Origin of the sequence: Amycolatopsis thermophila (assembly GCF_030814215.1) — a bacterium.
GTDB lineage: Bacteria > Actinomycetota > Actinomycetes > Mycobacteriales > Pseudonocardiaceae > Amycolatopsis_E > Amycolatopsis_E thermophila.
Genome location: NZ_JAUSUT010000001.1, coordinates 6,085,596 through 6,141,528 on the forward strand (window position 1 = coordinate 6,085,596; position 55,933 = coordinate 6,141,528).

At 73.7% G+C, this 55,933-nt stretch carries 56 protein-coding genes, 4 tRNA genes, 1 pseudogene and 1 riboswitch (2 of these 62 only partly in view); of the genes and pseudogenes, 20 read left to right on the forward strand and 41 right to left on the reverse strand.

What is annotated here, in order from left to right:
- Positions 1–472: the 5' portion of a Shedu anti-phage system protein SduA domain-containing protein gene (locus tag FB470_RS29890; RefSeq protein WP_306996849.1), read on the reverse strand. The gene continues 260 nt to the left of window position 1, outside the view; only the first 472 of its 732 coding nucleotides appear in the window; its start codon is at positions 470–472; its stop codon lies beyond the left edge, outside the window.
- A gap of 183 nt (positions 473–655) precedes the next feature.
- Between FB470_RS29890 and FB470_RS29895 the strand changes: the two genes are divergently transcribed.
- Positions 656–964, forward strand: coding sequence for a hypothetical protein (locus FB470_RS29895; RefSeq protein WP_306996851.1), 309 nt, complete (start codon positions 656–658; stop codon positions 962–964).
- A gap of 11 nt (positions 965–975) precedes the next feature.
- On the opposite strand, the gene FB470_RS29900 is transcribed toward FB470_RS29895, so the two are convergent.
- A complete protein-coding gene (locus tag FB470_RS29900; RefSeq protein ID WP_306996853.1) occupies positions 976–1,797 on the reverse strand; it encodes a methyltransferase domain-containing protein in 822 nt (273 codons plus the stop codon).
- Here FB470_RS29900 and FB470_RS29905 point away from each other — a divergent pair.
- A complete protein-coding gene (locus tag FB470_RS29905) occupies positions 1,769–2,188 on the forward strand; it encodes a MerR family transcriptional regulator (protein ID WP_306996855.1) in 420 nt (139 codons plus the stop codon). The two genes, FB470_RS29900 and FB470_RS29905, sit on opposite strands and share 29 nt — an antisense overlap.
- 447 nt (positions 2,189–2,635) lie before the next feature.
- On the opposite strand, the gene FB470_RS29910 is transcribed toward FB470_RS29905, so the two are convergent.
- Positions 2,636–2,707 (reverse strand) — tRNA-Val (locus FB470_RS29910).
- 377 nt (positions 2,708–3,084) lie between these two features.
- Between FB470_RS29910 and FB470_RS29915 the strand changes: the two genes are divergently transcribed.
- The 5 genes from FB470_RS29915 (at position 3,085) to FB470_RS29935 (ending at position 4,577) form a co-directional block, all read left to right on the forward strand.
- On the forward strand, positions 3,085–3,510 hold the full coding sequence (locus FB470_RS29915) for an SsgA family sporulation/cell division regulator (RefSeq protein WP_017987927.1): 426 nt from the start codon (positions 3,085–3,087) through the stop codon (positions 3,508–3,510).
- Positions 3,511–3,619: 109 nt separating this feature from the next.
- Positions 3,620–3,692 (forward strand) — tRNA-Gly (locus FB470_RS29920).
- A 23-nt stretch (positions 3,693–3,715) separates the two neighbouring features.
- Positions 3,716–3,786 (forward strand) — tRNA-Cys (locus FB470_RS29925).
- Position 3,787: 1 nt separating this feature from the next.
- Positions 3,788–3,859: transfer RNA gene (locus FB470_RS29930), tRNA-Val, on the forward strand.
- A 190-nt stretch (positions 3,860–4,049) separates the two neighbouring features.
- Positions 4,050–4,577 (forward strand): hypothetical protein, encoded by a 528-nt coding sequence (locus FB470_RS29935; protein ID WP_306996859.1) that lies wholly within the window; start codon positions 4,050–4,052, stop codon positions 4,575–4,577.
- Between the two features lie 62 nt (positions 4,578–4,639).
- Here the strand turns inward: FB470_RS29935 and FB470_RS29940 are convergent, their stop codons facing one another.
- Positions 4,640–5,182: a GNAT family N-acetyltransferase gene (locus FB470_RS29940; RefSeq protein ID WP_306996861.1), complete on the reverse strand. Its 543-nt coding sequence runs from the start codon at positions 5,180–5,182 to the stop codon at positions 4,640–4,642.
- Between the two features lie 83 nt (positions 5,183–5,265).
- Positions 5,266–5,805, reverse strand: a complete 540-nt coding sequence (locus FB470_RS29945) for a TetR/AcrR family transcriptional regulator (RefSeq protein WP_370876710.1) — start codon at positions 5,803–5,805, stop codon at positions 5,266–5,268.
- Positions 5,806–5,947: 142 nt separating this feature from the next.
- On the opposite strand from FB470_RS29945, the gene FB470_RS29950 reads away from it, so the two are divergent.
- Together FB470_RS29950 and FB470_RS29955 are read left to right on the forward strand one after the other, a co-directional pair.
- The gene (locus tag FB470_RS29950) at positions 5,948–7,249 is read left to right on the forward strand and encodes a cytochrome P450 (RefSeq protein WP_306996865.1); all 1,302 of its coding nucleotides are present in this window, start codon (positions 5,948–5,950) and stop codon (positions 7,247–7,249) included.
- 174 nt (positions 7,250–7,423) lie between these two features.
- A complete protein-coding gene (locus tag FB470_RS29955) occupies positions 7,424–8,923 on the forward strand; it encodes a carboxylesterase/lipase family protein (protein WP_306996866.1) in 1,500 nt (499 codons plus the stop codon).
- A gap of 52 nt (positions 8,924–8,975) precedes the next feature.
- Here the strand turns inward: FB470_RS29955 and FB470_RS29960 are convergent, their stop codons facing one another.
- Positions 8,976–9,359 (reverse strand): hypothetical protein, encoded by a 384-nt coding sequence (locus FB470_RS29960; protein ID WP_306996869.1) that lies wholly within the window; start codon positions 9,357–9,359, stop codon positions 8,976–8,978.
- 79 nt (positions 9,360–9,438) lie between these two features.
- Positions 9,439–10,170: a Type 1 glutamine amidotransferase-like domain-containing protein gene (locus FB470_RS29965; RefSeq protein WP_306996870.1), complete on the reverse strand. Its 732-nt coding sequence runs from the start codon at positions 10,168–10,170 to the stop codon at positions 9,439–9,441.
- A 53-nt stretch (positions 10,171–10,223) separates the two neighbouring features.
- Here FB470_RS29965 and FB470_RS29970 point away from each other — a divergent pair, with 53 nt between their 5' ends.
- A complete protein-coding gene (locus FB470_RS29970) occupies positions 10,224–10,853 on the forward strand; it encodes a GntR family transcriptional regulator (RefSeq protein WP_306996872.1) in 630 nt (209 codons plus the stop codon).
- The gene (locus tag FB470_RS29975; protein ID WP_306996874.1) at positions 10,853–11,314 is read left to right on the forward strand and encodes an OsmC family protein; all 462 of its coding nucleotides are present in this window, start codon (positions 10,853–10,855) and stop codon (positions 11,312–11,314) included. Before FB470_RS29970 ends, FB470_RS29975 begins: the two co-directional genes overlap by 1 nt.
- Here FB470_RS29975 and FB470_RS29980 read toward each other — a convergent pair whose 3' ends face one another.
- Positions 11,315–12,013, reverse strand: coding sequence for an alpha/beta fold hydrolase (locus tag FB470_RS29980; RefSeq protein ID WP_306996876.1), 699 nt, complete (start codon positions 12,011–12,013; stop codon positions 11,315–11,317).
- Positions 12,014–12,258: 245 nt separating this feature from the next.
- Between FB470_RS29980 and FB470_RS29985 the strand changes: the two genes are divergently transcribed.
- Positions 12,259–12,960 (forward strand): GntR family transcriptional regulator, encoded by a 702-nt coding sequence (locus FB470_RS29985; RefSeq protein ID WP_306996878.1) that lies wholly within the window; start codon positions 12,259–12,261, stop codon positions 12,958–12,960.
- On the opposite strand, the gene FB470_RS29990 is transcribed toward FB470_RS29985, so the two are convergent.
- A complete protein-coding gene (locus FB470_RS29990; protein WP_306999556.1) occupies positions 12,957–14,099 on the reverse strand; it encodes an ROK family transcriptional regulator in 1,143 nt (380 codons plus the stop codon). The two genes, FB470_RS29985 and FB470_RS29990, sit on opposite strands and share 4 nt — an antisense overlap.
- Positions 14,100–14,201: 102 nt before the next feature.
- Between FB470_RS29990 and FB470_RS29995 the strand changes: the two genes are divergently transcribed.
- From FB470_RS29995 to FB470_RS30005, 3 genes are all read left to right on the forward strand, one after another.
- A complete protein-coding gene (locus FB470_RS29995) occupies positions 14,202–15,308 on the forward strand; it encodes an ABC transporter ATP-binding protein (protein ID WP_306996880.1) in 1,107 nt (368 codons plus the stop codon).
- A gap of 107 nt (positions 15,309–15,415) precedes the next feature.
- On the forward strand, positions 15,416–16,594 hold the full coding sequence (xylA, locus tag FB470_RS30000) for a xylose isomerase (protein WP_306996882.1): 1,179 nt from the start codon (positions 15,416–15,418) through the stop codon (positions 16,592–16,594).
- Positions 16,595–16,641: 47 nt separating this feature from the next.
- The gene (locus FB470_RS30005; protein WP_306996884.1) at positions 16,642–17,841 is read left to right on the forward strand and encodes an ROK family protein; all 1,200 of its coding nucleotides are present in this window, start codon (positions 16,642–16,644) and stop codon (positions 17,839–17,841) included.
- A gap of 409 nt (positions 17,842–18,250) precedes the next feature.
- Here FB470_RS30005 and FB470_RS30010 read toward each other — a convergent pair whose 3' ends face one another.
- The 4 genes from FB470_RS30010 to metH form a co-directional block, all read right to left on the reverse strand.
- On the reverse strand, positions 18,251–20,029 hold the full coding sequence (locus FB470_RS30010; protein WP_306996886.1) for a sigma-70 family RNA polymerase sigma factor: 1,779 nt from the start codon (positions 20,027–20,029) through the stop codon (positions 18,251–18,253).
- A 69-nt stretch (positions 20,030–20,098) separates the two neighbouring features.
- On the reverse strand, positions 20,099–21,277 hold the full coding sequence (locus FB470_RS30015) for a 4-hydroxybenzoate 3-monooxygenase (RefSeq protein ID WP_306996888.1): 1,179 nt from the start codon (positions 21,275–21,277) through the stop codon (positions 20,099–20,101).
- A 177-nt stretch (positions 21,278–21,454) separates the two neighbouring features.
- A complete protein-coding gene (locus FB470_RS30020) occupies positions 21,455–21,922 on the reverse strand; it encodes a DUF6292 family protein (protein WP_306996890.1) in 468 nt (155 codons plus the stop codon).
- A 117-nt stretch (positions 21,923–22,039) separates the two neighbouring features.
- Positions 22,040–25,651 carry a methionine synthase gene (gene metH / locus FB470_RS30025; protein ID WP_306996893.1) on the reverse strand — a complete coding sequence of 1,204 codons (3,612 nt, stop codon included), beginning with the start codon at positions 25,649–25,651 and terminating at the stop codon, positions 22,040–22,042.
- A gap of 16 nt (positions 25,652–25,667) precedes the next feature.
- Positions 25,668–25,746, reverse strand: a riboswitch (S-adenosyl-L-homocysteine riboswitch).
- 129 nt (positions 25,747–25,875) lie between these two features.
- Here metH and FB470_RS30030 point away from each other — a divergent pair.
- Together FB470_RS30030 and FB470_RS30035 are read left to right on the forward strand one after the other, a co-directional pair.
- Positions 25,876–26,193, forward strand: coding sequence for a hypothetical protein (locus tag FB470_RS30030; RefSeq protein ID WP_306996894.1), 318 nt, complete (start codon positions 25,876–25,878; stop codon positions 26,191–26,193).
- A gap of 544 nt (positions 26,194–26,737) precedes the next feature.
- Positions 26,738–27,745, forward strand: coding sequence for a zinc-dependent alcohol dehydrogenase (locus tag FB470_RS30035; RefSeq protein WP_306996895.1), 1,008 nt, complete (start codon positions 26,738–26,740; stop codon positions 27,743–27,745).
- On the opposite strand, the pseudogene FB470_RS35855 reads toward FB470_RS30035, so the two are convergent.
- The 7 genes and pseudogenes from FB470_RS35855 to FB470_RS30075 all read right to left on the reverse strand — a co-directional run bounded on the left by FB470_RS35855 (position 27,742) and on the right by FB470_RS30075 (position 33,002).
- Positions 27,742–28,871, reverse strand: a pseudogene (locus FB470_RS35855) (winged helix DNA-binding domain-containing protein). The gene FB470_RS30035 and the pseudogene FB470_RS35855 overlap by 4 nt on opposite strands.
- A 25-nt stretch (positions 28,872–28,896) precedes the next feature.
- Positions 28,897–29,946, reverse strand: a complete 1,050-nt coding sequence (locus tag FB470_RS30050) for an enoyl-CoA hydratase/isomerase family protein (protein WP_306996902.1) — start codon at positions 29,944–29,946, stop codon at positions 28,897–28,899.
- Positions 29,943–30,593, reverse strand: a complete 651-nt coding sequence (locus FB470_RS30055; RefSeq protein ID WP_306996904.1) for a TetR/AcrR family transcriptional regulator — start codon at positions 30,591–30,593, stop codon at positions 29,943–29,945. Before FB470_RS30055 ends, FB470_RS30050 begins: the two co-directional genes overlap by 4 nt.
- 78 nt (positions 30,594–30,671) lie before the next feature.
- A complete protein-coding gene (locus FB470_RS30060) occupies positions 30,672–31,433 on the reverse strand; it encodes a 3-hydroxyacyl-CoA dehydrogenase (protein WP_306996906.1) in 762 nt (253 codons plus the stop codon).
- A gap of 214 nt (positions 31,434–31,647) precedes the next feature.
- Positions 31,648–31,857, reverse strand: coding sequence for a hypothetical protein (locus tag FB470_RS30065; protein WP_094007025.1), 210 nt, complete (start codon positions 31,855–31,857; stop codon positions 31,648–31,650).
- 74 nt (positions 31,858–31,931) lie between these two features.
- Positions 31,932–32,054 carry a hypothetical protein gene (locus FB470_RS30070; RefSeq protein WP_306996909.1) on the reverse strand — a complete coding sequence of 41 codons (123 nt, stop codon included), beginning with the start codon at positions 32,052–32,054 and terminating at the stop codon, positions 31,932–31,934.
- Positions 32,055–32,417: 363 nt separating this feature from the next.
- Positions 32,418–33,002 (reverse strand): hypothetical protein, encoded by a 585-nt coding sequence (locus FB470_RS30075; protein WP_306999628.1) that lies wholly within the window; start codon positions 33,000–33,002, stop codon positions 32,418–32,420.
- Between FB470_RS30075 and FB470_RS30080 the strand changes: the two genes are divergently transcribed.
- Entirely contained in the window at positions 32,935–33,105 is a 171-nt protein-coding gene (locus FB470_RS30080) for an Orn/Lys/Arg family decarboxylase (protein ID WP_306999558.1), read from the forward strand. The two genes, FB470_RS30075 and FB470_RS30080, sit on opposite strands and share 68 nt — an antisense overlap.
- A 10-nt stretch (positions 33,106–33,115) precedes the next feature.
- On the opposite strand, the gene FB470_RS30085 is transcribed toward FB470_RS30080, so the two are convergent.
- From FB470_RS30085 to FB470_RS30125, 9 genes are all read right to left on the reverse strand, one after another.
- Complete coding sequence (locus FB470_RS30085; RefSeq protein WP_306996911.1) at positions 33,116–33,763, reverse strand: response regulator transcription factor; 648 nt, start codon at positions 33,761–33,763, stop codon at positions 33,116–33,118.
- Positions 33,760–34,884: a sensor histidine kinase gene (locus FB470_RS30090; RefSeq protein WP_306996913.1), complete on the reverse strand. Its 1,125-nt coding sequence runs from the start codon at positions 34,882–34,884 to the stop codon at positions 33,760–33,762. The genes FB470_RS30085 and FB470_RS30090 overlap by 4 nt, the downstream gene beginning before the upstream one ends.
- Positions 34,885–35,046: 162 nt before the next feature.
- Positions 35,047–35,814, reverse strand: coding sequence for an adenylate/guanylate cyclase domain-containing protein (locus tag FB470_RS30095; RefSeq protein ID WP_306996915.1), 768 nt, complete (start codon positions 35,812–35,814; stop codon positions 35,047–35,049).
- A 40-nt stretch (positions 35,815–35,854) separates the two neighbouring features.
- Positions 35,855–36,445, reverse strand: coding sequence for an energy-coupling factor transporter transmembrane component T family protein (locus tag FB470_RS30100; RefSeq protein WP_306996918.1), 591 nt, complete (start codon positions 36,443–36,445; stop codon positions 35,855–35,857).
- Positions 36,446–36,732: 287 nt separating this feature from the next.
- Complete coding sequence (locus FB470_RS30105) at positions 36,733–37,407, reverse strand: energy-coupling factor ABC transporter ATP-binding protein (protein WP_306996920.1); 675 nt, start codon at positions 37,405–37,407, stop codon at positions 36,733–36,735.
- Positions 37,404–38,510: a thiolase family protein gene (locus FB470_RS30110; RefSeq protein WP_306996922.1), complete on the reverse strand. Its 1,107-nt coding sequence runs from the start codon at positions 38,508–38,510 to the stop codon at positions 37,404–37,406. The genes FB470_RS30105 and FB470_RS30110 overlap by 4 nt, the downstream gene beginning before the upstream one ends.
- The gene (locus FB470_RS30115; protein WP_306996924.1) at positions 38,507–39,736 is read right to left on the reverse strand and encodes a class I adenylate-forming enzyme family protein; all 1,230 of its coding nucleotides are present in this window, start codon (positions 39,734–39,736) and stop codon (positions 38,507–38,509) included. The genes FB470_RS30110 and FB470_RS30115 overlap by 4 nt, the downstream gene beginning before the upstream one ends.
- 1 nt (position 39,737) lies before the next feature.
- Positions 39,738–40,313, reverse strand: a complete 576-nt coding sequence (locus FB470_RS30120; protein ID WP_306996926.1) for a biotin transporter BioY — start codon at positions 40,311–40,313, stop codon at positions 39,738–39,740.
- Between the two features lie 51 nt (positions 40,314–40,364).
- Positions 40,365–41,531 (reverse strand): AI-2E family transporter, encoded by a 1,167-nt coding sequence (locus FB470_RS30125; protein ID WP_306996928.1) that lies wholly within the window; start codon positions 41,529–41,531, stop codon positions 40,365–40,367.
- A gap of 81 nt (positions 41,532–41,612) precedes the next feature.
- Here FB470_RS30125 and FB470_RS30130 point away from each other — a divergent pair, with 81 nt between their 5' ends.
- Together FB470_RS30130 and FB470_RS30135 are read left to right on the forward strand one after the other, a co-directional pair.
- Positions 41,613–42,236, forward strand: coding sequence for a GntR family transcriptional regulator (locus FB470_RS30130; RefSeq protein ID WP_370876712.1), 624 nt, complete (start codon positions 41,613–41,615; stop codon positions 42,234–42,236).
- A gap of 19 nt (positions 42,237–42,255) precedes the next feature.
- A complete protein-coding gene (locus tag FB470_RS30135; RefSeq protein ID WP_306996932.1) occupies positions 42,256–43,260 on the forward strand; it encodes a 1-aminocyclopropane-1-carboxylate deaminase in 1,005 nt (334 codons plus the stop codon).
- Positions 43,261–43,301: 41 nt separating this feature from the next.
- Here the strand turns inward: FB470_RS30135 and FB470_RS30140 are convergent, their stop codons facing one another.
- The 12 genes in view from FB470_RS30140 to FB470_RS30195 are tightly spaced (at most 48 nt apart) and all read right to left on the reverse strand, a layout consistent with a single transcriptional unit that may run on beyond the window.
- On the reverse strand, positions 43,302–44,306 hold the full coding sequence (locus FB470_RS30140; protein ID WP_306996934.1) for a sugar phosphate isomerase/epimerase family protein: 1,005 nt from the start codon (positions 44,304–44,306) through the stop codon (positions 43,302–43,304).
- Complete coding sequence (locus FB470_RS30145) at positions 44,303–45,697, reverse strand: alkaline phosphatase family protein (protein ID WP_306996936.1); 1,395 nt, start codon at positions 45,695–45,697, stop codon at positions 44,303–44,305. Before FB470_RS30145 ends, FB470_RS30140 begins: the two co-directional genes overlap by 4 nt.
- On the reverse strand, positions 45,694–46,779 hold the full coding sequence (eboE, locus tag FB470_RS30150; protein ID WP_306996938.1) for a metabolite traffic protein EboE: 1,086 nt from the start codon (positions 46,777–46,779) through the stop codon (positions 45,694–45,696). The genes FB470_RS30145 and eboE overlap by 4 nt, the downstream gene beginning before the upstream one ends.
- A complete protein-coding gene (locus FB470_RS30155) occupies positions 46,776–47,651 on the reverse strand; it encodes a TatD family hydrolase (RefSeq protein WP_306996939.1) in 876 nt (291 codons plus the stop codon). The genes eboE and FB470_RS30155 overlap by 4 nt, the downstream gene beginning before the upstream one ends.
- The gene (locus tag FB470_RS30160; RefSeq protein ID WP_306996941.1) at positions 47,651–49,063 is read right to left on the reverse strand and encodes an EboA domain-containing protein; all 1,413 of its coding nucleotides are present in this window, start codon (positions 49,061–49,063) and stop codon (positions 47,651–47,653) included. The genes FB470_RS30155 and FB470_RS30160 overlap by 1 nt, the downstream gene beginning before the upstream one ends.
- Positions 49,060–49,914 carry an SCO3242 family prenyltransferase gene (locus FB470_RS30165; RefSeq protein WP_306999560.1) on the reverse strand — a complete coding sequence of 285 codons (855 nt, stop codon included), beginning with the start codon at positions 49,912–49,914 and terminating at the stop codon, positions 49,060–49,062. Before FB470_RS30165 ends, FB470_RS30160 begins: the two co-directional genes overlap by 4 nt.
- Complete coding sequence (locus tag FB470_RS30170) at positions 49,911–51,062, reverse strand: inositol-3-phosphate synthase (RefSeq protein ID WP_306996943.1); 1,152 nt, start codon at positions 51,060–51,062, stop codon at positions 49,911–49,913. The genes FB470_RS30165 and FB470_RS30170 overlap by 4 nt, the downstream gene beginning before the upstream one ends.
- Positions 51,055–52,257: a Gfo/Idh/MocA family protein gene (locus tag FB470_RS30175; protein ID WP_306996945.1), complete on the reverse strand. Its 1,203-nt coding sequence runs from the start codon at positions 52,255–52,257 to the stop codon at positions 51,055–51,057. Before FB470_RS30175 ends, FB470_RS30170 begins: the two co-directional genes overlap by 8 nt.
- Entirely contained in the window at positions 52,232–53,287 is a 1,056-nt protein-coding gene (locus FB470_RS30180; RefSeq protein WP_306996947.1) for a substrate-binding domain-containing protein, read from the reverse strand. Before FB470_RS30180 ends, FB470_RS30175 begins: the two co-directional genes overlap by 26 nt.
- Positions 53,288–53,335: 48 nt before the next feature.
- Positions 53,336–54,367 (reverse strand): ABC transporter permease, encoded by a 1,032-nt coding sequence (locus FB470_RS30185; RefSeq protein WP_306996949.1) that lies wholly within the window; start codon positions 54,365–54,367, stop codon positions 53,336–53,338.
- Positions 54,364–55,872: a sugar ABC transporter ATP-binding protein gene (locus FB470_RS30190; protein ID WP_306996951.1), complete on the reverse strand. Its 1,509-nt coding sequence runs from the start codon at positions 55,870–55,872 to the stop codon at positions 54,364–54,366. The genes FB470_RS30185 and FB470_RS30190 overlap by 4 nt, the downstream gene beginning before the upstream one ends.
- Positions 55,872–55,933, reverse strand: partial view of an ROK family protein gene (locus tag FB470_RS30195; protein ID WP_306996953.1) — the end only. Its footprint extends 1,153 nt past the window's final position; 62 of the gene's 1,215 nt are visible here — the last part of the coding sequence; its start codon lies beyond the right edge, outside the window; it ends in the stop codon at positions 55,872–55,874. The genes FB470_RS30190 and FB470_RS30195 overlap by 1 nt, the downstream gene beginning before the upstream one ends.

Below are 55,933 nucleotides of genomic sequence, written 5' to 3' on the forward strand. Positions count from 1 at the left end.
GCGCCCGTTGGTCCGGAGCAGGGCGCTCGGCCCGCTTGCCCGGCCCGGCCACGGAGAAGCCGGCGACGACCTTCTCCAGCTTGTCCGCGTCACACGAGGTGACCAAGGGACGGGCGAGGCTGACGCCGAGGATCCACGGGTTGGCTTCCAGGAAGTCCTGCCACACCCGCTCCCGGCCACCGCGGTCAGCAGCCTCCAGTTCGAACCAGTCAGGAACTGCCGGCAGTTGACGCAACCGGTTTACGACCAGGTCCTCGGCCGACGCATCGCTGCGAATGAGTGCGCGGAACGTCTCCGGGGCGCGGTCGCACAGCCGGAGCATGGCGTCCGGGTCGCGGAAGAGGTCCTGTGGTGGATCGTAGCTGCGAGGGGTTCGTCCCGGACGAGGAGCGGACACGGTGGAGGGTCGAACTGGCGCAATGCACCGGTCTTCGCCGGGAACAACCTGTGGGACGAGATCGGCGCCCGCCACCTGCCCTCGTCCGGCGCGGCGCCCGCATGCTCGAATTCGACCGACCGTGGACGCGGATCGTGGAATGGGGATGCGGTAGCGGCGCGAACGCCGTGCACTTCGCGCCCCATGGGGAGGAGTACGTGGGGGTCGACGTCTCGCGCGCGAGCCTCGACGAGTGCGGACGGCAGGTCGCGGCGTCTTGTGCCACGCCCTTCCGCCCGGTCCGCATCGACGTGGCGGAACCCGAGCAGGCAACGGATCGCCCAGGACCTGCTGACGCCGGGCGGTCTGGCCCTGATCCGGATCAAGTACGACGACGGACGGATGCGGAGCCCGCCACGCGCGTGGTCCTACAAGACCGGTGTCGCCAGCATGACCAGCTACCGCATCCCGGACTTCTGGCAGCTCGCTCAGCGGTGCGGACTCACCCCGGAGGCGATCGAGCTCGTTCCGGAGAACGAGCTCGACGAGCGCTACGCCTGTTTCCTGCTCTCCAAACCCAAGCCCTGAGCGCAGCGCGGTCAGGGGCGGGTTCCGGCGGCCAGAAAGAAAGGAATAGCCAGGAAGAGCCGCCCGGCCGCCGCGCGTCGCTGTTGTTCGTCCAGCCACGCCGTGATCTGTTCCGGCGGGGCTGCCTCCGCCTGCAACCCGTGGTCGGCGAGACCGGACAGCACTGGCAGCATCACCGCGTCGGTGAGCACCGCGGTGTGGACCTCGACGGTGATCTCGGTGACCCCTTGGTCGAGCAGCAGGTTGCGGTAGCGCCGGGCCACTCTCGGGTTGGCGACGGACCGGGCACGGGACCGCACCAGGGCCCCGGTGAGATCAGGGTGGTCGGAGTCGATCACGAACGTTTCCCAGTCCTGGCCCAGCAAGACGATGCGCCCGCCTGGCGCGAGCACGCGCATCGCCTCGCGGAGCGCGGCCTCGGCATCGTGCACCTCGTGGAAGACCTTGTCGGCCCGGTACCCGGCGAACACGCCATCGGGGAACGGCAACTCCTCCGCGGTTCCGGACACGAACTCCAGTCCCGGCCGGCGGTGCCGGGCCGCGGTCAGCATGGTCTCGCTGGGATCGACCCCCACACACTCGGCGCCTCGCTCGGTCAGCTCGGCGACGGCGCGGCCCGAGCCGCACCCGACGTCGACGATCGGGGCGCCGGGCGCGATGTGCAGCAGTTCGTAGGTGCGAGCCCGGAGTTCGGCTGCGCCGGGCAGGGCATCGGCCGCGTCGAGCACGGAGATCAGGCCGGCGATCGAGTCGGGATCGGTGGTGTGGGTGGACATGGCACCCAGGGTGCGACTTAATGCCGACATGAAGTCAAGCGCGACGACGATGAGCATCGGGGAGATCGCGGCCCGGTTCGGGTTGGCGACCCACGTGCTGCGCCACTGGGAGTCGATGGGCCTGGTCACGCCGGACCGGGTGGGCGGCCGGCGTCGCTACGGCGCGGACGACCTCTTCCGCGTCGCCGTGATCCTGCGCGCCAAGGAGGCCGGGCTCGGCCTGGACGAGATCCGGGAGATGATCAGGACGTCCGATCCGGCGGCACGCCGGGCCGTGCTGCGGCGCCGGCGCGACGAACTCGCCGAACGCATCGCCCGCGCCCAGGCCTCGCTCGATCTGGTCGAGTGCGCCCTGGACTGCGAGCACGACGACTTCACCCGCTGCCCGCACTTCCAGGCCGTCATGGCCGAACGCATCGCCCTGACGGCGACGACCGCCTCGGGCTAGACCTACGGGTACTTGCACACCACCCTCACCCGGTCGCGCTCGCCCGCGGCTGGGGAACCGACGACGTCTCTGGCGAAGGCAAGACCGTGTGGGCACGCGTCGACTGCCGCGACTACCCCCTGGAGCCCGTGCCACCCGCAGTCCCCCGGCCGTTGTGCTGACCGGCATGAGTCTCACACCGGCGACAAGAGGCTGGGCTGAGCACCACTCAATCAGGGGATGCACTTCCATGACCTACGTCACACCCACGTGACTGATGTCATGGCCGGGTCGATGCGGGCAGCGCTGCAGCGGCGCCGGGAGCACGACGGCGGATGGAACTGGGACGAAACCCCAGGTCAGGAGCAGAATGCGGCGCGACCTCTTCGGCTTCGCGAAGGTGGTCAGAACGCCGACGGCCTGCCGAGGATGGTCTCGGCAGGCCGTCTGAACAACTAAACTCTCCGGTGGGCGATACTGGGATCGAACCAGTGACCTCTTCGGTGTGAACGAAGCGCTCTCCCGCTGAGCTAATCGCCCCCGTCCGTACGGGGGAGAACTCTAGCGGATGACGTGACGGGCACTGCAAACGGGTGGTCTTTGACCCACACGCTGCGGGTATGAGCCGACACGCAGCGGAAAACCCCGAGGTGACCGTGCCCGCCCCCGGAGTCGACGCGACCCAGGTCACGTGCCAGGCTGCGAAGCGATCCTGTCCCGCCCGCGTTGAACCGAGCAGTATGGGTGGGTAGACGATCAGCGAGGCCGGTCCCGCCAGGCCGGTACCGCGCGAGCACCGGGGTCGGCGACCCCGTCCGGGTGAAGCCGGGCGAACCCGCGAAGCCAGACGGCGGGTTCGTGCGTCTCACACCTGAAGCTCGGCCAGCGGGCCGTGAAGGGAGACGAAAGGTAAGACGATGCGCAACGACCACGTGACGCTCCGCTCCACAGCGGTGTTCGACCTCCTGGCGCCGCGTGCCCCGGCCGTGCCGGTGAAGGTGGAACTGCGCTACGACACCCGCGACCCGTACGCCGTCGTCGCGGCCTTCCGCACCGGCCGCGCCGGCTGGGTGGAGTGGGTCTACGCCCGCGACCTGCTCGCCGACGGCCTGCTGGCCGAGGCCGGTGACGGTGACGTCCGCATCCGCCCGTCGGTCGAGGACCCCGAGTCGGTGATGATCGAGCTGAACTCGCCGTCCGGGCACGCGGTGTTCGAGGCCTCCGCCCAGGAGCTGGCCGACTTCCTGGACCGCACCTACGACGTGGTGCTGCCGGGCAACGAGCACCTGTGGATCGACATGGACGACGCCCTGACCCACCTGATCCCCAACGATCTTGGATAGCACCCGCGGGCGGGGGGCGGAACACCCACCCCCCTGTTTTCGCGGGCTCCCGGGTCGGATATTGTTCTCTCACACCACGGCGACGGGGATCACCCCGGAGTCACGGTAGGCGGACGTAGCGCAGCTGGTAGCGCATCACCTTGCCAAGGTGAGGGTCGCGGGTTCGAATCCCGTCGTCCGCTCGGGTGCCCACTCGGGCCCGTACGGTGGAGTGGCCGAGAGGCGAGGCAACGGCCTGCAAAGCCGTGTACACGGGTTCGAATCCCGTCTCCACCTCGCGCGATTAGCTCAGCGGGAGAGCGCTACCTTGACACGGTAGAGGTCACTGGTTCAATCCCAGTATCGCGCACTCGTCAGACCCTGAACCGGGCGGATCGACGATCCGCCCGGTTTTTTCACGTTTCCCGCGGCCCGGCTCCCCCTGCAGGTGAGTGATGGTCGTCATGGTGGCTGTGACGTCGGGCAAAAGGCACCCGGACGGGGCCGTCCCGGCTGTTAGCGTGCGGGCAACGCTGTGCTTGTCCCGGAAGGTGTCCCCCGTGTCCCCCGCGTCCGCCGACCTGTCGTCCGTCATCGCGGCCACCGCGCAGTGGCTGCTGCGCGCCTACCCGCCCGAGCGCGGCCCGCTCAGCGCGGCCCTGGCCGAGGCCCAGTGCCGCCAGGCCGCCACGGCCGCGGCGTGGCTGCGGTACCCGACGGCGCTGGACGCCGGGCTGCTGGACGTCGTGGGCCCCGGCGGGTCGGGCCGGCTGGACTGGGTCGCCGGCGTGGACGCGGTGCCCGGCGAGGACACGGCGTGGCGGACGTGGGTCGACGAGGTGGTCGCCAGCTGGGCGGCGTGCCTGCTCGCCGACCGCTCGCTGGCACTGGCGGCGGTCGCGACGGTGGCCGGTTCGGTGCACGCCGCCGGCCTGGCCCCGGACTTCCGCCGCCTCACCGACCCCGACGTGCGCGACCGGCGCGCGGCGGTGCTGCTGCGGCACCCCGACCTGCTCGCCCCGGTGGCCGACCTGCACCGCGCCGACCTGCTGGCCCGGCTGGGAACACCGACCGCGGAAGCCGCCTGACCGTCCTGTGTGGACGTCCGCATCGGACTCGCGGGTGACGGACGTGCGGGCCGACCGGTGCCTCACCGGGCTTCGTCCCTGAGCAGCGAACCGACCCAGGCATCGACCACCGTCCCCCGGTGGAACAGGCGCTTGCGCAGCGTCCCCTCCATCAGGAAGCCGGCCTTCTCCGCGACGCGCCGGGAGGCGTGGTTCCCCACCTCGCACCGCCACTCGATGATCTCCAGATCCAGCCTCGTGAACGCCCAGCGGCACACGGCACGCGTGGCGTCGGCGGCGACACCGCGGCCCCGCGCTCGCGGATCGACCCAGTAGCCGATCTCGGCGCGCCCGCCCGGCTTCAGCCCCAGGCCCACCCGGCCGAGACGGGTTCCCGCGGCGGAGTCCTCGGCGACGAACTCCAGTCGGCGCCCACTCGCCCACCCCGCGAGGGCCACCTCCTCGACGAAGAACCTCGCGTCCTCGGCCCGGTACGGTGACGGCAGCGTGACGAACCGCTGCATCGCGGGATCCAGCGACACCTCGTGGACCCACGGGACATCGTCGGACGTGAACGGCCGGAGCGTCAGGCAGCCGGCCGGGATCACCTCGGGCTGCACGGGCACCTCGTGATCGTCACCGCCCGGGGGAAGCCTGGCAAGGCCCGCCGGGTCGCGAAGTGGGTGACCGCGCTGCGGCCGCGGACCGGTCAGCGCGGCCGGGGTCCGAGCACCAGCATCACGACCTCGGTCGCGACCCCGGCGATCCCGGACAGGTCGCCGCCCTCCTCGAGCGTGATCGCGATCAGCTCGCGCAGGCCGCCGAACAGGGTGATCGCCACTTCGCGCGAGGGTGGCGTCACTCCAGCGGCCTTCAGCTCGGGCGTGTCGGCCAGGGTGCGCATCAACGCGACGAAGGAGTCCATCGTCTCGCGCGACAGGGCACGCCCGGCCTCGCCCAGCGAGGGGGCCGCCCGCAACCAGCTCAGGCACAGTGCCGGGTCGCTCTCCATCGACGCGATCAGGGCCTCGACCGCCTGCCGCGCCTGCACCTGCCACGGCGCCTCGCGCGTCACGGCGGCCGCGATGTCCCGCACCATGCGCGCGTTCGTTTCGCGCAGCAGCGCCACGAAGCACTCCTGCTTGCTGGCGAACTGCTCGTAGAACGTGCGCTTCGAGGTGCGCGCGTGGTTGACGACATCGGCGATCGTCACCTCGTGGTAGTCCCGCTCGCGCAGGGCCCCGGCCATGCCCTGCAGGAGCCGGTCGCGGAAGCCGGTGCCGGTGTCGATCACAGCCCTCCACCTTACCCAGCCGGCGGGCCGCTTGACCGCTGATCCGCTCCCCTCTACCGTGCGTGGTACCCGGCAGTACCACGACGGAGGTGGTGGCGTGCTCGTCCAGGACGGCGTGAAACCCATCGTGCGGTGGGGCATCGGGCACGCGCTGCCGCGCACCGCGCTGCGCGCCGCCGCCCGCCGCGGTGACCTGCAGGCCCGGCTGGTGGCCCAGGCCGCGGTCTCCCCCACCGCCGCGCTGACCGGGCTGTTCGACGAGATCCGCGCCCACGGCCCGCTGTACAAGGGCTCCTTCGCCTACGTGACGACCAGCCACGCGGCGGTGCGGGAAGTGCTCACCAGCAACGACTTCCGGGCGGGGGTGGGCGCGGCCGCCGACGGCGTGCTGGCGCGGCTGTCCGAGTGGTCGGCCACCGACGTGCTGCACCCGATCGCGCCGCCGTCGCTGCTGGCGACCGAGCCGCCGGACCACACGCGGTACCGCAAGCTCGTCACGCGCGTGTTCACCGTGCGTGCGGTGGAGAACCTGCGCGAGCGCACCGAGCAGATCGCGCGGGACCTCCTCGACCGGCTCGACCCGTCCCGCCCGGTCGACCTCGTCGCGACCTACTGCGCGCTGCTGCCGGTCACCGTGATCGCCGAGATCCTCGGCGTGCCACCGGAACAGCGGCAGCGCGTGCTGGAGCTGGGCACGGCGGCCGCGCCGAGCCTCGACCTGGGCCTGCCGTGGCGGCGGTTCCGGGAGGTCGAGTCGGCGCTGGCCGCGTTCGACGCGTGGCTCGCCCGGCACCTGGACCACCTGCGCGCCCACCCCGGCGACAACCTGCTCAGCCAGCTGGTCGCGGCCCGCGAGGACGGTGTCGGGCTCACCGACCTGGAGTTGCGGGCGACCGCCGGGCTGGTGCTGGCCGCCGGGTTCGAGACGACGGTGAACCTGCTCGGCAACGGGATCACCCTGCTGCACGACCACCCGGACCAGCTCGCCGCGCTGCGCGAGGACCCGTCACTGTGGCCCAACGCCGTCGACGAGATCCTCCGCGTCGACCCGCCGGTGCTGCTGACCGGGCGGACCTGCCTGCGCGACACCGAGGTGGGCGGGGTCCGGGTGCGCGAGGGCGCGGTGGTGACCACGATCCTGGCCGGCGCCAACCGGGACCCCGCGGTGTTCGCCGAGCCCTCACGGTTCGACGTGCGGCGCGCGAACGCCCGCGAGCACATCTCGTTCTCGGCCGGGCGGCACTACTGCCTGGGCGCCGCACTGGCACGCATGGAGGGCGAGGTGGGGCTGCGGACGCTGTTCGAGCGCCACCCGGAGCTGCGCCTGCTCCCCGGCGCGACGCGCCGCGACACCCGCATCCTGCGTGGCTTCGAACACCTGCCGGCCCGGTTGCGCTGACCTCCCGCAGCGCCGCCGCGACGTCCGGGATGGTGCGCGCGGTGCCGGTTCGCCGCGCCGCACGTGAAACCCTGTTCGACCACGACACCACCGGGTGCCGGCACCCCATCGGGCCATCGCGGAGCGCGCCGCCCGCGAGCCGGGCACAGTGGGAGCGTGCCACGACGAGGATCTGTGACCCACGACCCGGTCGTCCGATTCGGACCCTACTCGGCCCGGGGCCGCACCGAGGACGGCGTCGCGGTGTTCCGGGGCGTCCCCTACGCGGCGGGCCCGGTCGGCCGGAACCGCTTCGGTGCACCGGAACCGGCGCTGTGGACGGGCGAGTTCGACGCCCGCGAACCCGGCCCGACCGCACCGCAGGGCGGCACCGCCCGGCCCGGCGTGCCCGACCTGACCCCGATCCTCGGCCCGGGATGGGTGCGCGGCGCCGACTACCTGAACCTCGACGTCTGGACACCCGACCCCGGCGCCGGCGGGCTTCCGGTCATGGTGTTCCTCCACGGCGGCGCGTTCGTCGGCGGCGCGGGCAGCGCGCCGGGCTACGACGGGACCCGCTTCGCCGAGGACGGGATCGTGCTGGTGACCGTCAACTACCGTCTCGGGGTGCCCGGGTTCCTGAGCCTGCCCGGAGCCCCGGACAACCGCGGGCTGCGCGACCAGATCGCGGCCCTGCGGTGGGTCCAGGAGCACATCGCGGCCTTCGGCGGCGATCCCGGCAACGTCACCGTCTTCGGCGAGTCCGCCGGTGCGCTCAGCGTCGGCGCACTGCTCGCCGCGGCGCCGGCGGGACTGTTCCGGCGCGCGATCAGCCAGAGCGGCGGCGCCTCCCACGCGCTGACCCCCGCCCAGGCCGAGGTCGTCACCACGGCGGTCGCCCGGCACCTGGGCGTCCCGGCCACCGTGGACGGCTTCGCCGGCATCGCCGACGACCGGTTCGTCGACGTGCTGGGGCGGCTCGCCGCCGAACCGGTGGACCTGTCCGTGGCGGGGCAGCGGGATCCGTTGATGGGCCTGAGCAAACTCGGCCCGGTGCTCGACGGCGACCTGCTCGCCGAACAGCCCGTCGACGCCGTGCGGGCCGGCGCGGCGGACGAGATCGACCTGCTCGTGGGCAGCAACAGCGACGAGATGAACCTCTACCTCGTCGCCCTGCCCGCGCCACCGGTCACCGGACCCGCGCTGCGCGCCGCGGTCTCGGCGCTGCACCCGGATCCGGACGGGCTCATCGGCGCCTACCGCACCGCACGCGGTCTGGACGACCCCGGCGAGCTGTACTCGGCGATCGGCACCGACTACCTGTTCGCCGTCCCCACCGCCCGTCTGGCCGACGCGCACGCCACGCACTCCGCGGGCACCTGGCGCTACGAGTTCACCTGGCGCTCCCCCGCCTTCGGCGGACGGCTCGGCGCCTGCCACGGGCTCGAGCTGCCGTTCGTGTTCGACCTGCTCGGCCGGGTCGACTTCGGGGTGCTCGGCGTCTCCGCCGACGAGCCCACCCGGGAGCTGGCGCGGAAGGTGCACGCCGCGTGGGTCGCCTTCGCCCGCGACGGCGACCCGGGCTGGCCCCGGTACGCGCCGGGCGCGCCGGTGGTGCAGCGGATTGGTCCGGAGTGGACGGACACCACCGGTGCCGACGGCCCGGAACGGGAGCTCTGGCGGGACGTGCGCTGAACGGCGCGGCCGGTCCGCCGCACCACCCGCCGGTCGCGCGTCCCGGCGGCGGTCACCAACACGCCACCGTCCGGCCGGGATGCTCCTGCGCGTACCGGGAGACGGCGGCGCACTCGCCGACGTAGTCGCGGTAATCCGACGGAGTGCCGATCGGCCGGCCGGCCTCCGCCTCGGCGTACACGCCGGGTGCCAGCATGATCACCGGGTCGCCGGAGAGCCGGGCGGCGGTGCGCGGGTCGAGCGTGCTCTTCATCGCGAACCGGGGGTACTCGCTGTCCGGCGCGCGGAGGATCGGATGCGTCAACCGCGTCCCCTGCGGGGACGACGCTGGCGCGTCCCGCCCCGTGCCGGCCAGGTGGACCCCGCCGGCGATCACCGTCGCGGCCGCCGCCGCGACGACCACCAACCCGGCGATCTCCCGCCTGCCCAGTCGCATCCGGTCCCCCTGTCGTCGCAACGGGATCATCGCCGCGAAGGGCGCGCCGTTACGCGGCTCGCCCGGGACAGCGCCCGGTTCAGCGAAGACGGCGGACCTCGAGCCGCTCCTCGACCGCGGTTCCGTCCGGGCCGCGGCGCACGTGGTAAGCGCCGGCCCGGTCGCGCTCGGCGAGCGCCTCGGCCATCTCGGTGCCGCGGTAGAGCAGACCCGCGCCGTCGTCGGTGGCGTACCCCGGCGGCAGCGTGCCGTCCGCGATCAGCGACTGGAACAGCGGCCGTCGCGCGGGTTCGCTGTCGTAGTGCACCCCGTTGGACCACGGGAGCAGGCCCAGACCATCGGTGACCGGCCGCAGCTCGGGGCCGAAGGAGTCGGTGGTGCCGCCCGCGTGCCAGCAGATCGACCCCGCCGACACGCCGGTGAGCACCACGCCCGCCTGCCACGCCTCGCGCATCACGGTGTCCAGGCCGTGCAGGCGCCACAGGGCCAGCAGCCCGGCGACGCTGCCGCCCCACACCCAGATCACGTCCTGGGACAACAAGTGCTCGCGCGGGTCGGGCACGTTCGGCATGGGCAGCACCGCGAGGTGGCTGCCGGCCCAGCCCTCCCGCCACGCGTTGTCGTAGAACGTGGCGGTCAGGCGGTGGTCGTCGCCGCACGCGGTGCCGAGGAAGCACACGCGCGGCGCCCGCCCGGTGACCCCGGCGAGCTCGACGGCGTGCCGGGTCAGGGCGCCGACCTCCCAGTCCAGCCGTGCCGAGGCACGGATACCGCCGGAGGTCGCGAGGATCGTGGGAACGTCTGCGGGCACGGTCGTGAGCCTAGTCTCGACAGGTTCTGCATGCAGTGTATACAGTGCATGTCGTGAGGACGACGTACGACCGGGTGCGCGAGCTGATCGTCGGCGGCGCCTTCCCGCCCGGACAGCGGCTCACCGAGGTCGGCCTGTCCCAGCGGCTCGACGTGAGCCGCACGCCGGTGCGGGAAGCACTGCGGCAGCTGGAAAGCGACGGGCTCGTCGAAAGCGGGCAGCGCGGGGTCACCGTGGTGCGGCTGGGCCGCGCCGCCCTGCGCGAGGCCTACCTCGTGCGCGCCTCGCTGGAAGCGCTCACCGCCGACCTCTGCGCGCAACGCCAGCAGGCCGGTGAGATCGCCCCGGCCGCGCTCACCCGGCTGGAACGGCACGCCGACGACGCCGACCGGGCCACCCGCGCCGGCGACCTGCCCGCCGGCGTGCGGCACAACCGCGAGTTCCACCGGCACATCGCGGTCCTCGCCGGCAACGAGCTGGCGCTGGGCTTCCTCGACCGGGTGTGGGACCGGATCGTGGTGTCCACCCGGGATTCGCTGACCGCCACCGGCCGCACCGGGCAGGTCGACGACGAGCACCGCCGCCTCCTCGCCGCCATCCGCGCCGGCGACGGCACCACGGCCGCGGACCTGGCCCGCGCCCACGTCCGGCACACCCTGTCCACCCTGCACGAAGGAGAATGATGGGCAAGGAACACGGCTACCGGGTGACCGTCGCCTGGAGCGGCACCACCGGCGACGGCTACCGCGGCTACGACCGCGCCCACGACGTCACCGCCGAGGGCAAGCCGCCGATCGCGGCGACCGCGGACCCGGCCTTCCTCGGCGACCCGGCGCGGTGGAACCCGGAAGAGCTGCTGCTCGCCTCGCTGTCCCAATGCCACCTGCTGACCTACCTGGCGCTGTGCGCGCGCCACGGCATCACCGTGACCGCCTACCGCGACAACGCCACCGGCCGCATGGCCGAAACCCCGGGCGGCGGCGGCCACTTCACCGAGGCGACGCTCAACCCCGAGGTCACCGTGTCCGAGGAGGGCATGGCCGGGCGGGCCGCCGACCTGCACCACCAGGCCCACGAACTGTGCTTCATCGCGAACTCGGTGAACTTCCCCGTCCACCACCAGCCCACCATCCACATCGGATAGTCAGGAACGCAGCGCCGCCACGATCGCGGCGCCCAGGTCCGCGGGCCGGGTGAACTGGGGCCAGTGCCCGGTGGGCAGGTCGACCAGGTCGACGTCGCGCATCGCGGCCAGTTCCCGCACGTACGGGTGACCGGCGGCGATCAGGTCGCGGACCTGCGCGGCCGGCATGGCCGAGCAGATCACGGTGGCCGGCACCGCGCGCCGTCGCTCGTCGGACAGCTCGATCGGCTCGCGCGTCACCGCGGCGGGCTCCGGCACCGCCTCGGCGCGCATCCGCTCCCGCAGCTCGGCGGTCAGGCCGGTCAGGTCCGCCTCCTCGAAGAACGACCAGTCCGGCAACGGCGCGTCACCGCCCACCGCGGGCAACGCGTCGTTGACCGACGCGCCGCTGACCAGGGGGCCGGCGTCGACGAACACGATCCGCGCCACCCGGTCCGGCCGCGCGTCGACGGCGGCGTAGGCGATCGGCCCGCCGCCGGAATGCCCGACGAGCGCCACGGGCTCGCGCTCGGCGTCGACGGCCGCCACCACGGCGGCGATGTGCTCGCGCACGCCGATGCCGGTCCGGTCCGCGCTGGCGGACTCGAGGCCGGGCAGGGTCAGGGCACGCACGGTGTGGCCGGCCGCGGTCAGCACCGGCTCGACGTCGCGCCACGAGGACGCGCCGAGCCAGAACCCGGGCACCAGGATCACGATCACGCCTCGACCCTACGGCCTCAGGGCTGTCCCGGACACCGGTTCCGCCCGGCTCGTCCTGATCTGGGCGCACCGCCGCTGCGGCCGCCAGGGCAAGCTCGCGCCCAAGGCGGTGTCGACGGCCTGGTGTGCCCCGGTGGAAGGCATTAGGTCCGAAGTGGACGACGCCGGGGCGTCCGACTGGTCCGGCGCCCCGTCGGCGAGCGTGTCAGCTGGTGGGGCAGCAGGTGTCGGCTAGTGTCGGTGTAGTGCGCGAACGAGGGCGGAGCAACCGACGGGTCGTCCACGAGACCCTGCGGCGGCAGGTGCTGACGCTTCAGCTGAGGCCGGGCGCGGCGTTGTCGGAGAACGAGCTGGCCGCGGCGCTGGGCGTGAGCCGCACTCCGGTGCGGGAGAGCCTGATCCTGCTCGCCGAGGAGGGCCTGGTGCAGGTGCTCCCGCAGGTGGGCTCGTTCGTGTCGCGGGTGGACATCCAGCGGGTGGCCGACGCGCAGTTCCTGCGGGAGGCGGTCGAGCTCGCGGCACTGGAGGACCTGCCGCCGGAGCTGGACGCGGGCGTGGTGCGCGAGCTGGAGGCGAACCTGGCACGGCAGCGGGAGCCGGAGATCGACCTGGAGGAGTTCTTCGCGCTCGACGAGGAGTTCCACCGCGGGCTGCTGACGCTCAGCGGGCACGGAAACGCCTGGCCCACGGTCGTCTCGGCGAAGGGGCACCTCGACCGGGCCCGGCGGCTGGGTCTGTCCGAAGCGAACTCGCCCGCGGTGTTCGCGGGGCAACACGTGGCGATCCTGCGGGCGGTGACCGGGGGCGACGTGGCGCTGGCGCGCTCGACGATGCGGGCCCACCTGCGCGAGGTGTTCGCCGACATCGAGCGGATTCGCGAGGGGAAGCCGGAGTTGTTCGCGTCCGACAGCGCGGCGCCGAACTGCCCGGGCGCGCCCGACGGCTAGCCCTCGATCCAGGCGAGCGGGTCCGCGATCACCCGCGCGATCACGCTCCCCGCCGCGCCGCGCAGCGCCGCGTCCGGGCCGAGCTTCGTGGGCCGCAGCGTGACACCCGGCGCCAGGCGCTCCACCACCCGGTTCCGGAACTCCGCACCGTAGGCGACGAGCCGGCCGCCGAGCACGATCGTGTCCGGCGCCAGCAGTGCGCGCACCGGCACCAAGGCGCCGGCCAGCGCCTCGGCCGCCCGCTCCACCGCCCGCAGCGCCGCCGGGTCCCCGGTGCGCGCCCGGGCGGCCACCGGCTCCTCGGCGCCCAGCAGCCGCGAACCGCCGTCGTCCGGCACACCGGCGGCCGCGGCCATCGCCGCGCGGCCCGCGTACAGCTCCAGGCAACCCCGTCCGCCGCACGCGCACGGCTCGCCCCGGCGCCGCACCGGCACGTGCCCCAGCTCGCCGGGCAGCGAGGCCGCCGGGTTGAGCGGCGCCAGCCCGATCACCTCCTCGCCGCCCAGGTACCACCAGTCCCGCGCCGCCCCGGCCTGGTACTCCGCCAGCGCCGCGCACGCCACCTCCCCGGAGACCAGCACGTCCAGCCCGTGCAGGTCCAGTGCCCGCAGTTCCCCCGCGACCAGCGCCCGCACGTCGACGTCCCGCCAGTTCAGCGGCAACGCCGACGCCACCCCGCCGGACACCGTGCCGCCGACCGCAACCCCCACCCCCGCCACCAGCCGGCCGGCCGTGGTCGCCTCGTCGAACAGCCGCCGCAGCACCGGCCGCGCCGCCCGCACCCCGTCCCCGGGCGCGGCCCCGGCCACGTCGAACCGCCGCAACTGCCGGGCCACCGGCCGGCCGGACAGGTCGAGGATCACCCCCGCGATGTGCCCGGCGGCGAACTGCAGCCCCAGCGCGACCGGCCCGTAGGGGTCGAGCACCAGCCGCCCCGCCGGTCGTCCCGGCGCGTGCCCCGGCTCCGGCCCCAGGTCCCGCACGAGCTCCGCCGCGGTCAGCTCGGCCACCAGGCTCGACACCGTCGCCTTCGTCAACCCGGTCCGCCGCGCCAGCTCGACCCGCGACACCGGCGCGTCCCGCGCGACCAGCTCCATGACCAGCGCGACGTTGTGCCGCCGCATCGCCTGCGCACCCATCGCTTCCACATTCGTCAGTTTAGTGAATTGACCAATTATGGCGAGGTCCCGTCCGGCGGGGATAGACAGGCGGGGACGACGACGTGACGAAAGGGCGGTCTCATGGCTGAGGTCAGCTACCGGCAGGCGTCGCGGCTCTACCCCGGCAACCCGCCGGTCCGGGCCGTGGACAGCCTCGATCTCGACATCGCCGACGGCGAGTTCCTCGTGCTGGTGGGCCCGTCGGGCTCGGGCAAGTCGACCGCGCTGCGCATGCTGGCCGGCCTGGAGGACGTCGACGAGGGCGCGATCTTCATCGACGGCAAGGACGTCACCGCCACCCCGCCCAAGGACCGCGACATCGCGATGGTGTTCCAGTCCTACGCGCTCTACCCGCACATGACGGTCGCCGAGAACATGGGCTTCGCGCTCAAGCTCAAGCGCGTGTCGAAGGCCAAGATCGCCGAGCGCGTGCGCGAGGCCGCTGCCCTGCTCGACCTGACCCCGTACCTGGACCGCAAGCCGAAAGCGCTCTCCGGCGGTCAGCGTCAGCGGGTCGCGATGGGCCGCGCCATCGTGCGGGAGCCCGCCGTGTTCCTGATGGACGAGCCACTGTCCAACCTGGACGCGAAGCTGCGCGTGGAGACCCGCGCCAACATCGCCGCGCTGCAGAAGCGCCTGGGCACCACCACGATCTACGTCACCCACGACCAGGTCGAGGCCATGACGATGGGCCACCGGGTCGCGGTGCTCAAGGACGGCAAGCTCCAGCAGTGCGACACCCCGCGCAACCTCTACGAGCGTCCGCGCAACGCGTTCGTGGCCGGGTTCATCGGCTCGCCCGCGATGAACCTCAAGACCGTTGCCCTCACCCCGGAGGGCGCCCAGCTCGACGGGCTGACCGTGCCGCTCCCCCGCGCGACGCTCGCCGCCGCGCGGCAGGCCGGTGTCGAGTCGGTGACGCTGGGCCTGCGCCCGGAGTCGCTGCGCCTGGCCGGTGCGGGTGAGCCGGCGGCGAAGCTGACCGTCGAGCTGGTCGAGGAGCTGGGCGCCGACGCCTACATCCACGGCGGCGTGAAGATCGGCGACCGCGTCGAGCGGTTCGTGGTCCGCGCCGACGGCCGCCGCCCGCCGCAGCTGGGCGAGACGGTCCAGATCGCGGTCGGCGACGGCGACGAGGTGCACGCCTTCCACCCGGAGACGGGCGAGCGGCTGCCCACGGAGGACTGACACCCAGCACGCACGGAGGGGGCGGGTGGCGCGAGCCGCCCGCCCCCTTGACTGTTCCCACCGCCGCTAATAAGTTACTCCGCAAAACAAAACGCGGAGGAGCTGCGATGGTGCGCCAACCGACCCCTGAGGACAGGTTCTCGTTCGGCCTGTGGACCGTGGGCTGGACCGGCACGGACCCCTTCGGCGGGCCGAGCCGTCCGGCGCTGGACCCGTGGGAGTACTCCGACAAGCTCGCCGAGCTGGGCGCGTGGGGCATCACCTTCCACGACAACGACGTCTTCCCCTTCGACGCCGACCTGGCCACCAAGAAGCGGCTGACCGGCCGGCTCAAGGACGCCGCCGACAAGGCCGGCCTGGTGATCGAGATGGTCACCACCAACACCTTCAGCCACCCGGTGTTCAAGGACGGCGGCCTGACCTCCAACGACCGCGGCGTGCGCCGGTTCGGGCTGCGCAAGGTGCTGCAGGCCGTGGACATCGCCGCCGAAATGGGCGCGAGCACGTTCGTGATGTGGGGCGGCCGCGAAGGTGCCGAGTACGACGGATCGAAGGACGTCTACGCCGCCTTCGAGCGCTACAAGGAGGGCCTGGACACCGTCGCCGGCTACATCAAGTCGCAGGGCTACGGCCTCAAGATCGGCCTGGAGCCCAAGCCGAACGAGCCGCGCGGCGACATCTTCCTGCCCACGGTCGGCCACGCGCTGGCGCTGATCGCGCAGCTGGAGCACGGCGACATCGTCGGCCTCAACCCCGAGACCGGCCACGAGCAGATGGCCAACCTCAACTACACGCACGCGCTCGGGCAGGCGCTGTGGAGCGGCAAGCTGTTCCACATCGACCTCAACGGCCAGCGCGGTCTCAAGTACGACCAGGACCTGGTGTTCGGGCACGGCGACCTGATCTCCGCGTTCTTCACCGTCGACCTGCTGGAGAACGGCTTCCCCGGCTACCCGGACGCGCCGCGCTACACCGGCCCGCGGCACTTCGACTACAAGCCCTCGCGCACCGAGTACATGGACGGGATCTGGGACTCCGCGCGGGCGTGCATGGCGACGTACCTGATGCTCGCGGAGAAGGCGAAGGCGTTCCGGGCCGACCCCCGGGTGCGGGAGGCGTGGGACCGCGCCGGCGTCCTCGAGCTGGCCGAGCCGACGCTGGGCGCGGGCGAGTCGGTCGCGGACTTCCTCGCCGCCGACAACGGTTTCGACCCGGAGAAGGCCGCGCAGCGCGACTACGGGTTCGTCCAGCTGCAGCAGCTCGCGCTCGAGCACCTCATCGGCTGATTTTGTTCAACCACTGAACAGTGCGAGTGGATGCGAGGATCGCCGCCGTGACCGCTCTCGATCAGCCGACCGGGGCGCGCCAGTCCAGCCTGCGGGCGAGCAACCTGGCGCTGGTGGCCCGCACGGTGTGCGCGTCGGCACGACCGCTGTCCCGGGCGGACGTGGCTTCGGCGACGTCGATGACCCGCGCCACCGCGACGCGGCTGGCCGACGAGCTGGTCGCGGGCGGTGTGCTGGGCGAGATCGAGCCGGACGGCGGCGGCAGGCGCGGCCGTCCGGCCACTCCCCTGGTGCCCGGAACCCGGCTGGCGGCGGCGGGACTGCAGGTCAACGCCGGGTTCCTGGCGGTGCGGGTGGTCGACCTGCGCGGCCGGGTGATCGCCGAGTCGCTGGAGCACGCCGATCTCGTCGGCAGCGATCCGGTGACGACGCTTGCGCGGCTGGGCGCGTTGTCGGCGCGGGTGCTCGGCGGGTTGCCCAGGGAGCTGCGGCTGGTCGGGGCGGGCCTCGCGCTGCCCGGGATCGTCGCGGCCGCCACGGGGACCCTGTTGCGCGCGCCGAACCTGGGCTGGTCCGGTCTGCGCCCGGCGGAGCTGCTGGATGCGGCCGCGGTGGCCGGGTTGCCGCTGCGGGTGGGCAACGAGGCGAACCTCGCGGCGCGCACGGTCGCCGAGGTGGCGCCGGGGCGGCCGGGCCCGTTCCCCGATTTCGTGTACCTGTCGGGGGAGATCGGTATCGGCGGGGCGGCCGTCGTCGGTGGCGAGGTGATGGCCGGGCGGCACGGGTGGGCCGGCGAGATCGGGCACGTGTGCGTGGACCCGGCCGGGCCGCGGTGCCGGTGCGGGTCGACCGGCTGCCTGGAGACCTACGCCGGCCGGGACGCGCTGCTCGCCGCCGCCGGGCTGACCCCCGCCTCGACGCCGGCGCACCTGGCGGAGCTGGCCGCGAACGGCGACGAGCGGGCGCGCGGGGCGGTGACGGCGGCCGCGCGGGCACTGGCGGTGGCGCTGGCCGGGGTGATCAACGTGCTCGACATCCCGACCGTGGTGCTCGGCGGGCACCTGGGGCAGGTCGCGGACCTGCTGCGGCCGGAGCTGGAGAGCGGGCTGCGCGAGCGCGTGCTGTCCGCGCGGTGGACCCCGCCGGCCATCCACGCGGCGAAGAACATCCCCGCCCCCGGCGCGACGGGAGCCGCGTACCGCGAGTTGGCGGCGGTTCTGGCGGACCCGGTGCGCTGGCTCGACTGAGCCCGCGTGCCTGCTCGGCGTAGCTGCCCGGAGCGGTGCCGCGGCTACCCCGGCGTGGCTGCCCGGCCTGGCTGTCCCGAGCTATGCCGCAGCCGCCCGACGTGCCTGCCCGGCGAGGTTGCCCGGAGCTGTGCCGCAGCTACCCCGGCCTGCCTGGCCGGAGCTGTGCCGCAGCTACCCCGGCGTGCCTGGCCGGAGCTGTGCCGCGGCTGCCCGGCGTGGCTGCCCGCAGCTGGGCCGCGGCTGCGGGCCGGTCTGGAGCCGGCGCGCTTCCGCGGCATCCGCTGCTGCCCCCGGCCGCAGCGTCATGTCGAGCGGACCGCCCCAGAGGTGGTCCGAGGACCCGCCGGTCATCGCGGGGGCCCTCGCGATCACCGCGGACCGGCGAGGCCCCCTGAGCAGCGGCAGGTTACTTCTGCTGGGCACCCTTGGCCGGGTTCGCCTGCGGCGGTTTCGCCGCCTGCGGAATGGGCGGCTGGGGTGGGTTCTTCGCCAGGGGTGGACTCGCGAACTGGGGCGGTTTCGCTGCCTGGAGCGGCTGCGCGGCCTGAGGTGGTTTCGCCGCCCGGGGCGGTTTGGCTGGCTGCGCTGGTTTGGGTGGCTTCGGGGCCTTCGCCGTGGCCTCCTGGCCGGGATTGTCGTTCCCGGGCCGGACGGAAGGCGGACGAACGGGCACGACGAACTCGGCCGGCTCGACCTGCCCCCTCGGCCCCTCGGCCGCCGTCACGGGCACGTCCCGTTGCGGGGCCGGCAGCGACACCGGCCCGGCGACGGTGGCCACCGCGGCCAGCGTGACCGCGGCCGCGACCTTCGTGAGCACCATCGCAGCACTCCCGGCGACGGAAGCACCCCCACCGGCCGCCATCACGCCACCGGTGGCCGCCGTTGCCGCGCTCCCCGCCGCTGTTGCGCCACTCCCCACCGCCGCACCGGCGCCGGTCGCGCCAGTTCCCGCCGGGACCCCGCTGCCGACCGCGGTCGCACCGCCGCCGGCCGCCGTCACGCCACTGCCCATCACCGTCGCGCCGCTCCCAGCTGCTGCGGCGCTGCCGCCGGCGCCACTGCCAGCCACCGACGCACCGCTCCCAGCCGCGGTCGCACCAGTACCAGCAGCCACAGCGCCCCCACCGGTCACAGCGCCGCTCCCAGCAGCCGTTGCACCACCGCCAGCTGCTGCGACGCTGCCGCCGGCCGCCGTCGCGCCACTGCCAATCACCGTCGCACCGCCGCCAGCGGTCACCATGCCGCTCCCAGCCGCGGTCGCACCACTGCACGCAGTCACAGCGCCGCCCCCGGCCGCCACCACCGCACCGCCGCCAGCGGTCACCATGCCGCTCCCAGCCGCGGTCGCACCACTACCAGCAGCCACAGCGCCGCCCCCGACCACCGCCCCGCTGCCGGCCGCCACGGCGGCGCCGCCGGGCGCGGTCGCGCCGGTGCCGGCCAGGAGGCGTCCCAGCAGGGGCAGCAGCGCGAGCGCCGGCAGGCCGCCATTGATGTGGTCCAGCACCGTCGCCACGCGGCGGCACCCCGGGCACCCGTCCAGGTGCGTCGCGACGGTGCGGCGCTGCCGCGCGGTCACCTTGCCGCGCGTCCACGCCCCCAGCCGGCGCCGCACCGTGCGGCAGTCCTCCCCGCGGGCAGCGGGCACGTGTTCCTGCAGGAACGCCTGCCGCAGCCCCTCCCGGGCCCGCGCCGCCAGCGCCGCCACCCCGTTGGCGGTCATGTCGAGCTCGGCGGCCAGCTTCCCGGGCCCGGTGCCGAGCATCTCGGTGTGCCACAGGACGTACCGCCAGCGCGGCGGCAGCGACCGGAACGCCGAGATCGCGACCTCACCGGTCAGCCGGTCCACCACGATCTCCTCGACCCCGGACGTGCCCTCCTCACGGGCCAGCGCAGCGGGATCGCACCGCTCCCGGCGCCGCGCCCAGTCCATCGCCAGGTTGCGCAGCGTCACGAGCAGGTAGGGCCGGAACCGCTCGGCCGGGCCGGACCCGTCGCGGATCGCGGCCAGCACGCGCAGGAACGACTCGGCGACCAGGTCGTCGACCTCGGCGCGGTCCCGCCACATCATCGAGGCCACCCGCCGCGCCGCCGGGAGGTGCCGCCGGAACAGGTGGTCGTAGGCGACCGGATCTCCCGCCCGGACCGCCTCGATCAGGGCAGCATCGGCATCGGTGTCCGCCATGACCCTCCTCGTCACCCGTGAGCCGCTACGGCGAAGCCTCCCACGCGAGGTGGATCAACGCAGTGCGTCCTAGAAATCCGCGGCCTTGCCGATGTAGATCTCGGCGAACGACGCGGCCGCGGCCGGGGACCCGAGGAGGCGGCGCAGGCGGGCCTGGGCCAGCCGGGCGCGGAACGGGTCGGCCGGCGGGTCGAGCGTGGAGCTGTGGAAGATGTCCGACAGCCACTGCGAGAACTCCTGGTACTGCCACACCCGGGCCAGGCAGGTGCCGGAGTAGCGCTCCAGCCGGTCACCGTCGCCGCCGTAGTGCGCCTCGATCGCCTCGGCCAGGTGGAACGCGTCGTGCAGGGCGAGGTTGAGCCCTTTCGCGGCGATCGGGGCGACCAGATGCGCCGACTCCCCGGCCAGGAACAGGCGGCCGCGCGACATCGGCTCCGCGACGTAGTTGTGCATGCCGAGCACGCGTTTCTCGATCAGCTCGCCCTCGATGAGCGGACCGCCGGGCACGCCCAGCCGCTGGTGCAGCTCGGACCAGACGCGCTCGTGCGGCCAGTTGTCCTCCGCGTCGCCGGGCGGGCATTGCAGGTAGAAGCGGGTGACGGTCGCGGTGCGGGCCATGTGCGCGGCGAACCCGCGCGGGTGGATGCCGAACAGGACGCCGTCGGCGCTGGGCGGGGCCTGCGCCAGCAGCGCGAGCCAGCCGATGCCGTAGTCGTGGGTCAGCAGGTCGCCGGCGACGTGGTGCCGGGTGACGCCCTGGGCGCCGTCGCAGCCGGCGATGAAGTCGCAGTCGATGCGGCGGGCGGTTCCGTCGGCGGCGGTGAACGTGACGGCGGGCGTGGGCGAGTCGATGTCGTGCAGCGCGACGTCGCGCACCCCGAACTCGATGTCGCCGCCCTTGCCTGCGTAGTGCGCGACCAGGTCGGTGACCAGTTCCTGCTGCGGGTAGACGAAGTGCCGCTGCCCGGCCCACTCGTGGTAAGAGAACGGGTGGCGGCCGTTCTCGAAGCGGAATTCGAACCGCCCCTGGCTCGGCGCCGTGCTGAGCAGCCGGTCCGCCAGGCCGCGTTCGTCGAGGGCGCGGACGGCCCACTCCTCGATGAACCCGGCGCGCGGGCGCGCTTCGATGAACGCGCGGGTCTGCTCCTCGAGCACGGCACAAGCGATTCCCCGGTCCCGCAGGACGTTCGCCACGGCCAGCCCGGCCGGCCCGGCCCCCACGACGACGACTCCGGTGCGCGCGACCACGATTCCTCCCCAGGTGGTGCGATTGGGGAAGTTTGCCCGAGTTACACCGTCGGAGGCAATGGGTCCCGAGGATGCCCGGCTCAGGGGGAGCCGGCCGGGTCGGTGGGGCGTGTCCGGGCACGGCGGCGCGGCGCGACACGGACTGGGCCCGTGCCGCCGATCCCGCGCCGGGTCGCGTCAGCGGGCCGGGCGGCGGCGGGCCTGCTCGACGGGCCGCCCGGGCCGGTGCGTGGGGGTGCCCTGGTACGGGATGGCGTAGGTGGCCAGGTGCTGGCGCACCTTCTCGCCGTCGGTGGTGCCCACCGGGGCACCACCGGCCGCCCGGCCGGCCAGGACGTCGTCGACGAACTTCGCCACCTCCGGCGGCCGCGGCAGCAGCTCGCCGCCCAGGTGGCACACCACCGTCAGCTCGTGACCCACGCCCGGCTCGACGGCCACCGCCCAGCCGTCGTGCTCGTTCCACACCAGGGCGGTGTCCTGGCCGGGATGGCTGGGGAGCCGGTCGTCGAGCGCGAGGTAGGCGTAGGCCGGCGGCGGGTCCAGGTGGGCGTAGTAGGCCTCGCCGCTGCAGCCCAGCTCCTCGGCGACGGCACCGACGTAACGGCGCAGCCCGGAGGCCGCCGCGTGTTCGTATTCCAGATGCATCTCACGCCCCGTCGAGTGAGTAGTCTGCCGTGCGCCGGGACTACCACCTGACCGGGTGACAAAACCTGTCACCCGCACCCGCCGAGCTCCACGCGACGTGGATGTCCACCCGGACCATCACGGCGCGGGGTCGTAGTCCAGGTTGGGGCGCAGCCACTTCTCGATCTCCGCCTGGGCGACGCCGCGCCTGCGGGCGTAGTCGCTCACCTGGTCGCGGCCCAGGCGGCCCACGGTGAAGTACCGCGATGCCGGGTGGGCGAAGATCAGGCCGCTGACGCTCGCCGCCGGGGTCATCGCGAACGATTCCGTCAGGCCCAGCCCCAGCGACTCCGCCTGGAGCAGCTCGAACAGCTCGCGCTTCTGGCTGTGGTCCGGGCTCGCCGGGTAGCCGAGCGCGGGCCGGATGCCCCGGAAGCGCTCCGCGTGCAGGTCCTCCAGCGCGGGCTGCGCGCCGGGCTCGAACCACTCCCGCCGGGCCTCGAGGTGGATGTACTCGGCGAACGCCTCGGCCAGCCGGTCGGCCAGCGCCTTCACCATGATCGCCCGGTAGTCGTCGTGCCGGGACTCGTAGTGGCGCGCCAGCTCCTCGGCCCCGTGCACCGTCACCGCGAACCCGCCCAGGTGGTCACCGGCCGGCGCCACGTAGTCCGCCAGGCACCGGTTGGCGCGACCGTCCGGTTTGGACGTCTGCTGGCGCAGCATCGGGAACCGCACACCGTTGTCGAGCACGATGTCGTCGCCCTCGCGGTGCGCCGGCCAGAACCCGTACGCGCCGCGCGCCCGCAGCGAACCGTCCGCGACGATCTCGTCCAGCAAGGTGTTCGCGTCGTCGAAGAGCTCGCGCGCGACCGGCTGCTCCAGGATCGCCGGGTACTTGCCCTTCAGCTCCCACGCCAGGAACAGGAACTGCCAGTCGATCATCGCCCGCAGCGCCGGCAGCCCCGGCTCCACCGTGCGCACCCCGGTGAACGACGGCACCGGCAGGTCGTCGAACGACACCCGCTCCGGGTTGGCCCGCGCCCGCTCCAGGGTGAGCATCGGGCGGCGCTGCTTGCTCGCGTGCTGCTCCCGCAGCCGCTCCTGCTCGGCGCGGTTGGCCGAGTCCAGCGCGGCGGCCCGGTCGGGGTCCAGCAGGTCCGACACGACGCCGACGACCCGCGACGCGTCCAGCACGTGGACCGTCGTCTGGTCGTAGGCCGGGGCGATCCGCACCGCGGTGTGCTGGCGGGACGTGGTCGCCCCGCCGATCAGCAGCGGGATCTTCAGGCCGCGCCGCTGCATCTCGGTGGCGACCGTGACCATCTCGTCCAGCGACGGGGTGATCAGCCCGGACAGCCCGATCGCGTCGGCGTTCTCGGCGACCGCGGTGTCCAGGATCTTCGCCGCCGGCACCATCACACCGAGGTCGATCACCTCGTAGTTGTTGCAGCCCAGCACGACGCCGACGATGTTCTTGCCGATGTCGTGCACGTCGCCCTTCACGGTCGCCAGCACGATCTTGCCGTTGCCGCGCTCGTCCTCCACCCGGCCGGCCTGCCGCGCCTCCTCCTTCTCCGCCTCCATGAACGGCTCCAGGTAGGCCACCGAGCGCTTCATCACGCGCGCGCTCTTGACCACCTGCGGCAGGAACATCTTGCCCGAGCCGAACAGGTCGCCGACGGTCTTCATGCCGTCCATCAGCGGGCCCTCGATGACCTCGAGCGGTCGCGGGAAGCTCTGCCGGGCTTCCTCGGTGTCGTCTTCGATGTGGTCGACGATGCCGTGCACCAGAGCGTGCCGCAGCCGTTCGGCGACCGGCGCCTCGCGCCAGGAAAGGTCCACCACGCGCTTGCGGCCCTGACCGCGGACGGTCTCGGCGAACTCGACCAGCCGGTCGGTGGCGTCCGCGCGGCGGTCGAACAGCACGTCCTCGACCAGTTCGAGCAATTCGGCCGGGATGTCCTCGTAGACGGCCAGCTGGCCGGCGTTGACGATGCCCATGTCCAGCCCCGCCCGCACGGCGTGGAACAGGAACGCCGAGTGCATCGCCTCACGCACCACGTCGTTGCCGCGGAAGGAGAACGACAGGTTCGAGATGCCGCCGCTGGTGCGCGCGCCCGGGCACCGCTGCTTGATCAGCGGCAGCGCCTCGATGAACGCCTTGGCGTAGCCGTTGTGCTCGGCGATGCCGGTGGCGACGGCGAGCACGTTGGGGTCGAAGACGATGTCCTCGGGCGGGAACCCGGCCTCACGCGTGAGCAGGTCGTAGGCGCGGCCGCAGATCTCGACCTTGCGCTCGCACGTGTCGGCCTGGCCCTTCTCGTCGAAGGCCATCACGACGACACCGGCGCCGTAGTCGCGGATGCGGCGGGCCTGGCGCAGGAACTGCTCCTCGCCCTCCTTGAGGCTGATCGAGTTGACCACGCCCTTGCCCTGCACGCACTTGAGCCCGGCCTCCAGCACACTCCACCGCGAGCTGTCGATCATGATCGGGATGCGCGCGACCTCGGGCTCGGTGGCGATCAGGTTCAGGAACGTCGTCATGGCGCGCTCGGAGTCGAGCAGGTCGGCGTCCATGTTGACGTCGAGCAGGTTGGCGCCGCCGCGGACCTGGTCCAGCGCGACGTCGACGGCCGCCTGGTAGTCGCCGGCCTCGACCAGGCGCCGGAACTTCGCCGAGCCGGTGACGTTGGTGCGCTCGCCGATCATCACGAACCCGGTGTCCGGCCCGAGGTCGAACGGCTCGAGCCCGCTGAACCGGGTGTGCGTGCGCGGCGGCGGGACCGGGCGCGGGGCGGCGCCGGACACCGCTTCGGCGATCGCGGCGATGTGGCCGGGCCCGGTGCCGCAGCAGCCGCCGACGATGTTGACCATGCCGGCGCCGGCGAACTCGGCGAGCATGTGCGCGGTTTCCGACGGCGTCTGGTCGTAGCCGCCGAACGCGTTGGGCAGGCCGGCGTTGGGGTGGCAGGCGACGTAGGTGCCGGCGAGCTTGGCCAGCTGCTCGACGTGCGGGCGCATCTCGGCGGCGCCCAGCGAGCAGTTGACGCCGACGACGAGCGGGTGCGCGTGCTCGACCGCGCTCCAGAACGCCTCGACGGTCTGCCCGGACAGGGTGCGGCCGGACAGGTCGACGATCGTCACCGAGATCCACAGCGGCAGGTGCGGGGCAACCTCGCGCGCGGCGGCGATGGCGGCCTTCGCGTTGAGGGTGTCGAAGATCGTCTCGATGAGCAGCAGGTCGACGCGGCCCTCGGCGAGCGCGGCGATCTGCTCGGCGTAGGCGTCCCGGACCTCGTCGAAGGTGACCGCGCGGTAGGCGGGCTCGTCGACCCGCGGTGACAGCGACAGCGTGACGTTGAGCGGACCGATCGACCCGGCGACGAACTTCCCGCCCGCCTCGTCGGCGGCCTGCCGCGCCAGCTGGGCGCCGCGCACGTTCATCTCGCGGACGAGGTGGCCCAGTCCGTAGTCGGACTGGCCGATGCTCGTCGCGGTGAACGTGTTGGTGGTGGTGATGTCCGCGCCCGCGGTGAGGTACTGGCGGTGCACGTCCAGGATGAGGTCCGGGCGCGTCAGGTTGAGCAGGTCCGGGTCACCCGTGACGTCCTCGCGGTGGTCGGCGGGTATCAGGTCGCCGCGGTAGTCGGCCGGGGTGAGGCCCGCGCCCTGCAGCATGGTGCCCCAGGCGCCGTCGAGCACCGCCACCCGGCTGTTCAGGATCTCGCGCAGCGCGGCCGTCGTGTCCACCGGCAACCTCCCGTGGTGATGGGAGGCGCCCTTGTTGCGGATACACGGGGGCCGAGCGTGGCGGACCGGGGTCCGTTGCAGCGCCTCTCGGCCTTGCCGGACACGGTACTAGAAGCGCGGCGGGCGCTCCAAGGCCGTTCCGCCATGTGAACTGCCAGCGGCGCGGGGACGCGCGGCGCGGGGACGCGCGGTGCACCGAGACGGCGATCAGGAGCACCAGCCCGGTGCCGAGCACCGACCGCGCCACCGGCCGCGCCGTCCGGATGCCGGCGGTCCCCGCCGTGGCGACGGTGCGGTTGCCGGGGTGGACGCCGGCCCCGTCGCCGTTCGAGCCGCGCAGCGTCGGCGTCTCGCTCGCCGCGGTCCGCGGCCAGCAGCGCGGCGGCCCGGACGCCAGTCCCGTCGCCGCGACCGGGAGGATCGCGCCGCACACCAACGGCGGTCACCCGCCCGCCCGTCCACCGGCGATGTCGAACATCGGACTCGGGTACCGGCAGCGACCACTTCACCAGCACCAGCCCGCGGACAGGTGCTCCGGGTAGTCGATCTCCGTCACATCGGCGAGGGTGAACGGCGGGGAGGCGTCGGTGCCCGGTTCGCCGTAGGAACACGGTCAGCACGCCGAACGCGAGCCACAGCAGCGACACGACACTTCACCAGCCACAGCCAGCGGGACGGGCGCGGGTCCGGGACCGCCTCGACGCGGACCGGGTACGGCGCGCCAGCCCTCACGGGTCACCCGGCACCGTGCGCCCACGACCGCCTTGGTCACCAGGGCGCGAAAGTCCATTCCCGGTGGGCCGTCCGGCCCCGGCCGCCCACAGCAGAACGGCGGGCCGGCTTCCCCAAGCCGGCCCGCCGTCGGAGACCGCCTGCCCTTGCGGCCCCGACCGGCCGGGCATCGACCTCCTGCGGGCGCCATCCCCCGACGGAACCCGCTTTCCCCGCCGTGCGGTGCCCCGAGCACCCGCACGTGCTCCACCAGTATGCGCCGCACACGCCCGTTCAGCGCAAGGCCGAAGTCCCCAAAGAAGGGACTTTGTGCCCATTGCGTCCACAGTGGATCTTCACCGGTAGCCTGGGGCCATGCGGGCGTTCGTGGTCAGCGAACCCGGTGCGGCGGGCGTGGTCGAGGTCGAGCCACCGGTGCCGGCGCCGGGCGAGGTCGTGGTCGACGTCGAACGCGCCGGGATCTGCGGCACCGACGCGGAGTTCTTCGACGGCACCATGCCCTACCTGCACGACGGGCACGCGCGCTTCCCGGTGCGGCTGGGGCACGAGTGGTGCGGGAGGGTGAGCGCCGTCGGCGAAGGTGCCGGCCCCGAGTGGCTGGGCCGCCGGGTCACCGGCGACACGATGCTCGGGTGCCGGACGTGCCGGCGCTGCCGGAGCGGACGGCAGCACCTGTGCGCGGCACGCACGGAAATCGGGATCCGCGGTGGCCGGCCGGGGGCGCTGGCCGAGCAGGTCGCGGTTCCGGTGACGGCGCTGCACGCACTGCCGGGCACGGTCGGCGTCGCCGCGGGGGCTCTGGTGGAACCGGGCGGCAACGCGCTGCGCGCCGTGTGGGGCGCGCAGTTGTCGAGCGGGGATCGCGTGCTGATCGTGGGTCCCGGCACGATCGGGCTGCTCGCGGCGATGTTCGCCCGCGCGGCTGGGGCCGAGGTGCACCTGCTCGGCACCACGGCGCCGTCGCTGGAATTCGCGCGCTCACTGGGTTTCCGCCACGTGTGGCGGGAAACGGACCTTCCGGCGCTGCCGTTCGACGCGGTGATCGAAGCCTCCGGCGCGCCCGGGGCGCCGGCGCGGGCGGCGGAGCTGGTCGAGCCGGGCGGCCGGGTCGTCTACATCGGCCTGGCCGGCAGTCCCAGCCTGCTCGACACGCGCGTGCTGGCGCTCAAGGACGTCACGGCGGTCGGGGTGCTGTCGGCCTCCCCCGGCCTGGCCGGCGCCATCGAGCGGTACGCGAGCGGCGCGGTCGACCCGGTGCCCCTCGTCGCCGCGACGGTGGGACTGGATGCCGTCGCCGCGGTGCTCGCCGGTGACCGGCCCGGTGGCGCGGCCCCGAAGATCCACGTCGACCCGCGCCGCTAAGCGTGGACGCCGACCGTGACGGCGCCCAAGGACAGCCGCGGTTCCAGACCGACGATCTCGCCCAGTCGGGCAACCTCGGCGTCGAGCTCGCGGCGGTGCGCCGGGGTGAGCGTGGCGAACGGCTCGACGGTGAGGTCGACGCGGCGGGCCGAGCGGCGCTGGTGCCACACTCCCCCGGCCACGCCATCGACGAGCAGCACCGCGTGGTTCCCCGCCTGCCCGCGGGCCAGGGCGCGCTCCGCGGCGGCGCCGGGGAAGAGCAGCTCGCGCGGGAAGCTGCCGACCACGTAGGCGTCGAACAGCGGCAACAGCCGGACGAGGGGTGGCTCGCCGCGGGCGGGCACGGTGTCCCCGGGCGCGAGCCAGGCCCGCTCACCCGCGACCTCGACGGGGCGCAGGCCGGCCCGGGCGAACAGGGCGGCGGCCCAGGCCGGTGAGGCGTTCAGCCAGCGGGCGAACTGCGCCGGCGTAGCGGGTCCGTAGGCGTGCAGGTACCGGGTGAGAACGGCGTCGAGCGCGGTGTCCGGGTCGGCGGGCTCGAAGCCGGGCAGCCACCGCCGCGGGCTGGGTAGGTGACCTGACGGCCACGGTTGGGGCCGAAGCACAGCGCGCCGCGGTGGGCGGCGTGCGCGGTGATCTGCCGCCAGCGCGGCCAGAACGTCCGGAACGCCGGCATGACCGGATCTCCCGCCCACGCGCCGACCCGCGCGACAATCGCCCCGGTGAGCTCGTCGACGGTCAGTTCGGCGCCGGCCAGCGCGTCGGCGATGGCGCCGACGCTCTCCTCGGCCTGGTCCGGGCTGAGCCCGACGCCGCGCGGCATGGCCGACCGGTGCGGAACCGCGGCGAGGGCGCCGGTCCACAGCGGCAGATCGCGGGTGGGCAGCAGGTGCACGGACCCACGCGGGCCGAACGTCTTGACGAGGGCGTGCTCGTCCCACAGCGCACCGCGAACCTGGGCGGCGGTGCCGCCGGTGCGCAGCGCGACGGAGACCTCGGCGGCGGCGAGGACCTGTGCGTGAGCGCCGCACATCGCCGCGGTCACCTCCGCCGGTGTCGCCGTCGCCGTGTCCAGGAAGTGCCGGTGCAGCCGCCACGCGCAGATCGCGGACCACGAGACGCTCATGGTGCGACGCCAGACCGGGAAGCGGTCAGCAACCGTCCTCGATCGCGTCGATCAAGCCCCACGCCAGGGCCACGCGGGCGCTCACCGGCCGCCCGGACAGCGCCGGCCACAACGTCCGCCACCTCCCCACCCGCCGGGACACGCTCACCGTCCCGCCGGCACCCGGGATCAAGCCCATGCCGACCTCGGGCAGCCGGAACACCGTGCCGGGGTGCGCCACCACGCGGCCGGCGAACGCGGCGAGCTCGACCCCGGCGCCGACGCAGGCCCCGTGCACCCGCACCTCGGTCCGGGCGGCGATCGCGTGCAGCGCCCGTGCGGCGCCTGCCCTGGTCCGCACGAAGTGGGCGGTCACCAGGTCCGGCGTGGTGCCGAACTCGTCCAGGTCGCCGCCGGAGCAGAACGCCGGGCCGGCACCGTCGAGCACGACCCGGCAGTCCTGCGCGGCAGCCACCCGCACTGCGTCGGCGAGCGCGTCCCGCACCTCGCGTCCGTAGGCGTTGCGCCGCCCGGGCCGGTTCAGCGTCACGTGCAGAACGTCGCCTTCCTGGCGCAGCAGCACCGGCGGCTCCGTCGCCGGCGGCGGCAGCGGGCGCGGCCCCCGATCCGCCAGCCACCGCGCGAACTCCGGACCGCCGAGCAGCGTCGAGTAGGCGAACGACTCCAGGTCCAGCGCGGCGCCGACGTCCAGCCGACCGGTCGCCCGCAGCACCTGGACCAGCACCAGCGCGGCCTGCGGGTTCGCCTCCGCGGCCTGCTGCAGCACGAGCGCCTCGCCCGCCGGGTCCGCGCTCCGCGCGAACTGCGGCCCGTCGGCACATCCCTCGGCGGCCAGGGTCAGGTCGAGCGCGTCGGCCAGCAACCAGCGCTCGCCGTCGACCGGGCGGGTCGCCACACCGACCAGGATCCGGTCGGCCGTCCGCGCCGCGCGGGCCGCCGCCGCGACCACCCCGGCGGGCACCTCCTCGTCGAGGTCCACCACGACCAGGGGGCGCCGTACCTGACCGGCGTCGTCGAGGACCGGCTCCCCCGCCTCGCCATCGGCGAGGGCGGAGATCCCCACCGGCCCGGTCACGCCGACCGCGCCCCGCTCCGGCGAACCCGCACCGGCGGCCGCTTCCGCACGCCCACGGTCATCAGGGCGATGTCGACGTAGCGTTCGGCGAGCTCGTCCGGCGACAGCGGACCGCCGTCCGGGTGGTACCAGCGGCCGATCGACTGGAGCATGCCCAGCAGCGCCCGCGCGGTTTCGGCCGGCCGCTTCGCGACGAACACCCCCCGCTCCACGCCGTCGGTGACGATGCCGGTGACGAGGACCTCGATCTCCTTGCGGCGGGCGGCGTAGCGCTTGCGGTTGGCCGGCGACAGGTGCCGCAGCTCGAAGTCCAGCGCCGCGAGCCGGGTGCGGTGGGCCAGGTGCAGCACGATCGCCTCGACGACGTTGACCAGCCGCTGCTCCGGCGCCTCGCCCGCCTCCTCGACGGCCTGGCGGACCCGCCAGGCGAGGTCGCTGGTGGCCTCCTCGACCAGGGCGGTGAACACGCCCTCCTTGTTCTCGTGGTGGTAGTACAGCGCCGGTACCGTCTGACCCACGCGCCGCGCGATGTCCCGCACCGGGGTGCCGTGGAAGCCGTGCTCGTAGAAGGCTTCGAGCGCGGCCGCCAGGATCGGGGTCAGCTCCAGCGGCCCGTACTCCCGCCATGCGCCCTCGGGTCGCGTCATGTCCAGCCCATCGAAGAGGTCACCCGGGAAAGATAACGGGGCGCGGCAGCGGGGCTCACCGCTGCCGCACCCGCTCCCTCAGCGCGGGGCCATGCGGATGGCGCCGTCGAGGCGGATGGTCTCGCCGTTGAGCATCGGGTTCTCCACGATGTGCCGGGCCAGCGCCGCGAACTCCGACGGGTCACCCAGCCGCGAGGGGTGCGGCACCTGCGCCCCCAGCGACGCGATCGCCTCCTCCGGCAGGGTCGCGAACAGCGGCGTGTGGAACAGCCCCGGCGCGATCGTGACCACGCGGATCTTCAGGCTCGCCAGGTCGCGCGCGATCGGCAGCGTCATCCCGACGATGCCGCCCTTGGACGCGGAATACGCGGCCTGCCCGATCTGCCCGTCGAACGCCGCCACCGACGCGGTGTTGACGATGACACCGCGCTCCTCGCCCACCGGCTCGGCCTTCGCGATGCGCTCGGCGGCCAGCCGGATCACGTTGAACGTGCCGACCAGGTTGACGTTGATGACCTTGAGGAACCCCTCCAGCGGGAACGGGCCGTCCTTGCCGACCGTCCGGTGCGCGTTGCCGATCCCGGCGCAGTTCACCGCGACCCGCAGCGCACCCAGCTCCCCCGCCCGGTCCAGCGCCGCGGTGACCTGGTCCGAGTCGGTCACGTCGGCCGCGGCGAACACGACACCGTCGCCGAGCTCCTTGGCCACCGCCTCGCCCTGCGACGAGGGCAGATCCACGATGACCACCTTCGCGCCCCGGCCGTGCAGCTCCTTGACCGTCGCCAGCCCCAGCCCCGACGCACCGCCGGTCACCAGTGCGACCGCGTTGCCGACCTCCATGCCGGAAACCCCTTTCGTTGCGCACCCCGGCCGTCGCGGCCGGTACCTTGCTTAGCGCACGTTAAGGGAGATCGGACGCGGGCGGAAGGCCCGCGCCGGGAGAAGTTCGGCCGTGCCGTTCGGCCGGTGACGCAACGGGGCGCGCGGATCCACCGCAGCTCGCCGATGAGAAGCGGGCGTGCGGTCGATCTCCGCGCCGCCCGGCGAGCCGCGGTCAGGCGAGCTCCTGCCCCGCCCACTGGGTGCGGATCCGCCGCCAGGCCAGCGCGTAGGGTTCCGCCGGGTCACCCGGCCGGATGACCCCGTTCGCCACGTCGGAGCGGGAACGCGCGAGCTCCCGCTCGGCCAGCGAACGCGGTACGTGGAGCACCTCGACGATCTGCCAGAAGAGTTCCCCTGGCCCGGCTTCTGTCCCGTCCGCCATGCACGCAGGATGGCGCCTCCCGCCTGCCGCCGCCACCGCAACGCCGGATTCCACGCGATCGGAACCCGGCCGGGTCACGACACGGCCTCCTCCGCGGCGGGTTCGGCGCTCGGCGCGGCCTCGTCACCCTGCAGGTCGGCCCAGTCGAGCCCGATCGCGGCGACCACGTCGTCGAAGATGGGGGTCCGGTCGCTCATGGCGCGACCAGCAGGACCGGCTCGGCACACATACGTTCCCCTCCAGCGTCGTGTACAGCCTCGGGGTCGGAAATTAACACGCGGCCCACGGCACCCGCCACACGGAATCCCATGAACGGGGGACGCTCACGGGCACGGCTGTCCACTGAGGAGTTTTCCGTTCCCCCGGGCGGGGAATACACCGCCGTCGACCACGCCCAGGCACCGGTGCTCGAAGCCATCCGGACCTACCGCGAACGCGGGCACCTCGGATTCGGCCACAGGCAGGGCCGCGGCATCGACCCGCGCCGGGCCGGGGTCGTCGGCCGGGAGAGCTGCTGGTGTCCCGCAACGCGCACAAGTCCGTGGAGGCCGGCCTGATCCTCAGCGGCGTTCGGCGGGTGTGGGTGCACCCGCGCTGGGACGGCCGGCAACCGCGTGCACCACGGGGAAGACCTGCTCGGCCGGGCGCTCGACCTGGCCCGGTCCGTCCGCGCGGAACTGGCCGCGCTGCGCGGGATCCGCGTGCTGGGCCGGGACGACCTCGTCGGGCCGGGCCCCGTCAACGACCACGACCCGCTGAAGATCGTGCTGAACCTCGCCGGCCTGGACCGCTCCGGGTACGACGCCGGCACATGGCCCCGCGAGCACCACCGCCTCGACCTCGGCCTGCCCGACCACCGCCGGATGGCCGCGCAGATCACCATCGCCGACGACGAGGAGACCACCGGCCGCCTGGTCGCCGCGATCGCCGATCTCGCCGGTCGGGCCGGGGAAATCCGCCCGGCGAAGCGGGTCGACCTTCCCCGGACCGGTGAGCTCGAGCTCGAACAGCACTGCTGCCCCGCGACGCCTACTTCGGCCCCACCGAGACGTCCCGGCCACGAACGCGATCGGCCGGATCAGCGCGGAGACGATCAGCCCGTACCCGCCGGGCGTCCCGGCGGTGGCGCCCGGCGAGGTCATCACGCGACCGGTCGTGGACTACCTGCTCAGTGGTCTGGACGCCGGGACGTACCTGCCCGATCCGGCCGACCCGGAGCTGGGAACCATCCGCGTGGTGGCCCGCTGACCCGCGGGCGTCAGCAGAGCCCGGCGTCGTGGGCCAGCAGCGCGATCTGCGTGCGGTTGCCCGCGTCCAATTTGGACAAAACGCGCGTGATGTGCGCTTTCACCGTGGCCACGGAGAGGAAGAGCTCGGCGGCGATCTCGGCGTTGGTCAGTCCGCGGCCGACCCCGAGCGCCACGTCGCGCTCGCGCGGGCTCAGGGTGCCGAACGCGGCGCGGGCCCGCTCGTAGGCGCCCGCCTCCACCGCGACCCGGTCCATCAGCCGGCGCGTGATGCGCGGCGACAGGATCGGATCGCCCGCCGCGACCCGGCGGACGGCGTCCGCGATCTCGCCGGGCGGCGCGTCCTTGAGCAGGAACCCGCTCGCCCCGGCGCGCAGGGCCCGCAGCACGTTCTCGTCGGTGTCGAAGGTGGTCAGCACGACGACCTCGGGCGGGTTCGGGCGGGCCCGGGTGCGGTGGGTGGCGAGGATCCCGTTCAGGCGCGGCATCCGGATGTCCATCAGCACGACGTCCGCGGGGTGCGCGTCGAGGGCGGCGGGCACCTCGTCGCCGTCGCCGGCCTGTCCCACGACGGCGATCTCCGGGGCACCGTCGAGCATCATGGTGAGCCCGTTGCGCACCAGGGCGTCGTCGTCCACGATCAGCACGCGAACCGTCATGCCGGCCACGGTAGCTCGGCCGAGAGCCGGAACTCCCCCGCGGCCGCCTCGTGGTCGAGCCGCCCGCCGGCCAGCCGCACCCGTTCGGTCAGGCCGACCAGCCCGGTGCCGGTGCCGGGCCCGCGGACGCCGTCGGTGACCGGGTTGCTCACCTCGATGCGCAGCCGCGTTCCCGGCGCACCGCCGAGTTCGATCCGCACCGGGCGGCCCGGTGCGTGCTTGCGAGCGTTGGTCAGGGCCTCCTGCAGCACCCGGTAGGCGGCGCGGCCGGTGGCGCCGGGAACCGCGGCCGGATCGGCGAGCCCGTCCCGCACCTCGACCGGGGTGCCGACGGCACGGGATTCCTCGACCAGATCGGGCAGTCCGGCGAGCGTGGGCAGCGGGCCCTCCAGGTCCTCGTCGCTGTCCCGGAGTAACGCGATCACGTGGCGCAGCTCCTCCAGCGCCTGGTGCACCGTCGCCCGGATGACACCGGCCGCCTGGGCGATCCGCTCCGGCGCACTGTCCGGCCGGTACTCCAGCGCGCCCGCGTAGGTGGCCAGCAGCGAAAGCCGGTGCGCCAGCACGTCGTGCATCTCGCGGGCGATGCGCGTCCGCTCGGCCGCGCGCGCCTCGGCGACGCGGCGGCCCTGTTCGGCCTCGGCGCGGCGGGCGCGTTCGGTGAGCGACACGATCAGCGCGCGCCGGGCCTCGGCGAGCGCGCCACCGCCGACGAGCGCCGCGTGCCCGAGGACCACGAGCACCACCCACCACTCGAACGGCAGGCCCGGCGTGGGCCGCCACAATCCGCGCACGAGGTGCCCGGCGACGCCGGCCGTGGCGACCCCCACCGCCACGCCCAGCGGCCCGCGCCGCGCGATCTGGACGACACCGATGCTCGCCGGTGGCGTCGCGGTGGCGCCGAAGGCGGTCAGCACCATGAGCGCGAACGCGGACGGCACGGGACGGCGGAACAGCAACGGCACCAGCGCGCAGCCGAGGACACCGAGCGCGAGTTCGCCGGCGAGCGGCAGGCCGCGCAACCCGGAGAGGATCTCGCCGACGGCGGTCGCGACGAACCCGCCGGCGGCGGCGCAGGTCAGGGCTGTCCTTCCCCGCTCGCAGAACAGGTCGCCGTGCACGGAGCGAGCCTACGGGCCGGCGTGCCGGGCCGACCAGCGACCAAAGTCGACACGCGGTCCCGCCGATGCCGGGCCCGTCCTCCCCAGACTGGCGGCCATGACCGACACGACAAGCGTGCGGGCCAGTGCCTGCACCGCGAACCGGACCTGGTGGCCGGCCGGTCACACCGGCTCGACCGCGAAGATCTCCAGGTCCCGGGGTGTGCCTTTCGCGCGGAACCAGCGTTTGCGGCGCATGGTGAAGCGTTCCGGGTCCACCGCGTCGCGCACGGGGGCCGAGATCAGCACCTGCCCGCCCGCCGCGGCGCCGGCCACGCGGGCCGCGACGTTGACGTCCACGCCCAGGTAGTCGCGCCCCAGCTTGCGCGGCGTTCCGCTGTGCAGGCCGGCCCGCAGGCTCGGCCGGTGCCCCGAGATCTCCAGCTCGGCGACCCGCGCGCAGGCCTCTACCGCGGCTTCGACCCCGGCGCCGGCGTCGGCGAAGACGGCCATCAGGCCGTCGCCCAGGCGTTTGACCACGCGCCCGCCGCGGCGGGTGATCTCGGGCTCGCTGACGCGCCCGACCTCGCGCAGCAACCGCAGCGCGTCGTCGTCACCGGCTTCCAGGGCCCAGGTCGAAAAGCCCACCAGGTCGGTGAACAGAATGGTGATCCCGGCGGTCTCGGTGGCCCGCCGCGATTCGGTGAAGGCCTGCCACACCTGCACGGCGGTGAGGCCGAGCTCGCGCAGCACGCTCGGTTCGGGAGTGTCGGCCAGGGCCTTCGCGAGCCGGTGAGACGGCAGCCGGCCGGCGGTGGACAGCGGATCGCCCATCTCGCTGTCCCCGGGCGCGAGCCGCCGCACGAAGCGCGCGGTGCGGAGCAAGCTCTCGCGCCGGTCCACGTCACGCAACGCCTGGCCGAGCCTGCTGCGGCGGCTCTCATCGGTCACCGCCCCAGAATAGGGGTCGGCGATCAGCGGCCGCGACGCGTCAGCGATCACCCTCACCGCGGGCGGCGAGCGCCTCGCCCAGCTCGTCGGCGTGCCGCACGGTGCGCACCAGGAACGGCACCGTGAACGCGACCAGCGACCGCTCGGCCCCGCGCGCCTTCGCCGCCTCCCGCACCTCGCCCGCGATGCCCGTCAGCGTCGCCACGGCCTGCAGCGTCAGGCCGATCAGCAGGCCGAGCCGGCCCGGGCGCACCCCGAACCGGCGCAGGCCGCGCTCCACCGCCTCGACCAGGTCGTCGATCCGGGTCGTGATCGTCACCAGGTTCGCCGCCGCCAGCGCGGCGACGATCCGCAGGCACACCACCACCGCCGGCTCCAGCCCGAGCAGCCACCACTGCAGCGCGAACACGACCAGCACCAGCAGCCCCAGCGAGCGCAACAACCGGCGGCAGCGGCCCCACGACACGCGCGCCACCGCATACCCCGCCAGCGCCACAACGCCGAGCACGGCCAGCCACAGCGGCGACCGCAGCACGAACACCACCACCGCGAGGACCAGCAGGAGGAGGAACTTCACCCCCGCCGGCGCGCGGTGCACCACGCTGCCGCCCGGCTCATACCACGCGTTCACGCGACCACCTCCCGGCACCGCACGACCAGCCGGTCGCGGCAGCGGGGCCCGGGCGGCGATGCGCCCGCGACCGCACACGGCCCGCGCAACCACCGCCCACAGCGGACGTGGTGGCAGGTCGTGCGATCAGCTCCCGGTAGTGCCGCAACACCGCCTCCAGCACGACCACCACCTCCCGGCACCGAACGACGAGTGGCGCACGACCCGTCCCCGCCACACTGGGGGCGAGCAGGGGCTCGTGGGGCCACCTGGACACAGGACCCGACGGGCGGGGCCGGAGCAGCCCATCACCCCACCAGCTTCCGGTAGTGCCGCAACGCCGGCTCGGGCTCGTCGTCGGCGACGACCTGGCCGCCGTCCAGCACGACGACCCGCTCGAAGTCCCCCAGCAGGTCCAGGTCGTGGGTCACCAGCACGACCTGCTGGGGCAGCCCGGCGAGCGTCTCGGCGAACCGCCGCTTGTTGCGCAGGTCCAGCAGCGTCGTCGGCTCGTCGCACACCAGCACCTCGGGCTCGAGCACCAGCATCGCGCACAACGCCAGCAACTGCTTCTGCCCGCCGGAGAGCTGGTGCGCCGGATGGTCGGCGTACCCGGCCAGCCCGTGCCGCTCCAGCGTCTCCGCCGCCCGCCGCGCGCGCTCCGCTTTGGACAGTCCACTTCGGCGCAGTGAGAAGGCCACGTCCTCACCGGCCGTGGGCATCACGATCTGGCTGTCGGGGTTGGTGAACAGGAACCCGACCCGCTTGCGCACCTCGCGTCCCGACCGCACCGGGTCCCGGCCGTCCACCAGCACCCGGCCGGAGGTCGGCGCCACCAGGCCGTTGATCATCCGCGCCAGGGTGGACTTGCCGGACCCGTTGGCGCCGACGAACGCCACCCGCCGCTCCGGCAGCCGCAGGTCCACATCGGACAGCACGGTCCGCTCACCGTAGCGGTGCCCCACGCCCTCGAACTCGATCACGCGGTCTCCCACATCGTCGCCACACCCACGCCACCGCCGGCCGACAGGGCGGCCAGGCCACGAGCGCCCCGCCGCTGCCGCACCAGTGTGCCGAACAGCCGCACCACCAGCACCGCGCCCGAGGCACCCCACGGGTGACCGAGCGCGATCGCACCACCGTCCGGGCTCACGATCCGCTCGTCGATCCCGGCCGCGTCCAGGCACGCCAGCGCCTGCCCGGCGAACGCCTCGTTGAACTCGACGACGTCCGGCTCCCGCTCCAGCACCGCCCGCATCGCCGGCACCGCGCCCAGCCCGAGCCGGTTCGGGTCGACGGCCGACGTCGCCGACCCCACCAGCCGCAGCCCCGGCACCCCGAGCCGCCGCCACACCCGCTCGCTGACGACCACCACCGCCGCGGCGCCGTCGTTGATGCCGCACGAGTTCGCCGCCGTCGCGGTGCCCTCCGGCGTGAAGGCGGGCCGGAACCGCGTCAGCCGCTCCACGGTGAACCCCTCCCGCGGCCGCTCGTCCCGCACCACCCCGGCCACCGGCACGATCTCGGCGTCGAACCGCCCGGCCCGCTGGGCCGCGACCGCCCGGGTGTGGCTGCGCACGGCGAAGGCGTCCTGCCGCTCCCGCGACACTCCCGCCTCCCGGGCGACCAGGTCGGCGGCCGGCCCCATGTCCGGGTCACCGATCTCGGCCGGCGCGAACGGGGCGCGGCTGTAGAACTCGCCGGGCTCGGTGCTCCCGTCCCGCCGCCACGCCCGGAACGGCGCGGTCGAGGCGCTCTCCACACCACCCGCCAGCACCGCCTCCGCGTCGCCGGCCCGGATCATCGACGCGGCGAGGGTGATCGCGGCGAGCCCGCTGGCGCACTGCCGGTCGACCGTCACGCCCGGCACGGCCAGCCCCGCCCGCAGTGCCGCCACCCGCGCGGGATTGCCGCCGGGTCCGAACACGTTGCCCAGCACGACATCGTCGACCGCGTCCAGCCCGGCGTCGTCGAGCGCGGCGCGCAGCACGGGCGCGGCCAGCTCGTCCACTGACAGGCCGCGCAGCGCCCCGTGTGCGTTGCCGATCGCGGTCCGCCGGGCGGCGATGACGACGGGGGTGGTCACGTCAGCGGCTCCGCGGGCAGGGTCCCGGCCGCCAGCTGCTCCGCGATCAACGCCCGGGCCGGCTTGCCCGACGCGGTGCGCGGCAGCTCCTTGGCGACCAGCCAGCGCCGGGGCCGGTTCGCGGGCGCGAGCGCGGCACGGGCCACGGCCCGCAACTCGCGCAGCCGCACGTCCCCCTCGACGACCGCGGTCACCAGCTCGCCCAGGCGGGGGTGCGGCGTGCCGGTGACGAGGACGTCGGCGACACCGGGCGCGGTCCGCAGCACCGCCTCGACCTCCTCGGCGGGCACGAGCCGTCCGCCGCTGGACACCACGGCCCCGGCCCGGCCGCGCACGGTCAGCGCCCCGGACGCGGAGAACGACACCAGATCCCCGACCGTCGACCACTCGCCCGCGGGAACCAGGCGTCCGTCCCGCAACCGCCCGCTGCAGGCCAGCGGGGACCGCACCCACAGCACGCCGTCACGGACGTCGAGGTCCACGCCCGGCACGGGACGCAGCCCGTCGCCGCCGCGCCGGACGGCGATCAGCGAATGCTCGGCCGACCCGTAGTACTCGATCAGTTCGGCGCGCGGCAGGACGGCGGCGAACCGCGCGCGCACGTCGTCCCCGAGGTGCGCGCCGCCGCACACCACCGTCCGCAGCGGGGACGGCTCGGCCCGCCGCTCGAGCACCGCCAGCAACGCCGACAGCATCGCGGGGACCAGGTGCACGGTCGCCGCCCCCACCCCCGCCGCGGCCTCCGGATCCCAGCGCGGCAGCGTCCGGACCTCCCGGCCGCACCACCGGCCGTGCAGCGCGCCGAACAGGAACAACGACGAACTCAGCGGCCCCGGAACCAGCACCGGCCCGGGCAGGGCCCCGAGCGCTTCGAAGCTGCGCACCCAGGAATCGCGGGTGCGGACCAGGACCTTGGGGCTGCCGCTGCTGCCCGAGGTCGTCGGCAGGTAGAAGAACGTCTCACCGGTGCCCGCGCGCTCCAACGGCTCACCGGCGGGCGCCGCCACGCCGCTGACGACCAGGTCCGGTTGCGCGTCCGCCAGGACCGCGGCCCGCTCGCGCGGCGTCCAGGACGGTTCGACCACCAGCGTCGCGGCGCCGAGCAGATCCGCGCCGAGGAACCACGGGAGCACGTCGGGCACGTCGAGCGCGACCCGGGAGCCGTCGCGGATCCCGCGGCCGGCCAGCCACCGGGCCGCGCCGTACACACGTTCGTCCCGCGTCACGTCATTCGCTCCGGGACGCCGATCCCACCAGTTTGCCGGGCAGCGCGCGGTGCACCACGGCGCCGATGAGGGCGACCGCGACGACCTTGGCCGCGTCGCCGGGCACGAACACCAGCGACTGCACCGCGGCGGTGCCCAGGTTGCCGGTGTAGACGCCGAGGAAGGTGATGCCGAAGACGTAGTCGACGATCAGCCCGGCCGCGGCGGCGAGCAGCAGCACCGGCACGTTCGGCCGGTTGAGCCGCGCCACGATCAGTCCGACGACCAGCGCCGAGGGAATCCAGCCGATCAGGAACCCGCCGCTGGGCCCGACGAACGGCGCGATCCCGCCGCGGCCACCGGACAGCAGCGGCAGCCCGATCGCTGTGAGCGCCAGCAGCAGCACGACCGACGCCGTCCCGCGGCGCGCGCCCAGCACGCAGCCGGCCAGCAGCGGGCCCGCGTTCTGCAGCACGATCGGCACGCCGGAACCGCCGAGGTACAGGCCCGGGAACAGTCCGAGCACGGCGATGAACGCGGCGAAGACGACCGTGCGGGCGAGGTCGGCCGCGGGGAGGGTGGCGCGTGGTCCTGACACGCGGGAACCGTAACGCGCGCTTCGCCGCGACCGGAAAGACGCAGGTCACATTCAGCTGTGATCCATTCTGTGGAACACGATTTCCCGGACGAACAACAGCAGCGCGGCGGCGACCGGGATCGCCACCAGCGCCCCGACGATGCCCAGCAGCACCCCGCCGAGCACCACCGCGACGACCGTGACCAGGGCCGGGACGTCGACGAACCGGCCGATGATCTTCGGCGTCAGCAGGTAGTCCTCGACGAAGCGGTACACGATGAAGAACCCGACGGTGGCCAGGCAGACCGGCCAGGACACCGTCAGCGCCGCCAGGCTGACCACCACCCCGGCGAGGATCGCGCCGACCACCGGGATCAGGTCGAGCACGGCGAGCAGCAGCGCCAGCAGCATCGGGTACGGGATGCCGAAGATCGTGAACCAGATGAACCCCAGCACCCCGGCGATGATCGAGATGACGACGTTGCCCAGCACGTAGAAGCCGACCTTGGCGAAGATCTCGTCGCCGATCAGGATCGCGCGGGGACGCCGGGTGTGCGGCACGAAGCGGTAGATCGTGGCGCGCAGTCGCGGGAAGTCGGCGAGGAAGTAGATGGTCAGGACGAACACGATGAGGGTGTCGGTGAGCGTCCCGACCACCGCGCGGCCGCTGCCCATCAGCCCGTTGATCAGCGCCGGGTCGGGGTTGCTGAACGTGTTCTGCACCCGTTGCTGCAGCTGGAAGCGGGAGCTGACCTGCCCGAGCCAGGAGCTGCGGTCGCCCAGCCGGGCCAGGTAGTCCGGCGCCTGGTGGATGAACCGCTCGGCCTGGTCGATCAGCGGCGGGATCAGCGCGGCGAAGAACCCGGCGGCCAGGCCGAGCCCGCCGAGCACGATGATCGCGACGGCGAGCGCCCGCGGCAGCCCGCGGCGGACGAGCCAGGACGCGAGGGGTTCGAGCCCGATCGCGATGAACAGGGCGACGCCGATCAGCACCAGCGTGCCGCTGGCGATGAACAGGAACCAGACCGCCCCGGCGGTGACGGCCGCGCCGCCCGCCGCGGCCATGCCCATGAAGAACGGCGACCGCTTGTTCAGCGGCTCGCCGGGCGGCCCGAGCGGGCGCTCCTCACTGCTGATGCGCTCGGCGACGGCTTCGGCGTCGGCGACCGGGCCGCCGAGGGCGTCACGGGGCTGGCCGACCAGGTCGTCGGGTTCTTCCGCATCCGCCGGTGACGCCACGCCGGAAAGGTGCCCCACGTGGGTGGGCCCGAAACCTGGCGTCCCCGGCGATTGACATCTAACATGTCAGTTGTGGAGCGAGTGCGGCGCACGCTGCTGCGGGAGACCGCGCACCAGGTGATCCGGGACGCGATCGTGCGCGGCGATCTCGCGCCGGGCAGCGTGGTGCGCGACGCGGACCTGGCCGAGGAGCTGGGCCTGTCGCGCGCGCCGGTGCGCGACGCGCTCGCCCGGCTCGCCGACGAGGGCCTGATCGAGACCAAACCGCAGAGCCGCACCCGGGTGACTCCCCTGCTGTCGCGGGGCGTCCGGGACGCCGCGGCCGTCGTCCGCGCGATGCACGAGCTGGCCGCGCGCACCGCGGTCCCGCGGTTGCGGGACGAGGACTGCGACGCGATGGCGGCGGCGAACGACCGCTTCGCCGCGGCGGCACGGGCCGGCGACGTCGACGGGGCCCTGCGCGCGGACGACGAACTGCACGACGTCCTGGTCCGGGTGTGCGGCAACCGCGCGGTGGCCGCGACGATCGAGCGCTACACCCCGCTGATCCGCCGCCTGGAACGCCTGCGGTTCAGCGCCGAGGCGGGCCGCCAGTCGGCACGGCTGCACGAGCACCTGATCGACGCCTGCCGCGCCCGCGACACCGCCAGGGCCACCGAGGTGACCACCGAGATATGGCGCGAACTGGAAGACCTCGCCGACTGACCTCCCCGATTGGAGTCCCATGTCCCTGACCGACTTCGACCGCTATCCCCTGCTGTTCGGCCCGTCGCCGGTGCACCGGCTGGAGCGGCTGACCGCCCACCTCGGCGGCGCCGACGTCTGGGCCAAGCGCGAGGACTGCAACTCCGGCATCGCGTTCGGCGGCAACAAGACCCGCAAGCTGGAGTACCTCGTCGCCGAGGCGCTCGCGCAGGGCTGCGACACGCTCGTGTCCATCGGCGGCGTGCAGTCCAACCACACGCGCCAGGTCGCCGCCGTCGCCGCGCGGGCCGGGCTGAAGTGCGTGCTGGTGCAGGAAAGCTGGGTGGACTGGCCGGACGCGGTGTACGACAAGGTCGGCAACATCCTCATCAGCCGGCTGGCCGGGGCCGAGGTGCGGCTGGTCGAGGCCGGTTTCGGGATCGGGTTCAAGGAGAGCTGGGACCAGGCCCTGGCGGAGATCCGCGACCGCGGCGGCAAGCCCTACGCGATCCCGGCCGGCGCGTCGGACCACCGCCTCGGCGGGCTCGGCTTCGCCCGGTGGGCCGCCGAGGTCGCCGAGCAGGAACGCGAACTGGGCGTGCACTTCGACACGATCGTCGTCTGCTCGGTCACCGGATCCACCCAGGCCGGGATGATCGCCGGGTTCGCCGCGCTCAACGAGGACCGCCCGCGCCGCGTCCTGGGCATCGACGGCTCGGCCAAGCCGAAGGAGACCCGCGACCAGATCGCGCGCATCGCGCGGAACACCGCGCAGTTGCTCGGCGTGGAGCGCGACCTGGAGGTCGAGCTCGACGAGCGCTACCACGCCGGCGTCTACGGCATCCCCGACGAGCAGACCCTGGACGCGATGCGGCTCGCGGCGCGCACCGAGGGCATGGTCACCGACCCGGTGTACGAGGGCAAGTCGATGGCCGGGCTGATCGACCTCGTGTCCCGCAAGGAGATTCCGGCGGACTCGACGGTGCTCTACGCGCACCTCGGCGGCCAGCCGGCCCTGAACGGCTACAGCGCCCTCTTCAGCTGAGGGCGCGGGCGCCCGGCCACCACCCGCCGGGCGCCCGCTCCTCACTTCCCGGTACTGAACGCGGCGTCGAAGGCCGCCGTGGGCTTGTCCCACAGCAGACCGCGGATGAACCCGACCGCCTCCTCGGCCCCGCGCAACCGGTCCATGCCGGCGTCCTCCCACTCGACCGAGATCGGGCCGGCGTAGCCGATCGCGTTGAGCGCCCGGAAGCACTCCTCCCACGGCACGTCGCCGTGACCGGTGGACACGAAGTCCCAGCCGCGCCGCGGGTCCGCCCACGCCAGGTGCGAACCGAGCCGCCCGTTGCGGCCGTCGAAGCGCTTCTTCGTGTCCTTGCAGTCGACGTGGTAGATCCGGTCGGCGAAGTCGAGGATGAACCCCACCGGGTCGAGGTCCTGCCACACGAAGTGCGACGGGTCCCAGTTCAGCCCGAACGCCGGCCGGTTGCCCACCGCCTCCAGGGCGCGCCTGGTCGTCCAGTAGTCGTAGGCGATCTCCGACGGGTGCACCTCGTGCGCGAACCGCACCCCGACCTCGTCGAAGGTGTCCAGGATGGGGTTCCACCGGTTCGCGAAGTCGGCGTACCCGTCGTCGATCACCGCCTGGGACACCGGCGGGAACATCGCCACGTACTTCCAGATCTTGGACCCGGTGAAGCCGATGACGGTGTCCACCCCGAGCTTCGCCGCGGCGCGTGCCGTGTCGGCCATCTCGGCGGCGGCGCGCCGCCGCACGCCTTCGGGCTCGCCGTCGCCCCAGATCCGCCCCGGGAGGATGTTGCGGTGCCGCTCGTCGATCGGGTCGTCGCACACCGCCTGCCCGACGAGGTGGTTCGAGATCGCCCACACCTTGAGCCCGTAGGAGGACAGGATCTTGTGGCGTCCCGCTATGTAGTCGTCCTCGGCGAGCGCGCGGTCGACCTCGAAGTGGTCGCCGCTGCAGGCGATCTCCAGCCCGTCGTAGCCCCACCGGGACGCCAGGCGGCACACCTCTTCGAACGGCAGGTCGGCCCACTGGCCGGTGAACAGCGTGACCGGACGGCTCATCGCCGGCTCCCTTCTGTCGCCTTCAGGCCTTGCACACTCAGCAGCAGGTCCCGCACCTCGGTCGCGGCCAGCCGCTCCCGCTCGGGCACGCCCGCGTCCCCGCACAGCAGCACCGGCCCGTCGGCGGGCGAGTCCGGCAGCCGCCCGTGCGAGCCGCGCACCGGCGCCGGGTCCAGCGGCACCGTGCGCATCGCGTACCGCAGGCCGACCTGCTTGCGCACCAGGTTCATCCCGGCCTTGAGCTTGACCAGCGGATCGGCCGGGTCGAAGAACAGCTCCGCCGGGTCGTAGCCGGGCTTGCGGTGGATCTCCACCCCGCGCGCGAAGTCCGGCGCGCGATCGTCGTCGAGCCAGTAGTAGTAGGTGAACCACGCGTCCGGCTCGGCGGTCACCACGAATTCGCCCGCCCGCGGGTGGTCGATCCCGTAGCGCGCCTGGGCCCGCCGGTCCAGCACTTCGTCCACACCGGACAGTTCCGCGAGCAGGTCGCGCACGCGCGGCAGGTCGGCCGGGTCGCTCACGTAGACGTGGGCGACCTGGTGGTCGGCCACGGCGAACGCCCGCGACGTCCACGGGTCCAGGTACTCCATCCCGTCCTGCGTGTAGACCTCGAGCAGCCCCTCGCGGCGCAGCAGCCGGTTGACGTCGACCGGCCGGTGCGCGCCGGTGATGCCGTACTCGCTCAGCGCCACCACCGCCACCCCGTCGGCCCGCGCCTGGTCCAGCAGCGGGCCCACGGACGCGTCGACCGCCCGTGCGGCCGCGATCGCCTGCGGCGAGTCCGGGCCGTACCGCTGCAGGTCGTAGTCCAGGTGCGGCAGGTAGGCCAGGGTCAGGTCCGGGCGGTCGGCCCGCAGGATCGCCGACGTCGCCCCGACGATCCAGTCGGTCGAGGCGATCGACGCGGTCGGGCCCCAGTACTGGAACAGCGGGAACTCGCCCAGCTGCGAGGTCAGCCGGTCGTGCAGCTGCGGCGGGCGGGTGTAGCAGTCCGGGGCCTTCTTGCCGTCGGCGTAGTAGATGGGGCGGGGCGTGACGGTGAAGTCCGTGGTCGCGCCCATCGCGTACCACCAGCACACGTTCGCCGCGCGGTACCCGGGGTGGGCGGCCCGCGCGGTCTCCCACACCTTCTCGCCCTCGACGAGCCGGTTGTGCTGGCGCCACAGGAAGACCTCGCCCAGCTCCCGGAAGTACCAGCCGTTGCCGACGATGCCGTGCTCGCGGGGCATGCGCCCGGTCAGGAACGTCGACTGGGCGCTGCAGGTGACCGCGGGCAGCACGGTGTCCAGCTGCGCCTGCCAGCCCTGCCGGCCCAGGCGTGCGAGGTTCGGCATGTGCTCGAGCAGCCGCGGGGTCATGCCCACGACGTCGAGCACGAGGAGCGGGTTCATCGCTGGGCCACCAATCCCGCGGCGAACTCCAGTTCCGCCGCGATACCGCCGATGAGGTCCTGCCGCTGTGCCGGCGGCAGCACCGTCCAGGTGTAGGTTTCCACTTCCAGGTGCGCCGGCTTCGGTGGCAGCGCGGCGAGGGCCCGCGCGAGCACATCGGTGGTCGACGACAGCGGGGCGGCCGGGGTGGCGTGCAGCGGCACGTGGAAGTGCACGCGCCACGGCCCCTCCCCCGGCAGGTCCGCGAACGCCTCGCCCAGGTCGTCGGCCGCCCGCACACCGTCACCGGCCAGCTCGCGGGTCTGGTGCAGGTACCGGGGCTCGTCGAACGCGGCCAATGCCTCCCGGGCCGCCGGGTCCCGCGGGTCCGGGACGTGCAGGGCCGCCGACATCTGGACCTTGACCACGTCCAGCCCGGCCGCGGTGATCGAGGCGACCGCCCCGGCCGGGTCGGCGAAGGACACCGCGAGGTGGCAGGTGTCCAGGCACAGCCCGACGTACTCGGGGTCGGCCCGCCCGGCGAGCCATCCGACGGCGTCGTGCACGGTGTCCAGGATGCAGCCCGGCTCCGGTTCGACGGCGAGCCGGATGCTCCGCTCGCCGGACCGGAGCCCGGCGGTCACCTCGTCGAGCAGCCGCGACGCCGCCGCGTCGTCCTCCGGCGTCCACGGCTCGCGCCAGCCCAGCGGCAGGGTCGAGATGCTGCCGAACTCCGCGTCGTCGGGCAGCAGCCCGGCCAGCACGGCCGCGCAGTTCAGCGTGTACTGCGCCCGCGCGCGGTCCGTCCACCGTGGACGGTAGACCTTCTGCTTGACCACCGGATCGTGGAAGCCGCCGTAGGGGAACGCGTTGAGCGTCACCACCTCCAGTCCGCGCGCGTCCAGCTCGGCCCGCAGCCGCTTGCGCTCCGCCGGGTCCGCGGCCAGTGCGGCCGCCACGTCGCCGGCCAGCCACAGCCCGAGCCCGAGCCGGTCCGCGCCGAGCCGTTCCCGCACCGGCAGGGCGTAGTCGTCGAGCTGGCCGAGGACCCCGTGGAGGTCCTCGGCCGGGTGGACGTTGGTGCAGTAGGACAGGAGCGTCACGCGGCCCCCTCGTCCCGCCCGCCGCGCAGCACGGAGTTGCCCGCGAAGGTCTCCGGGGCGGCGCCGAACCCGGGCAGCTCGTCGAGCACCAGCCGCCCGCTCTGCCCGTAGAACGCGACCGGGTTGGCCCACAGCACGGTGTCCACGTCGGAGGAGGTGAACCCGCCGTCGAGCATGGCCAGCCCGGTCTTGTGCACCTTCAGCGGGTCCGAGCGGCCCCAGTCGGCGGCGGAGTTGACCAGCATCCGCTCCGTGCCGTACTCGCGCAGGATCGCGACCATGCGGCGCTCGTCCATCTTGGTGTCCGGGTAGATGGAAAAGCCCATCCAGGCACCGGACTCCTTCACCAGGCCGACGGTGACCTCGTTGAGGTGGTCGACCACGACCCGCTCCGGCGCGAGACCGGACTCGGCCACCACCGCCAGCGTGCGCTTGGTGCCCTCGAGCTTGTCGCGGTGCGGGGTGTGCACGAGCACCGGCAGGTCGTGCTCCTTCGCCAGCTCCAGCTGGCGGGCGAAGGCGTCGTCCTCGGCCGGGGTCATCGAGTCGTAGCCGACCTCGCCGACCGCGACCACCCCGTCCTTGGCGAGGTAACGCGGCAGCACGTCCAGCACCCCGGCGCAGCGCGGGTCGTTGGCCTCCTTCGGGTTGAGCGCGATGGTGCAGTGGTGGCGGATGCCGAACTGGGCGGCGCGGAACCGTTCCCAGCCGATCAGGCCGTCGAAGTAGTCGGTGAACGACGACACGCCGGTGCGCGGCTGGCCGAGCCAGAACGCGGGCTCGACCAGTGCCCGCACGCCGACGGCGTACATGGCCTCGTAGTCGTCGGTGGTGCGCGAGGTCATGTGGATGTGCGGATCGAACAGGCGCATCAGGGAGTCCCTTCCAGGAGGCGGAGGGCGTCGGCGGGCACCGCGCGGCCGGCGGCCCGGCGCTCCCCGGCGTAGTCGGTGATCATGCGGCGCAGCTCGTCGTCGGCCCGCCGGTCCAGCTCGGCGACCGCGGCCAGCGGGATGCCGGTGAACAGGCACTTGAGCACGCCGTGGCGCCAGCCGTGCTGGTCCAGGTGCCGGGCCGCGAACGGGCCGAGCGCGGCCGCGACCAGCCCGGTGTCGTTGCTGCGCAAGGCGTCCTCGACCAGGCCGAGACCGGTCGCGACCGCCTTGTCGCCGACCGCGGCCAGCGCCCGCAGCACGCCCCGCCGCTCGGCGCCGTCGCCGTAGCGGTAGAGGTCGGCCAGCTCCGCGGCGAACTCGCCCGCGGGCAGGGCCGCGGCGAGCGCGCTCAGCAACTGGGTGCGGGCGAGGTCGTCGGCCGTACCGTGCACCAGGCCGCCCGGGTCGGACTCCGGGTGCAGCGGCGCGCGCCCCACGTGCCGTCCCGCGGCCGGGAACAGCGTCCGGATCGCCGCGGGATCGTCGGTGATCCGGCGCCGCGCCTGCGCCAGCCAGGACTGGTCGAGCCGGGCCGCCCGCAACGCCGTCAACGCCGCGCGCGCGACCTGCGGTGCGGCGTGGCTGTGCCGGGGCAGCTCGACGGCGGCGACCCCGGTGTAGCCGATCTCGTCCAGCGCCGCGAGCGTGGCCGGCAGGTCCAGCTGCCCGTCGCCGAACTCGAGGTGCTCGTGCACGCCCGGCCGCATGTCGTCCAGCTGGACGTTGACCAGCAGTCCCTTGGCCTGCCGGAGGCAGTCGGCGGCGTCGGAGGGCTCGACGGCGACGCAGTGCCCGACGTCCAGGGTGATCCCGAGCGCCTCCGGGTCACCCAGTTCGCCGCGCAGCCGCAGCGCGTCGGACAGCGTCTCGACCAGCATGCCCGGTTCCGGTTCGAGCCCGAGGCGCACGCCGCGCCGGTCCGCTTCGGCCAGCACGACGGGCATCCGCGACCGCAGCCGCTCCCACGCGACCTCCCGGTCCACAGTGGACACGCCGGACCAGAAGGACACGCAGTCCGCGTTCAGCCCCTCCGCGATCCGGATCGCGCGCGCCAGGAAGTCCAGCCGCCGCTCGGCGTCCTCGCTGACCAGGGTGGGTTCGTGCTTGTGCCACGGGTCGAGCAGGAACCGCGCGCCGGTCTCGACGACGACCCGCAGGCCCAGCCGGTCCAGCCGCGCCGCCACCTGGTCCACCCGGGACGCCAGGTCGGCGGCGAACGGGTCGAGGTGCTGGTGGTCCAGGGTCAGCGCGACCGAGGTGTAGCCGAGGCCGGCGATGATCGCCAGCGCGTCCTCGAGCCGGTGGTTCGCGAACCCGTTCGTGCCGTAGCCGAGGTGGTATCCGCTCATGTCGGGCTCACCTTCCGGCCGAGCCGCCTGGCCAGCGGCAGCGCCAGCGCGATCAGTCCCGCGCCGAGCACACCGCCGCGCCGGGCGGTGAGCGCGGCCTGCAACGGGACCATGCCGTGGATACCGGCGGCGGTCGCGGTCCGGACCACCGCCGCGGTCGGCGTGCGCACCGCCGCGTACTGCTTGGATCCGACGCTCACGCCGTACCCGGCGGCCGCGGCCAGGGCGGCCACCCGGTGCCGCGGCCGTCCGCCGCGCCCGGACACCGCGGCCGCGGCCGACGCCGAGGTCAGCGCGAGCGCACCCGCTGCCCGCGCCGGGGAGGCGCCGTGCACCTCCCCGGCCGACAACGCGGTCACCCCGAGCGTGTGCCCGCCGAGCACCGCCGCCGGGACCAGCGCCTTCGCCGCGCCCGCGCGGCCCGCGCCGAGCAGCACGTCCAGCGAGCGGCACACCGCCATCGCGGCGGCCGCGAGCGGCGTCTTCTTCAGCACGGTGTCGTAGGCCCACACCGCCGCGGCCAGCGGCGCGGCGACCTCGAGGGCGTCCCGGCCGCCGGCGAGCGCGGACAAGCCGAGGCCCGCCCCGGTCAGGCCCGCGGCCACCCCGAGAGCCCGGCGCGGGCTGACCCGGCCGGACGGGACCGGCCGCTCCGGGCGCTCGACGGCGTCCAGTTCACGGTCCGCCCAGTCGTTGAGCGCCATGCCGGACCAGTAGAACGCGACCGAGGCCAGCGGCAGCGCGAGCCGCCGCCCCCGCAACGGACGGCCGGCCGCGGCGGCCCCCGCGACGGTGTCACCGAGGACGCTCAGCGCCGCCGGTGCCCGCACCAGCTGCACGTAGGCGTTCACGCCGGCCGTCCCAGCGACGACGCCCACTCGGTGAGGATCCGCGCCTGCTCGGCGAACCGGTGCTCGTCGGTGCCCACCGGATCCTTGAAGAAGAACGCGAGCTGCCCCAGCGGCCCGGTCTCCCCCGCCCGGTACGCGGCCGCGGTCAGCCGCGCCAGGTCCAGGACCAGCGGCGCGGCCAGCGCCGAGTCGTAGCCGGTCCAGGTGAACTGCAATGTCATCCGGGCGCCGAGGAAGCCCTCGAACGACACGTGGTCCCACGCCGTCTTCTGCTCGCCCAGGTCCGGCACGTGGTCGATGTGCAGCGGCGCGGTCACGTCGTCGCCGAGCAGTGCCGCCAGGCCGCGGGCCTTGGACTCCAGCTTCCCGGCCGCCTTCACCGGGTCGGCCAGCGTCGCGCCGTCCCCGCCGCCGAGCAGGTTGGTGCCCGACCACGAGCGCACCTTCAGCGCCCGCGCCGCGAACATCGGCGCCAGCACCGAACGCAGCAGCGTCTCACCGGTCTTGCCGTCCGAACCGGCGTAGGGCAGGCCCTGCCGCCGGGCGAATCCGGTCAGCGCCGGCAAGCGGATGCCCGTCGACGGGGTGAAGTCGACGTACGGGCAGCCCGCCGACAACGCCGCGTACGCCGCCAGGGAACTCCCGGGCAGGACCTCCCGGCCCGGCTCGTCGAGTGCCGCCACCAGCGCGTCGAAGTCGTGGTGCTCCGGCGCGTCCGCGACCGGGGGTTCGGTGGACGCGACGTTGACGACCACGACGGCCGACAGGCCGTGCCGGGTGCGGAACTCGCGCAGATCCCCGGCCATCCGCGCGGCGGTCTCGGCCTGGGTGCGGCCGGCGGGGACCGGCCGCAGGCCGGCTTCGACGGCACGCAGGCTGTCGCGGATCGCCGGCAGCAGGCCGGCCGGGAGCAGCCCGGCGGCGGTCAGCTGCTCGGCCTTCTTCTCCAGCGGGGTGTCCACCAGGTCGTGCCCGCCGACGACGAGCTCGTCCCAGCCCGGCAGCGCACCGGGCGCGACCTCCAGCCGCTCGGTCACGCAGCCGTCCGGCCCGGCCAGTCCGGACCGCATCGCCAGCAGCCCGGTGATCGCCGTGGTGGCGACCGAGCCCCGGGCGCCGATCAGCCACACTCCAGTTCGGTCAGGCATCGATCACCCTTTCGGTCGACTGTGGTACGCCGACCCAGGACGTTCCGTTGCCCGCGCTGTCCTGCACGGCCTGCAGCACCCGCTGGACCTGCAGGCCGTCGGAGAAGGAGGGCTCGGGGTCGCGCCGCTCGCCGATGGCGGTGAGGAGGTCGGCGATCTCGTGGGTGAAGGTGTGCTCGTAACCGAGCAGGTGCCCGGGCGGCCACCACGCCCCGACGTAGGGGTGCGTCGGCTCGGTGACCAGGATGCGCCGGAACCCCGCCTCGGCCGGATCGGCGTCACCGTCGTAGAAGGACAGCTCGTTCATCGACTCGAAGTCGAAGGCGAGGCTGCCCCGCGATCCGTTGATCTCCAGCCGCAGCGCGTTCTTGCGTCCCAGCGCGAACCGGGTCGCCTCGAACGTCGCGACCGCGCCGCCGGTGAACCGCGCGAGGAACACCGCGCAGTCGTCGACGTCGACCTCTCCCAGCGCGCTGCCCGGCTCGCCGGACAGCGGCCGCTCGCGCACGAACGTCTCGGTCATCGCCGACACCCCGGTGATCCGGTCGCCGAGGATGAACTGGGCGGTGTCCACGGCGTGCGCGGCGATGTCGCCCAGCGCCCCGGATCCGGCCTTGTCCCGCCGCAACCGCCAGGTCATCGGCGTGGCCGGGTCGGCCAGCCAGTCCTGCAGGTAGGCGGCGCGGACCTGCCGGATGGTGCCCAGCCTGCCGTCGGCGACCAGCTTGCGGGCCAGGGCGATCGCCGGGACCCGCCGGTAGTTGAACCCGACCATCGCGCGCTGCCCGTTGGCCGCCGCGCGGCCGGCGGCCGCGGCCATCTCCTCGGCCTCGGCGACCGAGTTGGCGAGCGGTTTCTCGCACAGCACGTGCTTGCCCGCGGCGAGCGCGGCCAGCGCGATCTCGCAGTGCGAGTCCCCGGGCGTGCAGATGTCGACCACACCGACGTCGTCACGGGCGACCAGCGCCGCCCAGTCGGTCTCGACGTCCGGCCAGCCCTGCCGGGCGGCCGCGGCCCTCGTCCGCTCCGGGTCGCGGCCGCCGAGCACGGTCAGCCGCGGCACCACGGGCACGTCGAAGAACCGGTGGACCGAGCGCCAGGCGTGCGCGTGCACCGCGCCCATGAAGGCGTGGCCCACCATGCCCACGCCGATCACGGCGCCCGGCCGGTCAGGAGTCGAAGGCGACATCGGCATAGGAATCGACGTTCTCCTTGGTCACCACGGCCGAGAAGGTCGTGACGTTCGCGGGGATCTCGTGCTCGGCGAGGTCGCCGATGCCCTTGGCCTGGCCCAGCAGGCGGGCCAGCGCGATCGCCGAGGACGCCATCGACGGGCTGTAGAGAACCGTCGCCTTCATCACCCCGCTGTCGGCCTTGATCAGGTCCATCATGTTGCGCGATCCGGCGCCGCCGACCATGAAGAAATCGTTGCGGCGCGCGTTGTCGATCGCCGCCAAAACGCCGATGCCCTGGTCGTCGTCGTGGTTCCACAGCGCGTCCAGCTTGCTCGCCGACTGCAGCAGGTTCGACGTCATCTGCTCGCCGCTCTCCGGCGTGAACTGGGCGGACACGCGCGGGCCGACGGTGAACCCGTTCTTCGCCAGCGCGTCCCGGAACCCCTGGCTGCGTTCCTTGGTCAGCGGCAGCGAGTCGATGCCGGCGACCTCGCCGATCACCGGGTTGCTCACGCCCTTCTTCTTCAGCTCACCGGCGATGTAGTTGCCGGCGTTGACGCCCATCCGGTAGTTGTCGCCGCCGATCCAGGTGCGGTAGGCCAGCGGCGTGTCGAACACCCGGTCCACGTTGACCACCGGGATGCCGCGGTCGGTGGCCGCCTGGCCCGCGGCGGTGAGCGCCTTGCCGTCGAAGGGCAGGATCACCAGCACGTCGACCTTCTGGTTGATCAGCGTCTCGACCTGCGCGATCTGCTGGTTGACGTCGTTGGTGCCCTCGGTGGCGGTGAAGGTGACGTCGGAGAACTGGCCGGCCTGGGCTCGGGCGTTCTTCGTCATCGCGGCCATCCAGCCGTGGTCCGCGGCCGGTGCGGAGAAGCCGATGGTGACGTGCTTGCCCGGCTGAGCGTTCTGGCCCGCGGCGCCGGCCACGGCCTGCGGCGCGGACTGGGGGGACTCGTTGGAGGTGCAGGCGGCGAGCAGGGCGCCGGCACCGACGGCCGCGCCCCCGGTGAGGAACCGGCGTCGCGCGAGGGAGGATGGTCCGGACATGGCGAGCTCCAGTGGTCGTCGGGGATCTTTCCGGGTGGGTGGTCGGTCCTAGGTGGACTTGCGGGCGCGGTTGGTGCGGAACTGCAGCAGAACGGCCAGGACGATGATGGCGCCCTTGGCGATGTTCTGGATGTCGGTGTCGAGGTTGTTGAGCGTGAAGATATTGCCCAGCACCGTGAAGATCAGGACGCCGATGAGCGTGCCGATCAGGGTGCCGCGGCCGCCGGAGAGCAGGGTGCCGCCGATGACCACCGCGGCGATCGCGTCCAGCTCGTAGTAGAGGCCGTTGGTCGAGGCGCCCGAGGTCGTGCGGGCGACGACCATGATCGCCGCGATGCCGCAGCACAGGCCGGCGACGCCGTAGACGAGCGCGGTGTGCCGCTTGACGTTGATGCCGGCCAGCCGCGCGGCCTCGGTGTTGCCGCCCACGGCGAACGTGCGGCGGCCGAACGTGGTGCGGTTGAGCAGGATCCAGCCGACCACGAACACCAGGGCGAACATCCAGATCAGCACGGGGATGCCGAGGAAGTCGCCGCGGAAGAAGGCGAGGAAGTCGGCCTGACGCACCACCTGGGTGTTGCGGCCGCTGATGCGCTCGGCCAGGCCGCGCGCCGAGGCGTACATGGCCAGCGTGGCGATGAACGGCACCACCCGCCCGTAGGAGACGAGCACGCCGTTGATCAGCCCGCAGACGAGCCCCACCGCGAGCGCGCACACGACCATCACGACCGGGCCGAACGACTGCGTCGCCAGCGTCGTCATCCACACGCTGGACAGCGCGACCATCGAGCCGACGGACAGGTCGATGCCGCCGCTGATGATCACGAACGTCATGCCGACGCTGACCACACCGATTGCCGCCGCCAGCCGCAGGACGGTCGACAGATTGCCCTCGGTGAAGAACGCGTCCGGCCGGGTCAGCCAGCCGACCAGGCACAGCAGCACGAACACGCCGAACAGCCCGGCCAACCGCGCGTCCACCGGGAACCGCCCGCGCGGGGCCTTCGCCGCCGGTGGCGCGGCCCGGGGCGGCGGGGCCTGCGTGGCCTCCGGCAACACCGACGAGGGGTCCTTCGTCATGCCGCACTTCCCTCCATCACCAGTTCCAGCACGTCTGCTTCGGTCAGCTCGCCGGCGGGCGCCTCGCGGACCACGTGGCCCTCCCGCAGCACGAGCACGCGGTCGGCGAGCCCGAGCACCTCGGGCATCTCGCTGGAGACCAGCACCAGCCCGACCCCGGAGGCGGCCAGCTCGCGGATCAGCCGGTACAGCTCGGCCCGCGCGCCGACGTCCACGCCGCGGGTCGGCTCGTCCAGCAGCAGGATCGAGCAGCCGCGCACGAGCCAGCGCGCCACGACGGCCTTCTGCTGGTTGCCGCCGGACAGGGTGCCCACGGCGCGGCGCGGGTCGGCCGGGCGCAGGTCCAGCTCCTTCAGTCGCTCGGCCGAGTCGCCGATCTCGCGGGCGGAGTCGGTGAAGCCGAACCGGCTGTAGGCGGGCAGGCTCGCCAGGGTCACGTTGTGCGCCACCGACATCTCCAGCAGCAGCGCCTGGCTCTTGCGTTCCTCCGGCGCCAGGCCGATCCCGGCGGCGACCGCGGCGGGCACGTTCCCGGGCTTGAGGCGCTCGCCCTCGACGAAGACCTTGCCCGCGTCGGGCTTGCGGGCGCCGAAGATGGTCTCCAGCAGTTCGCTGCGCCCGGCGCCGACGAGCCCGGCGAGGCCGAGGATCTCCCCGCGGCGCAGGGTGAAGCTGATGTCCTCGAACTCGCCGCGGCGGGTGAGGTTCTCCACGCGCAGCAGTTCGGTCTGGGCGTCCACTGTGGATTCCAGGCGTTCCGGGTAGACGGTCTCGACGCGGCGGCCGGACATCAGCGACACGAGGTGGTCGGTGGTGACGCCGCCGACCTCGAGCCCCGCGGCGACGGTGGCGCCGTCCTTGAGGACCGTGACGCGGTGGCCGATGCGGCGGATCTCCTCGAGCCGGTGCGAGATGTAGACGACGGCGACGCCGTCGGCGGTGAGCTCGGCGACGATGCGGAACAGGTTGTCCACCTCGTCGGCGGCCAGCGCGGCGGTCGGTTCGTCCATCACGATCAGCCGGGCGTCGTGCACCAGGGCGCGGGCCATGGACACCAGCTGCTGGCCGGCCGCGGACAGGTCGCCGACCTCGCGGTCCGGGTGGATCTCCGGGTGGCCGAGGCGGGCGAGCAGTTCGGTGGCCCTGGCGCGGGCCTGGCGGTCGCGGGTGAACCCGGCCTGGGACGGTTCGTGGCCGAGGAAGATGTTGTCGGCCACCGACAGCGCCGGGATGAGATCGAGCTCCTGGTACATGGTGGCGATGCCGCGCCGCAGCGCCGCGACCGGTGAGGACAGGGTGACCGGTTCGCCGCGCCAGCGGATCTCGCCGGCGTCGGGCTGGTGGGCACCGGCGAGGACCTTGATCAGGGTCGACTTGCCGGCGCCGTTCTGGCCGAGCAGGCAGTGCACCTCCCCCGCGCGCACCGACAGCTCGACACCGTCCAGCGCCCGCACACCCGGGAACGTCTTGACGATGCCGTGCATGGTCAGCAGGTCTTCGGTCATCACGCCTCCACGCTCACCGGGGTGCCGGCCGGGGCCAGCGTCGGATCGTCCAGCAGGGGCC

Excerpts from the sequence above, each read along its gene's own strand:
- FB470_RS29905 (WP_306996855.1), top strand. The coding sequence starts at position 1,769 with ATGAAGTCAAGCGCGACGACGATGAGCATCGGGGAGATCGCGGCCCGG.
- FB470_RS29900 (WP_306996853.1), bottom strand. The coding sequence starts at position 1,797 with ATGCTCATCGTCGTCGCGCTTGACTTCATGTCGGCATTAAGTCGCACC.
- FB470_RS29915 (WP_017987927.1), top strand. The coding sequence starts at position 3,085 with ATGCGCAACGACCACGTGACGCTCCGCTCCACAGCGGTGTTCGACCTC.
- FB470_RS29945 (WP_370876710.1), bottom strand. The coding sequence starts at position 5,805 with ATGGCCGGGGCCCTGCGCGAGCGGGACTACCACGAGGTGACGATCGCC.
- FB470_RS29960 (WP_306996869.1), bottom strand. The coding sequence starts at position 9,359 with ATGCGACTGGGCAGGCGGGAGATCGCCGGGTTGGTGGTCGTCGCGGCG.
- FB470_RS29975 (WP_306996874.1), top strand. The coding sequence starts at position 10,853 with ATGGGCAAGGAACACGGCTACCGGGTGACCGTCGCCTGGAGCGGCACC.
- FB470_RS29990 (WP_306999556.1), bottom strand. The coding sequence starts at position 14,099 with ATGGGTGCGCAGGCGATGCGGCGGCACAACGTCGCGCTGGTCATGGAG.
- FB470_RS29995 (WP_306996880.1), top strand. The coding sequence starts at position 14,202 with ATGGCTGAGGTCAGCTACCGGCAGGCGTCGCGGCTCTACCCCGGCAAC.
- xylA (WP_306996882.1), top strand. The coding sequence starts at position 15,416 with ATGGTGCGCCAACCGACCCCTGAGGACAGGTTCTCGTTCGGCCTGTGG.
- FB470_RS30010 (WP_306996886.1), bottom strand. The coding sequence starts at position 20,029 with ATGGCGGACACCGATGCCGATGCTGCCCTGATCGAGGCGGTCCGGGCG.
- FB470_RS30020 (WP_306996890.1), bottom strand. The coding sequence starts at position 21,922 with ATGCATCTGGAATACGAACACGCGGCGGCCTCCGGGCTGCGCCGTTAC.
- FB470_RS30035 (WP_306996895.1), top strand. The coding sequence starts at position 26,738 with ATGCGGGCGTTCGTGGTCAGCGAACCCGGTGCGGCGGGCGTGGTCGAG.
- FB470_RS30055 (WP_306996904.1), bottom strand. The coding sequence starts at position 30,593 with ATGACGCGACCCGAGGGCGCATGGCGGGAGTACGGGCCGCTGGAGCTG.
- FB470_RS30060 (WP_306996906.1), bottom strand. The coding sequence starts at position 31,433 with ATGGAGGTCGGCAACGCGGTCGCACTGGTGACCGGCGGTGCGTCGGGG.
- FB470_RS30065 (WP_094007025.1), bottom strand. The coding sequence starts at position 31,857 with ATGGCGGACGGGACAGAAGCCGGGCCAGGGGAACTCTTCTGGCAGATC.
- FB470_RS30070 (WP_306996909.1), bottom strand. The coding sequence starts at position 32,054 with ATGAGCGACCGGACCCCCATCTTCGACGACGTGGTCGCCGCGATCGGG.
- FB470_RS30085 (WP_306996911.1), bottom strand. The coding sequence starts at position 33,763 with ATGACGGTTCGCGTGCTGATCGTGGACGACGACGCCCTGGTGCGCAAC.
- FB470_RS30135 (WP_306996932.1), top strand. The coding sequence starts at position 42,256 with ATGTCCCTGACCGACTTCGACCGCTATCCCCTGCTGTTCGGCCCGTCG.
- FB470_RS30140 (WP_306996934.1), bottom strand. The coding sequence starts at position 44,306 with ATGAGCCGTCCGGTCACGCTGTTCACCGGCCAGTGGGCCGACCTGCCG.
- FB470_RS30145 (WP_306996936.1), bottom strand. The coding sequence starts at position 45,697 with ATGAACCCGCTCCTCGTGCTCGACGTCGTGGGCATGACCCCGCGGCTG.
- FB470_RS30155 (WP_306996939.1), bottom strand. The coding sequence starts at position 47,651 with ATGCGCCTGTTCGATCCGCACATCCACATGACCTCGCGCACCACCGAC.
- FB470_RS30160 (WP_306996941.1), bottom strand. The coding sequence starts at position 49,063 with ATGAGCGGATACCACCTCGGCTACGGCACGAACGGGTTCGCGAACCAC.
- FB470_RS30170 (WP_306996943.1), bottom strand. The coding sequence starts at position 51,062 with ATGCCTGACCGAACTGGAGTGTGGCTGATCGGCGCCCGGGGCTCGGTC.
- FB470_RS30175 (WP_306996945.1), bottom strand. The coding sequence starts at position 52,257 with ATGCCGATGTCGCCTTCGACTCCTGACCGGCCGGGCGCCGTGATCGGC.
- FB470_RS30180 (WP_306996947.1), bottom strand. The coding sequence starts at position 53,287 with ATGTCCGGACCATCCTCCCTCGCGCGACGCCGGTTCCTCACCGGGGGC.
- FB470_RS30185 (WP_306996949.1), bottom strand. The coding sequence starts at position 54,367 with ATGACGAAGGACCCCTCGTCGGTGTTGCCGGAGGCCACGCAGGCCCCG.
- FB470_RS30190 (WP_306996951.1), bottom strand. The coding sequence starts at position 55,872 with ATGACCGAAGACCTGCTGACCATGCACGGCATCGTCAAGACGTTCCCG.